50 protein-coding genes and 1 riboswitch (1 of these 51 cut by a window edge) are annotated in these 57671 nt (G+C 63.3%); of the genes, 32 read left to right on the forward strand and 18 right to left on the reverse strand.

All coding sequences use genetic code 11. The features are described 5' to 3' along the window. Positions 1-37: 37 nt before the first annotated feature. From ACT6VE_RS08005 to ACT6VE_RS08015, 3 genes are all read right to left on the reverse strand, one after another. Positions 38-514 carry an Hcp family type VI secretion system effector gene (locus ACT6VE_RS08005; RefSeq protein ID WP_444798077.1) on the reverse strand — a complete coding sequence of 159 codons (477 nt, stop codon included), beginning with the start codon at positions 512-514 and terminating at the stop codon, positions 38-40. Positions 515-586: 72 nt separating this feature from the next. Continuing rightward, positions 587-3325: a type VI secretion system ATPase TssH gene (gene tssH / locus ACT6VE_RS08010; protein WP_444798264.1), complete on the reverse strand. Its 2739-nt coding sequence runs from the start codon at positions 3323-3325 to the stop codon at positions 587-589. Between the two features lie 145 nt (positions 3326-3470). Next, positions 3471-3833, reverse strand: a complete 363-nt coding sequence (locus ACT6VE_RS08015) for an STAS domain-containing protein (protein WP_444798078.1) — start codon at positions 3831-3833, stop codon at positions 3471-3473. A gap of 114 nt (positions 3834-3947) precedes the next feature. Between ACT6VE_RS08015 and ACT6VE_RS08020 the strand changes: the two genes are divergently transcribed. The 13 genes from ACT6VE_RS08020 (at position 3948) to ACT6VE_RS08080 (ending at position 21448) form a co-directional block, all read left to right on the forward strand. Then, positions 3948-4961, forward strand: coding sequence for an ATP-binding protein (locus ACT6VE_RS08020; protein ID WP_444798079.1), 1014 nt, complete (start codon positions 3948-3950; stop codon positions 4959-4961). Further along, entirely contained in the window at positions 4958-5338 is a 381-nt protein-coding gene (locus ACT6VE_RS08025; protein WP_444798080.1) for a PAAR domain-containing protein, read from the forward strand. Before ACT6VE_RS08020 ends, ACT6VE_RS08025 begins: the two co-directional genes overlap by 4 nt. Before the next feature lies 1 nt (position 5339). After that, positions 5340-6419, forward strand: a complete 1080-nt coding sequence (locus ACT6VE_RS08030) for a methyltransferase domain-containing protein (RefSeq protein WP_444798081.1) — start codon at positions 5340-5342, stop codon at positions 6417-6419. A gap of 71 nt (positions 6420-6490) precedes the next feature. Continuing rightward, positions 6491-7237 (forward strand): type VI secretion system-associated FHA domain protein, encoded by a 747-nt coding sequence (locus ACT6VE_RS08035; RefSeq protein WP_444798082.1) that lies wholly within the window; start codon positions 6491-6493, stop codon positions 7235-7237. Then, positions 7237-7785, forward strand: a complete 549-nt coding sequence (gene tssJ / locus ACT6VE_RS08040) for a type VI secretion system lipoprotein TssJ (RefSeq protein ID WP_444798083.1) — start codon at positions 7237-7239, stop codon at positions 7783-7785. Before ACT6VE_RS08035 ends, tssJ begins: the two co-directional genes overlap by 1 nt. A 75-nt stretch (positions 7786-7860) precedes the next feature. Continuing rightward, positions 7861-9192 carry a type VI secretion system baseplate subunit TssK gene (gene tssK, locus ACT6VE_RS08045; RefSeq protein ID WP_444798084.1) on the forward strand — a complete coding sequence of 444 codons (1332 nt, stop codon included), beginning with the start codon at positions 7861-7863 and terminating at the stop codon, positions 9190-9192. 9 nt (positions 9193-9201) lie between these two features. Continuing rightward, positions 9202-10659 (forward strand): type IVB secretion system protein IcmH/DotU, encoded by a 1458-nt coding sequence (gene icmH / locus ACT6VE_RS08050; RefSeq protein ID WP_444798085.1) that lies wholly within the window; start codon positions 9202-9204, stop codon positions 10657-10659. Next, positions 10656-12446 (forward strand): type VI secretion protein IcmF/TssM N-terminal domain-containing protein, encoded by a 1791-nt coding sequence (locus ACT6VE_RS08055; protein WP_444798086.1) that lies wholly within the window; start codon positions 10656-10658, stop codon positions 12444-12446. The genes icmH and ACT6VE_RS08055 overlap by 4 nt, the downstream gene beginning before the upstream one ends. Positions 12447-12460: 14 nt before the next feature. Further along, positions 12461-15958 (forward strand): type VI secretion system membrane subunit TssM, encoded by a 3498-nt coding sequence (gene tssM, locus ACT6VE_RS08060; protein WP_444798087.1) that lies wholly within the window; start codon positions 12461-12463, stop codon positions 15956-15958. 147 nt (positions 15959-16105) lie between these two features. After that, positions 16106-17941 carry a type VI secretion system baseplate subunit TssF gene (tssF, locus tag ACT6VE_RS08065; RefSeq protein ID WP_444798088.1) on the forward strand — a complete coding sequence of 612 codons (1836 nt, stop codon included), beginning with the start codon at positions 16106-16108 and terminating at the stop codon, positions 17939-17941. A 52-nt stretch (positions 17942-17993) separates the two neighbouring features. Next, positions 17994-19082, forward strand: a complete 1089-nt coding sequence (tssG, locus tag ACT6VE_RS08070; protein WP_444798089.1) for a type VI secretion system baseplate subunit TssG — start codon at positions 17994-17996, stop codon at positions 19080-19082. Positions 19083-19134: 52 nt separating this feature from the next. Beyond that, positions 19135-20673: a class I SAM-dependent methyltransferase gene (locus ACT6VE_RS08075; protein WP_444798090.1), complete on the forward strand. Its 1539-nt coding sequence runs from the start codon at positions 19135-19137 to the stop codon at positions 20671-20673. Between the two features lie 4 nt (positions 20674-20677). Next, complete coding sequence (locus ACT6VE_RS08080) at positions 20678-21448, forward strand: protein kinase domain-containing protein (protein ID WP_444798091.1); 771 nt, start codon at positions 20678-20680, stop codon at positions 21446-21448. Here the strand turns inward: ACT6VE_RS08080 and ACT6VE_RS08085 are convergent. Genes ACT6VE_RS08085 through ACT6VE_RS08105 form a run of 5 tightly spaced genes read right to left on the reverse strand, consistent with a single transcriptional unit; the run spans position 21441 to position 26415 of the window. After that, positions 21441-21779 carry a slr1659 superfamily regulator gene (locus ACT6VE_RS08085; protein WP_444798092.1) on the reverse strand — a complete coding sequence of 113 codons (339 nt, stop codon included), beginning with the start codon at positions 21777-21779 and terminating at the stop codon, positions 21441-21443. The genes ACT6VE_RS08080 and ACT6VE_RS08085 overlap by 8 nt on opposite strands. Positions 21780-21811: 32 nt before the next feature. Then, entirely contained in the window at positions 21812-22360 is a 549-nt protein-coding gene (locus ACT6VE_RS08090; RefSeq protein WP_444798093.1) for a slr1658 superfamily regulator, read from the reverse strand. 4 nt (positions 22361-22364) lie between these two features. Next, positions 22365-24725 carry a SpoIIE family protein phosphatase gene (locus ACT6VE_RS08095; protein ID WP_444798094.1) on the reverse strand — a complete coding sequence of 787 codons (2361 nt, stop codon included), beginning with the start codon at positions 24723-24725 and terminating at the stop codon, positions 22365-22367. Beyond that, the gene (locus ACT6VE_RS08100; RefSeq protein ID WP_444798095.1) at positions 24722-25900 is read right to left on the reverse strand and encodes a methyltransferase domain-containing protein; all 1179 of its coding nucleotides are present in this window, start codon (positions 25898-25900) and stop codon (positions 24722-24724) included. Before ACT6VE_RS08100 ends, ACT6VE_RS08095 begins: the two co-directional genes overlap by 4 nt. Next, complete coding sequence (locus ACT6VE_RS08105; protein WP_444798096.1) at positions 25897-26415, reverse strand: ubiquinone biosynthesis methyltransferase UbiE; 519 nt, start codon at positions 26413-26415, stop codon at positions 25897-25899. The genes ACT6VE_RS08100 and ACT6VE_RS08105 overlap by 4 nt, the downstream gene beginning before the upstream one ends. Before the next feature lie 192 nt (positions 26416-26607). Here ACT6VE_RS08105 and ACT6VE_RS08110 point away from each other — a divergent pair, with 192 nt between their 5' ends. The 4 genes from ACT6VE_RS08110 (at position 26608) to ACT6VE_RS08125 (ending at position 31566) form a co-directional block, all read left to right on the forward strand. Next, positions 26608-27549 (forward strand): PP2C family protein-serine/threonine phosphatase, encoded by a 942-nt coding sequence (locus ACT6VE_RS08110; protein ID WP_444798097.1) that lies wholly within the window; start codon positions 26608-26610, stop codon positions 27547-27549. Positions 27550-27711: 162 nt separating this feature from the next. Beyond that, the gene (locus ACT6VE_RS08115; protein ID WP_444798098.1) at positions 27712-28470 is read left to right on the forward strand and encodes a Tll0287-like domain-containing protein; all 759 of its coding nucleotides are present in this window, start codon (positions 27712-27714) and stop codon (positions 28468-28470) included. Beyond that, the gene (locus ACT6VE_RS08120) at positions 28467-31193 is read left to right on the forward strand and encodes a response regulator (RefSeq protein ID WP_444798099.1); all 2727 of its coding nucleotides are present in this window, start codon (positions 28467-28469) and stop codon (positions 31191-31193) included. The genes ACT6VE_RS08115 and ACT6VE_RS08120 overlap by 4 nt, the downstream gene beginning before the upstream one ends. Before the next feature lies 1 nt (position 31194). After that, positions 31195-31566 (forward strand): response regulator, encoded by a 372-nt coding sequence (locus ACT6VE_RS08125; protein ID WP_444798100.1) that lies wholly within the window; start codon positions 31195-31197, stop codon positions 31564-31566. Between the two features lie 33 nt (positions 31567-31599). On the opposite strand, the gene ACT6VE_RS08130 is transcribed toward ACT6VE_RS08125, so the two are convergent. The 6 genes from ACT6VE_RS08130 to ACT6VE_RS08155 form a co-directional block, all read right to left on the reverse strand. Beyond that, positions 31600-32196 (reverse strand): hypothetical protein, encoded by a 597-nt coding sequence (locus tag ACT6VE_RS08130; RefSeq protein ID WP_444798101.1) that lies wholly within the window; start codon positions 32194-32196, stop codon positions 31600-31602. A 494-nt stretch (positions 32197-32690) separates the two neighbouring features. Next, complete coding sequence (locus tag ACT6VE_RS08135) at positions 32691-33476, reverse strand: SDR family oxidoreductase (protein ID WP_444798102.1); 786 nt, start codon at positions 33474-33476, stop codon at positions 32691-32693. 40 nt (positions 33477-33516) lie between these two features. Continuing rightward, positions 33517-34467 carry a sugar-binding transcriptional regulator gene (locus ACT6VE_RS08140; protein ID WP_444798103.1) on the reverse strand — a complete coding sequence of 317 codons (951 nt, stop codon included), beginning with the start codon at positions 34465-34467 and terminating at the stop codon, positions 33517-33519. A 22-nt stretch (positions 34468-34489) separates the two neighbouring features. Beyond that, positions 34490-35959 carry an FGGY family carbohydrate kinase gene (locus ACT6VE_RS08145; protein WP_444798104.1) on the reverse strand — a complete coding sequence of 490 codons (1470 nt, stop codon included), beginning with the start codon at positions 35957-35959 and terminating at the stop codon, positions 34490-34492. Between the two features lie 81 nt (positions 35960-36040). Further along, on the reverse strand, positions 36041-37009 hold the full coding sequence (locus ACT6VE_RS08150; RefSeq protein WP_444798105.1) for a transketolase family protein: 969 nt from the start codon (positions 37007-37009) through the stop codon (positions 36041-36043). After that, positions 37009-37818, reverse strand: coding sequence for a transketolase (locus ACT6VE_RS08155; RefSeq protein ID WP_444798106.1), 810 nt, complete (start codon positions 37816-37818; stop codon positions 37009-37011). Before ACT6VE_RS08155 ends, ACT6VE_RS08150 begins: the two co-directional genes overlap by 1 nt. A 210-nt stretch (positions 37819-38028) precedes the next feature. On the opposite strand from ACT6VE_RS08155, the gene ACT6VE_RS08160 reads away from it, so the two are divergent. From ACT6VE_RS08160 to ribB, 5 genes are all read left to right on the forward strand, one after another. Then, positions 38029-39003 (forward strand): ABC transporter permease, encoded by a 975-nt coding sequence (locus ACT6VE_RS08160; protein WP_444798107.1) that lies wholly within the window; start codon positions 38029-38031, stop codon positions 39001-39003. Between the two features lie 126 nt (positions 39004-39129). After that, complete coding sequence (locus ACT6VE_RS08165; RefSeq protein WP_444798108.1) at positions 39130-40068, forward strand: substrate-binding domain-containing protein; 939 nt, start codon at positions 39130-39132, stop codon at positions 40066-40068. 25 nt (positions 40069-40093) lie between these two features. Further along, positions 40094-41581: a sugar ABC transporter ATP-binding protein gene (locus tag ACT6VE_RS08170; RefSeq protein ID WP_444798109.1), complete on the forward strand. Its 1488-nt coding sequence runs from the start codon at positions 40094-40096 to the stop codon at positions 41579-41581. 17 nt (positions 41582-41598) lie between these two features. Further along, positions 41599-42387, forward strand: coding sequence for an SDR family oxidoreductase (locus ACT6VE_RS08175; RefSeq protein ID WP_444798110.1), 789 nt, complete (start codon positions 41599-41601; stop codon positions 42385-42387). A gap of 58 nt (positions 42388-42445) precedes the next feature. Further along, positions 42446-42592, forward strand: a riboswitch (FMN riboswitch). Between the two features lie 91 nt (positions 42593-42683). Continuing rightward, positions 42684-43319 carry a 3,4-dihydroxy-2-butanone-4-phosphate synthase gene (gene ribB / locus ACT6VE_RS08180; protein ID WP_444798111.1) on the forward strand — a complete coding sequence of 212 codons (636 nt, stop codon included), beginning with the start codon at positions 42684-42686 and terminating at the stop codon, positions 43317-43319. 88 nt (positions 43320-43407) lie between these two features. Here ribB and ACT6VE_RS08185 read toward each other — a convergent pair whose 3' ends face one another. The 4 genes from ACT6VE_RS08185 to ACT6VE_RS08200 all read right to left on the reverse strand — a co-directional run bounded on the left by ACT6VE_RS08185 (position 43408) and on the right by ACT6VE_RS08200 (position 48275). Then, positions 43408-44685: an ArgE/DapE family deacylase gene (locus tag ACT6VE_RS08185; RefSeq protein WP_444798112.1), complete on the reverse strand. Its 1278-nt coding sequence runs from the start codon at positions 44683-44685 to the stop codon at positions 43408-43410. A 73-nt stretch (positions 44686-44758) separates the two neighbouring features. After that, positions 44759-46132 (reverse strand): aspartate aminotransferase family protein, encoded by a 1374-nt coding sequence (locus ACT6VE_RS08190; RefSeq protein ID WP_444798113.1) that lies wholly within the window; start codon positions 46130-46132, stop codon positions 44759-44761. Between the two features lie 34 nt (positions 46133-46166). After that, complete coding sequence (locus ACT6VE_RS08195; protein ID WP_444798114.1) at positions 46167-47663, reverse strand: NAD-dependent succinate-semialdehyde dehydrogenase; 1497 nt, start codon at positions 47661-47663, stop codon at positions 46167-46169. Between the two features lie 129 nt (positions 47664-47792). After that, positions 47793-48275, reverse strand: coding sequence for an Lrp/AsnC family transcriptional regulator (locus ACT6VE_RS08200; RefSeq protein ID WP_444798115.1), 483 nt, complete (start codon positions 48273-48275; stop codon positions 47793-47795). A gap of 102 nt (positions 48276-48377) precedes the next feature. Between ACT6VE_RS08200 and ehuR the strand changes: the two genes are divergently transcribed. The 10 genes from ehuR to doeB all read left to right on the forward strand — a co-directional run. Then, on the forward strand, positions 48378-49763 hold the full coding sequence (gene ehuR, locus ACT6VE_RS08205) for a MocR-like ectoine utilization transcription factor EhuR (protein ID WP_444798116.1): 1386 nt from the start codon (positions 48378-48380) through the stop codon (positions 49761-49763). 122 nt (positions 49764-49885) lie between these two features. Then, the gene (ehuA, locus tag ACT6VE_RS08210; protein ID WP_444798117.1) at positions 49886-50671 is read left to right on the forward strand and encodes an ectoine/hydroxyectoine ABC transporter ATP-binding protein EhuA; all 786 of its coding nucleotides are present in this window, start codon (positions 49886-49888) and stop codon (positions 50669-50671) included. 56 nt (positions 50672-50727) lie between these two features. Then, complete coding sequence (ehuB, locus tag ACT6VE_RS08215; RefSeq protein ID WP_444798118.1) at positions 50728-51579, forward strand: ectoine/hydroxyectoine ABC transporter substrate-binding protein EhuB; 852 nt, start codon at positions 50728-50730, stop codon at positions 51577-51579. Positions 51580-51788: 209 nt separating this feature from the next. Next, positions 51789-52448 (forward strand): ectoine/hydroxyectoine ABC transporter permease subunit EhuC, encoded by a 660-nt coding sequence (gene ehuC, locus ACT6VE_RS08220; RefSeq protein ID WP_444798119.1) that lies wholly within the window; start codon positions 51789-51791, stop codon positions 52446-52448. A gap of 2 nt (positions 52449-52450) precedes the next feature. Further along, positions 52451-53113, forward strand: a complete 663-nt coding sequence (ehuD, locus tag ACT6VE_RS08225) for an ectoine/hydroxyectoine ABC transporter permease subunit EhuD (RefSeq protein WP_444798120.1) — start codon at positions 52451-52453, stop codon at positions 53111-53113. Further along, the gene (gene eutA / locus ACT6VE_RS08230; RefSeq protein ID WP_444798121.1) at positions 53113-53889 is read left to right on the forward strand and encodes an ectoine utilization protein EutA; all 777 of its coding nucleotides are present in this window, start codon (positions 53113-53115) and stop codon (positions 53887-53889) included. Before ehuD ends, eutA begins: the two co-directional genes overlap by 1 nt. Before the next feature lie 3 nt (positions 53890-53892). Then, on the forward strand, positions 53893-54900 hold the full coding sequence (eutB, locus tag ACT6VE_RS08235; protein WP_444798122.1) for a hydroxyectoine utilization dehydratase EutB: 1008 nt from the start codon (positions 53893-53895) through the stop codon (positions 54898-54900). Further along, positions 54897-55889 carry an ectoine utilization protein EutC gene (gene eutC / locus ACT6VE_RS08240; RefSeq protein WP_444798123.1) on the forward strand — a complete coding sequence of 331 codons (993 nt, stop codon included), beginning with the start codon at positions 54897-54899 and terminating at the stop codon, positions 55887-55889. Before eutB ends, eutC begins: the two co-directional genes overlap by 4 nt. 34 nt (positions 55890-55923) lie before the next feature. Then, on the forward strand, positions 55924-57105 hold the full coding sequence (gene doeA, locus ACT6VE_RS08245) for an ectoine hydrolase DoeA (RefSeq protein WP_444798124.1): 1182 nt from the start codon (positions 55924-55926) through the stop codon (positions 57103-57105). A gap of 3 nt (positions 57106-57108) precedes the next feature. Next, a protein-coding gene (doeB, locus tag ACT6VE_RS08250; RefSeq protein ID WP_444798125.1) for a N(2)-acetyl-L-2,4-diaminobutanoate deacetylase DoeB crosses the window boundary here: on the forward strand, positions 57109-57671 show its 5' portion. The gene runs 445 nt beyond the window's last position; only the first 563 of its 1008 coding nucleotides appear in the window; its start codon is at positions 57109-57111; its stop codon lies off the right edge, out of view.

A 57671-nucleotide genomic window follows, 5' to 3' on the forward strand; every position in this document is an offset into this window, starting at 1 on the left:
CCCCCCGCGCCCCGATGGCTTTCGGAGCCTTGGCCGATCAGCCGCTCTTTGCCAGCGACAGGTCGTAGTTGACGGTAACGGGCGTGCCGGCCTTGTTCCCGTTGTCGAAGGGGGTGAACTTGAACTCGATCTTGGTGAAGTTGATCGAGATTGATTCCGACGGACGGTCGCCGCCCGAGCTGACGCTGTAGCCCGAGACGAGCCCGTTCGTCAGCACGTATTCGACGTAGGTGTTGCCCGGGTTACCGGTGCTGACGAGGTGGATTTCCACCTTCTTGCCGGCGTTTCCGGTGACCGATTCGGTGAACAGCTTGGAGGAGGCAGCATCGAGCGACTTCGTGACGACGACTTCGCTGATGCTCGGCTGGCTCGCCTCGCGGTTGGTGCTTCCGCCGATTGCCGCGGAGATGCCGCGGCCGGTGCCGAACTGCAGCGACGACACTTCGATCCACTTCTTGTGGGCGTCGTGCGTAGCTTCGCCGTCAATGCCTTCATATTTCAGGTAAATTGCCATCTTTAGCTCCCTTGATCCTGATTGAGGTAGAATTGATTAGCCGGGGCAGTCATGGGCCGCCCGGTATCCCGTTCATTTCGCTGCCACGAGTTCCGCCGGTTGCTCCGGTCGCTCGACCGTATCATCCGAAGGTTGCGCGTGGAACTCGAACTGACCGTTTTCGTCGAGTACGGCCTTCAGCCCGCCAATCTGGCGGCCCTCAGCCATCACGGACAGAACATGGGACGAAAGCCTCGGCAGCAGTCCACGCGAAAGAATATATTCGATGTTGCGAGCGCCGCTTTCGACCTCGGTGCACCGGGCGGCGATCGCCTCGACGAGCGTCTCGTCCCAGCTCAGCGTTGCGTTGTAGTTCTCAGTGAAGCGCTTGCGGATACGATTGAGCTGAAGCGCCACGATCTTGCGGATCACGTCGTCGGCGAGCGGGAAATACGGTACCACGGAGCAGCGGCCGAGGAAGGCCGGCTTGAAGGTCTTCAGGAGTTCCGGCCTGATTGCCTCGGTAAGCTCCGTGACATCCGGTCGCTTGGACGGATCGGCATAGAGACGGTGGATGAGATCGGTACCGGCATTGGACGTCATGATGATGACGGTGTTCTTGAAGTCGATGTCTCGCCCTTCGCCGTCGCGCAGCATGCCCTTGTCGAACACCTGGTAGAACACGTCCTGCACACCCGGATGCGCCTTCTCCATTTCGTCGAAGAGGATGACCGAATAGGGACGTCGGCGCACGGCTTCCGTCAGCACGCCGCCTTCGCCATAGCCGACATAACCGGGCGGCGAACCGACGAGCATCGAGACCTTATGCTCTTCCTTGAATTCCGACATGTTGATGACGGTGAGGTTCTGCTCGCCGCCGTAGAGCAGGTCGGCGAGCGCCAACGCTGTCTCGGTCTTGCCTACGCCGGATGTGCCGACCATCAGGAAGACGCCGATCGGCTTGCGCGGGTCGAGAAGTTTCGCACGCGAGGTGCGGATCGTCTCCGCGATCGCCTCCAGCGCATGGGATTGGCCGATCACGCGTTCGCGCAGCTTGTCGTTGAGGGCGAGGATCGTCTTGATCTCGTTGGAGACCATGCGACCGACCGGAATGCCCGTCCAGTTGCCGACGACCTCGGCGATCGCCTGGCCATCGACCGTCACCCGCATCAGGGGCGTCTCGCCTTGCAGGGCTTCAAGCTCGCTGGTGAGAGTGGCGACCTCTTTCTTCATATCCTCGGGCGTTGCACCCTCGAGGCTTTGTTCGCCTGCCGCGGATTCCGTCGCCTCGACGGTCGCGGTGAGGGCATCGTGCAGTCCGCGGATGCGGCCGACGAGATCCTGCTCGCGCTTCCATTGGTCTTCGAGCTTGGCGAGTTCCTCGGAGACGCGCACACGCTCTTCGTTGAGGTCCGTCATCCGCCGAGCATGGTCGGCGCCGATCTTCGTTTCGCGTGTCAGGACGCCGAGATCGGTGTCGATCATGTCCACCCGGCGCCGGCGGTCCTCCACGGCGGCAGGAACGGCATGGCTGGCGATCGCCACGCGCCCGCAGGCCGTGTCGAGCAGGCTGACCGCCTTGTCGGGAAGCTGGCGGCTCGGAATGTAACGGCGCGACAGCCGGACAGCATCTTCCACGGCTTCGGCAAGGACGCGCACGCCGTGGTGGCGTTCGAGCGTCGGGATGAGGCCGCGCATCATGGCGATGGCTGCTTCGTCGCCGGGCTCCTCGACCTTGACGACCTGGAAGCGCCGCGTCAGGGCGGGGTCGCGTTCGAAATATTTCTTGTATTCCGCCCAGGTCGTGGCGGCGATCGTGCGCATTTCGCCGCGCGCGAGCGCGGGCTTCAGGAGGTTGGCGGCGTCGTTCTGGCCGGCAGCGCCACCCGCGCCGATCAGCGTATGCGCCTCGTCGATGAACATGATGATCGGTTTTGCGGAGGCCTTGACCTCTTCGATCACTTTCTTCAGCCGGTTTTCGAATTCGCCCTTCATGCCGGCACCCGCCTGGAGCAGGCCGAGGTCGAGGGACAGCAATTCGACGTCCTGCAGGGCAGGCGGCACTTCGCCCGCGGCGATCTTCAGGGCGAAGCCCTCGACGACCGCAGTCTTGCCGACACCGGCCTCGCCGGTCAGGATCGGGTTGTTCTGCCGGCGGCGGGTCAGGATGTCGACGATCTGGCGCGTTTCGGAGTCGCGGCCGAGCACCGGATCGATCTTGCCTTCGCGTGCCCGCGCCGTCAGGTTGATGGTGTATTGGTCAAGCGCCGAGCCGCTTTGCGGGCCGGAGGAAGAGGATGCGGCCGGCGCGCCGGAAGAGGATGCTGCCTTGCCGCCGCCGCTCGCCGATGAGCCGGCCTCGCTGCTGCCGGACACGATCTTCAAAAGGTTGGTCTTCAGCGTTTCGGCGTTGATCCGGGCAAATTGCGGGGATGCGTCACGCGCCAGCGCCGACAGGGCGTCGTCGCCGAGCAGGCTGACGAGCAGGTAGCCGCTGCGGATCGAGGTATCGCCGAATTGCAGCGAACCGTAGATCCAGGCTTCGCGGATCCACTTGACCACGTTGGGTGTAAGGGCGGGCGAACGGCTATTGCCGGTCTTCAGCCGATCGAGAACCTTCGTCAGGTCTGCGGCAAGCCGGCTCTGGTCGATCTCGAAATGCCGCAGGATCGCCGCGACGTCGTTGTCCGGCGCCTCGATCAGCTTGGTGAGCCAGTGCTCCACCTCGACATTGTAATGGGTTCTCGACAGCGTCAGCCCGACGGCACCCTCGAGCGACGAACGGCAGTGAGCGTTCAGGCGCCCTACCAGCGATTGCAAATCGACGTTCAGCAAAGCAGCCCCCCAGCTTTTGCCGCGCTGATTCCGGAAAACCCGTATGGCAGCGCAAAAAGATGTCTAGAATCAATTCAGATAAAGCAAAACAATGACAACTCTTACGCCGAGTTGCCGTCGAAAGTCCACTGTCCTGCCCGCGTCACCCGGCGACTGCCGCGTCGACATTCGCATAGATTGGAAACAACCTTAAGAAACCGCTCATTTCGAAGACAAGCCGTATGCGGCTGTTCAGCCCGGCCAACGCCATGCTGCCGCCGGCCGCGCGTATCTTCTTGGCGGCGGAGAGAAAGGCGGAAAGCCCCGTGCTGCTGATATATTCCAGTCCTGCCAGGTCGATGATCAGGCGGGTGTCCCCCCGCTCGATGATGGCGGAGAGGTGCCTGTCGAAGATTGGCGAGGTCTGGCTGTCTATCCTTCCGCTCGGCGCAACGACGAGGTTGTTGCCCTGCCGGGTCTCGGCGATGTTCATGATGATATTGACCTCGGGCTTTCTGTTGATCACTCTCGCGCGTGCCGGACGCGCATCCAATGCGGGTGATGATTTCAGAAAGTTATACGACTTGCCAGAACGTTTTTTAAAACTCCGCGGTATGCCGTCGTGACGACGGCGGGCGACGTGTCAGACGCCGGGCTGGTCGCGCATCTGCGCGCATCTCTCTCGCCGCAGGGCTTTCCCGTGCGGCGGGAGGCAGAGATCGAGGGCGGTGCTGGCGATGCGAGCGGCGCGATTTCCTTCTACGATCATTATTGGCCGGCGCGCTCGGTGCTTGCGATCAGCGCCGTGCGCGTGGCGGGCGATGACATCGATACGGCCGTGCGCGCGGCGGGCATCAAGCAATTGATTCGCGCCGTCGTGGCCAAGACGCGCACTGCAAACGAAGCGCTAGAGACACTTGCGGCGCGGATCGACACGGCTGGCCTCGACGTCGGCCTTCTCGTCCTCGACGTGGTATCCGGGACGGTATCGAGTGCGGCGAGCGGCAAAGCAGCCGTGACGATTTCGGGAAAACCCGACCGCTCCGGCCGCACGGAGCTGGCGGCCGGCGACCTTGCCTGGCTTTCCGCCGGCGATATCGGAACGCCCGCGAAAACCGCAGCGCCGCCCGACGGGATCGGGGCATTGGTGCGCGGCGAGATCGACCGGGGTTCTTCGGGTGCTGCCTGTGCCCTTCTTTTCAAGGCACGCGGGCGGCTCGCCCGGGAGACGACATTCTCGATCGGCAATAGCCATGGTGATATTCAGGTCGCGGCCGAGAAGGTGCGGCGCTTCCTGGAAATGCATGGCGCGGACGAAGCGGATGTCACCGCCATCGACGTCGCGCTCGACGAGATCCTCACCAACACCGTGAACTACGGTTTCGAGGATGGCAACGCACACGAGATCCTCCTGTCGCTGTCCATCGATTCTGGCGCACTGACGATCGAGGTTCAGGACGACGGGCGCCCCTTCGATCCGCTTGCCATTCCCATTCCCGATCTCGATGCGGACCTGGAAACCCGACAGATCGGCGGGCTCGGCATGCATTTCGTCCGCACGCTGCTTGACACGGTTTCCTACAGCCGTCGTAATGGCTGGAACGTTTTGACACTCGAAAAGCAACTCGCCGGCACGGCGGAGAAGGCATCATGAACGCGGCGCGCATGGGGGACATGGTCAAGCAGGATGCGCCGCATTGTCATGCGCCGATCCATCCTGCCGCCCTCGTCCCGACGGCCGTGCCGCATCCAGCCCTGCCACTGCTGATCGTCAAGGGCCAGCCGAATGTCCTGATCGGCAACATGCCCGCCGCCCGGGTGACGGACATGACCATCCTGTGCTCGCTGCCGGGCTGCGTTCCCGGTGGGCCGGGAATGATCGCCAAGGGCTCCTCGACGGTGTTGATCGGCAATCTGCCGGCGGCACGGATCAACGACATGACGATGCATCCGGCCTGCGTCGCACCCATCCCCAGCCCCGTCGGCAAGATTCTGCCGCCGGGCTGCCCGACGGTGATGATCGGCGGCTGAGGTGCGGATTTCCCATTTCGAGAAACTGCGGCCGGTCTGCCCCGTCTGCCGCCTGAGCGGCCAGCACGGAGACCTTGCTCTCACTGTCGTCGAAAACGAGGTGCGGGGCGACGTCCTCAGCGGTATCCTGTCCTGCCAGGCCTGCGGCTCCGAATTCCCGATCGTTGACGGCATGCCGATCATCGTGCCGGACGTGCGCCGCTTCGTGCAGGACAACATTTTCTACCTGCTGGCGCGCACGGACCTGACGCCGGCTGTCGAAAGCCTGCTCGGCGATGCCTCGGGGCCGGGCAGCGGCCTCGACTCGATACGCCAGCACGTTTCCTCCTATGTCTGGGATCACTGGGGAGACCAGGATCCGGTCGCCTATCCTGCGGTTCCCGGCGGCGGCGCGCCCGCGGCGGTGTCGCGCAACCTTGCGCAGGCGCTCGACCTGCTGGGTGACGACCTGCCGGACGGCCCGGTGCTCGACATTGGCTGCGCGGCGGGGCGTACCGTTACGGATGCGGCCGAAAGGCTCGGCCGCGACGTGCTCGGCATCGACCTCTCGGTACCGCTCGCGCGCTGCGGTCGACAGGCCGTGGTCGATGGGCACATCGATTACAATCTGCGGCGGATCGGCCTGGTGTACGACCGGCGCGCCTATCCCCTGCGCCATAAGGCCGAGGGACGTGGCGACGTCTGGATCTGCGATGCGCTGGCGTTGCCGTTCTCGCAGGGCACTTTTGCCCTCGCGATCGGCATGAACGTCGTCGACTGCATGCGCGATCCGCGGGCCGGACTGATCGAGATCTCCCGCGTCCTCGCTGATGGCGGCCGGGCCGTACTGTCCGTTCCCTTCGACTGGGCAGGGCAAGTGACCCCGGTGGAAGCCTGGCTCGGCGGTCATTCGCAGCGCTCCGGCCATGCCGGCAGCCCGGAGGCCATCCTCGATCTCCTGCTTTCCGAGGGGCCGCTTGCCGCAGGCGCCCTGCGGCGCACCGATTCCGTCGGCGACGTTCCGTGGCACGTCCGGTTGCACGATCGATCCTGCATGTATTATTCCGCTTATCTGGTAGTCGCTCGCAAGACGGTGGGGTAACATCTGCTCGTGCCAGCGATTCTGCGATTCCCTGACGTCAAGGAAATCCAAATCGTCTGCGGGGATGGACCATGCAATTGCGACTCGTACTCAAGGGCCCGGAGCGCCTGACGACCGGCATACGGGAAAGAACCGTTGAGACGGGGGCCGTCGTGATAGGGCGGTCCGCCGAGGCCGACTGGGTGCTGTCCGATCCTGAGCGTATCGTTTCCAAGCTCCACTGCCGGATCGAGCGGCAGGGCGGCGGTTTCCTGCTGACCGACATGTCCACCAATGGCGTGCTGGTCAATGGCGTGCCTATCGGGCGCGAAGCCTCAAGAATGCTCGTCGACAAGGATGTGCTGACGCTTGGCGACGCGATCATCGCTGTGGCCATCGAAACGGAGACGCCGGACGTCGTGCCGCTTCCCGCCACTGACGACCCCTTTGCCGGGGGGCCCTTCGGCTTCGATGAAGTGGTCGCGGAAGCCGTGAAGGTTGGAATCGTCCAGGATGTGGCGGCGGAGAATGCCCGGGACAAGGTTGCTGTCCTACAGGACTGGTGGATACCCACGGCAGAGAGCCGGAATGGCGAGCCGAAACCTGTGGATATCTCCGGGGGCATGGGGAATGCCTCGATTGCACGTACCAATGCGGCGGGCGAGGCAGTAGCCTCAGCAACCGCTACTGGGACGAATCTCGCTGCCGAGGCTCTCGGGCTGGACGAGGCGGTATTTGCGAAGGCTGTTGAAACGGCAATGTTGGTTTTGTCCGCAGAGGAAAAGCGTAGGTTCGAGGGGCGTTTGTTTGAGCTTCTTCGCAAGGAGAAGTCAGGTTGATGATTGAGCACTCTCCGGCGGGGCGGTGGTCGATCGGGTTGCGCGCGGTTGTCTCGCGCTCTTTCGCCCTGTTGTGTCTGTGTCTGCTCGTTTTCACGCTTTCCGGTTGTGGTCAGAAAAAGCCGCCGCCGACGGAAATCGAAATCAAGCCGGCGCCGGCCGCGGCCAGCCTCGACGTTATTGTGGTGGCGTCCCCGCTCGTCAATCCAGGGCCTGACGGCTTGCCGCAACCGGTCGTCATGCGGCTCTATCAGCTGAACGGCGAGACGGCATTTGCCAATGCCAGCTTCCGCCAGTTGTGGGAGGCGGATGCCGAAACACTTGGGCCCACCATGCTGGGCAAGACGGAATTCTATCTGGCGCCGGCGGAGGTGCAGCGAGTAAAGGCCAATCTTATCGAGGGGGCGACGATCGTTGCGGTGGTCGTCGGGTTCCGCAACTTCGAAGAGGCAAAGTGGCGGGCAATGGTCGGGCTTCAGGGGGACAAGAAGTTCAAGCTGAAGGTGGACCTGAAAACACTGTCCGTCGAAATGGGGCCGCAGGACTGACATGGTCCGGCGTGCGGGGGCAAGGCCGGTGCGAAGCGGGGATTACCCTGCGCCGCCGGCAAAGGAAGGGTATGGATGTCGTTCGATGACAAGGTGATCTGGTCGGAGGGGATGTTTATCCGTGCCCAGCATTTCCAGCAGGAGGCTCGCCATGTCGAGCGCCAGCTGAGGGCCCGCACGAAAGCACTCGTTCCGTATGGCTGGGGTCTGACCGAGCTGCGCCTCAATCGCGAACTTCTGTCGATCGGCCAGTTCGCCATCGAGCGGGCGTCCGGTATCTTCCCCGATGGAACGCCGTTTTCGCTGCCCGGCGAGAGCCTGCGGCTGCCGCCGTTAATGCTTGGCGAGAATGTCCGCAACGCCGTCATCTACCTGACCTTGCCGCTCACCGAACCGGGCGGACGCGAAGTGGCGGATGCCGAGACCGAGCTGACCACGCGCTATACGCTCGCCGAAATCGACGTGGCGGATGCCAACAGCTCCGACATGTCCGCAGCCCCCATCAATGTCGGCAAACTGCGCCTTCGCTATGCGCTGGAAACAAGCGACCGTAGCGGTCTCGCTGGCATCGGTCTGGCGCGGATCAGTGAAGTCCGCAGCGACAATTCCGTCGTGCTCGACGAAAGTTATGTGCCGCCGGCGATGGACTGCGCCGTTTCGCCGATCCTGTCCGGACTGCTCACCGAGATCGTCGGCTTGCTCAATCACCGGGGCGAGGCGATCGCGTCGCGCCTTGCCGGCGCCAATGTCGGCACGGCCGCCGAAATCACCGACATGATGATGCTCCAGACGATCAATCGCTGGCAGCCTGTCTTCAGCCACATGGCATCGGCGAGCTTCGTCCATCCCGAACGGCTTTTCATCGCGATGATCGGCCTTGCCGGCGAGCTTGCGACCTTCACCGCAGCCGGCCGCCGGCCGCGACCTTTCCCGGTCTACGATCACGAGCGCCTGCAGCCGACCTTCGCGCCGGTCGTGACAGCGGTCCGCCAGGCCTTGAGCGCCGTGCTCGAACGCAGCGCCATCACCATACCGCTCATCGAGCATCGCTACGGGATCCGCGTCGCCGAAGTCGCCGACCGGTCGCTCTATTCGAAATATTCCTTCATCCTGGCGGCAAAGGCCGACATGCCGGCGGAAGCGCTGGTACGTCGCCTCGTCGGTCAGATCAAGATCGGCGCGGCCGAGCAGATCACCGAACTGGTCAATGCGGCGCTTCCGGGCATCATGCTGCGCGCGCTGCCGGTGGCCCCGCGCCAGATTCCGTATCACACGGGCAAGGCCTATTTCGAACTGGACCGTTCCAGCCCAACCTGGAAACAGGTCGCGGCCGGCAACGGGCTCGCCATTCATGTCGCCGGGGATTTCCCGGCGCTTGAACTCGATCTTTGGGCCGTGAAGGACTGAGGTGGCGGGGTGAACGATCCATTTGCTGATTTTCCGGGCGCTGACGACACGATCCGCAAACCGCTGAGCGGGTTGCCGTCGCGGCAATCGTCCGGCTTCGGCCAGGAAAGCATGTCCGGCAACGCCTTTTCCAGCGGCAGCGGCGGTTTCTTTTCGGGCCGGCCCGATAGCGGACAGGGCGGCGGACAGCAGGAGGACCTTGATTTCGGGCTCGATGCGCTTCCCGTAGAGCGGGTTCGCCATCGGGGCGATCCTGCCATCGAAAAGGCTTTCGACCTTGCTGCGGTGAACCCGCTGGTGGGGGCTGCATCCCCGCTGCTGTGGCTCGCCGGCCGGTTGAACGAGAGTGCCGCGCCCGACGATATCGCGGAATTCCGCCGTCGGGTCCTCGAAGAAATCCGCAACTTCGAGACGGCGGCCATGGCCAAGGATACGCCGGACCGGCTGGTCCGCGTGTCGCGTTATGCGCTGTGCGCTGTGATCGACGATATCATCCTCAACACGCGCTGGGGGGCGACGACCGGCTGGGCAAGCCAGAGCCTCGTCAGCATCCTCTACAACGAGACCTGGGGCGGCGAACGCTTCTACGACCTGCTCCAGCAGCTTCTCCAGCAGCCGGAACAGAATATCGACGTGCTCGAACTGATGGCGATCTGCCTCGCCATCGGCTTCAGCGGCAAGTACCGCGTCATGGACGGCGGACAGGGGCAGTTCGCGCGGCTGCGCCAGGATCTTTATCGCGTTATCCGCCGGGTGCGCGGACCCTATGAGCGCAACCTCTCGCAGACATGGCAGAGTGCGGCGGCACCCCACCGCGCGCCGCGCAGCATGGCGGCACCGTGGGCCGCCGCCCTCGTGCTGCTCGCGCTGCTCGCCGTCGTCTGGGCGTTCTCCAGCATCAGCCTGCGCTCCAGCATCGAGCAGACCGCAGCCCAGATCAGCGCGCTGGTCCCGGGTATCCCGCTGCTCGTCGAGCGGGCCGGCATCCCCTCCATTCCGGACCCGGTTCCGCCGGTGCGCAAGACGCAGATCGAGCGGCTGTCGGAAGCGTTGGCACCGGAAATCGCCGCTGGCCGCATAGAGGTGGCAAGTGTCGGCGAGTTGGTCGTCATCCGCATGCTGAAGGCCTCCTTCCCCTCCGGCGGCACGGACCTGTCGCTTGCCGAGGAGCCGCTGATCACCAAGATCGGCGGCGCACTCAACGAGGAAAGCGGTGCGATTGCAGTCGTCGGTCATACCGACAACATTCCCGTCGGCGCGGGAAGTCCGCTCGGCGACAATATGGCGATCTCGATTGCCCGCGCACGTTCCGCCGCGCAGATGCTGCAACGCCATGTCGACGACCCGGCGCGCGTCAGTTTCGAAGGACGCGGATCCAACGATCCGATCCTCGCCAACACGACCCGGGAAAACAGGGCGCGCAACCGACGCGTCGAGTTCCAGATTCCAGCGGAAAAAGCACCATGAGGCCATGGCTGCTGCTCCTCTGGCTTCTTGGACTTACGGCCGCGGCGGCTGCAAGCTGGTTTCTGGCGAAGCAGCGCCTCGTCGGTAATCCCGATCTTGGGCTTCTGCTTGCCCTGCTGCCGGTGGTGGCCTGGGCGCTCGTGCCGGTGGTCTTCTCGCGGTTTTTCTTCCGTCGCAGCACGACGCCGGAAACGCCGGCGCTGCGCGAGTTGCGTCGGCAGGTCGCAGCCTTTCTCGCCGATCGCGGTCTGAAGGGCTTGCGCGGGCGTTACTCGGTGCCGTTCTTTCTGATCGTCGGCCCTGCAGGAAGCGGCAAGACCTGCCTGCTCGAAAGCGCTGAAATGCGCCTCGGCATGCCGAAGACCATCGGGCCGGCAACCTGGTGGGTCGGGCCGGACGCGGTTTTCGTTGAGACCCAGATATCGGACGATGCCGGCGAATTGTTCCGCCTTCTGCGCGCCGTCCGCCCAAAGCTTCCCGTCAACGGCATCATGCTGGTCATCAGCCCTGCCGATCTGGTGCTTGCCGACCAGCTCGAACAGCGCATGACTGCCGAGGCGATCGCCGCCTGGTTCCGCCAGGCCGACGAGATGCTCGACCAGACGCTGCCGTCATACGTGCTGTTGTCTCGCACCGATCTCGTGCCCGGCTTCCAGGAGATCTTCGAGCGCATTGAGCCGGCCGATCGGGCACAGCCCTGGGGGTTTGCCCTGCCTTACAACACGAAGGAACCGAAGACCGTCGATACGCTCCACACGGAGATCGATGCCGGCTTCGGCGACGTCGTCGAGACCATGCGCCGGCGCCATATCGAAATGCTGTCGAAGGAGTCCGACGCGATCCGCTGCGTGCACATCCACGGTTTCGCAGCCCAGATCGCTGCCATCCAGCGCATCGTCATGCCGCTCGTCGATGCCATGATGCCGATGGGCAACGGTACCTGGCGCGGCGTTCTGCTGCGCGGCATCTTCATGACGAGCGCCCGGCAGGAAATGCTGTCGATCGATGCCCTCCTGCCGGAACTGTCGCGCCGCTTCGCCATGCCGCGCAGCGGCATGCTGCCGCCCGATCTCGGCGTCGACGACGAGTTGAACCATGGCTATTTCATCAGCGGCGTGGTGAAGAAGGCTATCCTGCCGGAAGCTGGGCTCGTCCTGAAGGATCGGCAGGGCTCGTCGGGTTCAGTGCTCTACTGGCTGCCGCTTGCCCTTGCCCTCGTCGTTTGTGCGACGGGCGGCTACGTCCTCTTTTCGGCTTTCGACCGCGAAATCCGCCTCGGCCGGCAGGTTCAGGACGCAATCGGCGACGCGCGGCCGGTGACCGGGCCGGCCAAGCGGAGCGATGTCCCGTTGATGCTCGCCGCCCTGCAACGGCTGGATGCTGTCGGCACGATGCTCGCCGAGCAGGCGCCCGTTCCGACCTATGCCTTCTGGCTCGACAAGCGCGCCACGCTTCGCGACGGCATAGATGATGCGAAACGCGCCTTGCGGGTTAATGCACTGGCGCTTGAGATTGCGGCCTGGCTTGAGGCCGATCTCGTCGATGCCAACAACGACACGGCCACCCTCAACACTCTGATCACCATCGCGGACAAGGCTGCCGACCCTGCGTCACCCGAGCTCAAGGCTTGGCTCGAGAAGCGCGCCGAAGCGATTGCCGGCAACGGGCAGGGCCAGTTCGTGGCGCAGGCGCTTGAGGCGATCACGCAAGCCGGCGGACTTGTCGTCGGCCCGGCCTATGTCGAGGCAGCACGCCGGCGCATCGCCCACCGGGAAAGCCTGACGTGAGCGTGCGGGCGAGATTGCGGAAGTTTTCGCGGACCCTGCGCCGCCCAGGCGTCATCCTGACGCTTGCCGTGCTCTTTCTCGCCCTTCTCGTCTGGTTCGTCGGGCCGATGATCGCTTTCGGCGACGCCCGCCCGTTCGAACCTGCTGCGTCACGCCTTGCGCTGCTTCTGCTTCTCGCCCTTGCCTGGGGCGGCATCGGCTTCCTGATGCGCACGAAGCGCTCCAGTGAGGAGGCGGCATTGCTTGCAGCCTTGCGCAAGCAGGAGGAGGAGGCGACAGCACAGATCGACAGGCATCAGGCGGCTGCGGATGCTGAGGTTTCCGCCTTTCGACAGGCCGCGAGCGGGGCGATGAGCCTGCTCAGGCGCGGCCACGGCGATCTTTTCGTCAGCGCGCGTTATGCTCTGCCCTGGTACATGCTGCTTGGGGCCGATGGTGCCGGCAAGAGTTCGCTGGTGCGTGCCAGCGGTCTGACATTGCCCTTCGAGAGTGAAGGCGCCGTGGAGGCGCCGTCCGCGCGCTTTCATATCAGCGATCAGGCCGTGCTGGTGGAATTTGCGGGCCGGCTGATCGCCAGCGCCGAGCCGCAGGCCCGCCATCTCTGGCAACAGGCACTCCAGCATATCCGCAGCCTGCGCTCGCGCCAGCCGGTCAATGGTATCATTGTCGTGGTCAGCGTCGACGAGCTGCTGGCGATGCTGCCAGAAGAGGCCGCCGCCTACGCCACGGCGATCCGCCAGAGGCTGGATGAGGCCGTCCAGCGGCTGCGCGCCAATGCCCCGGTCTATATCGTCGTCACCAAGCTCGACCGGGTCGTCGGCTTCGAGGAGATTTTCGAGGACCTGACGACGGAAGAGCGAGCCGCCCCGTTCGGGATACCGATCGCGGCGGATCTCGGCGGTGATGCGCGTGGCCCCGCGGAAGCGCTCGACAAGGGATTTGCCGGTCTCGTCGAACGCATCATGCAACGCCAGTTCGTCTGCCTTCAGGAGGAGCCCGACGAACTCCGGCGCCGGCGCACCTTCGAATTCCCGGCGCAGTTCGCGCTACTGAGGGAACGTATCCAGCCCTTCGTGCAGCAGCTCGCCACCATGCACCGCTTCGGCACGGCGACGAACATGCGCGGCGTCTTCTTCACCTCCTGCCGCCAGACCGGGGACAATGTCGATGCGCTGGCCGGATCGCTCGCGCCGCTCTTCGGCCGCAGCCCGGCGACGATGACGCTGTTGCCGGATCCGGGCGCGCGGCGCATCCGGCCATTCTTCCTCTTCGGGCTCTTCCGCAAGGTCATCCTGCCCGAGGCCGATCTCGGCGGCCTGACGCGCCCTGCGCTAGTGGCGAGCCGGATGAAGGACCTCGCGATCAATGCGGTCCTGTGCCTTGCCGCCTTCGCTGCGCTTGCCTTCTGGTGGCTTGGCTTCAGCGACGGGCGCGCCTATGTGGCCGATGTTACGGATCAGACGACGGCGGCGCGCGGGCAGATTGTCGAGGCGGTTCCCGGCGGCACCCTTTCGACACGGTTCGAGCCGGTTCTTGCCGTGCTCGACCGGCTGGCCGCACTTGCCGCGGAAGAGCCGCGCGGTGCAACCTTCGGCCTCTACAGCCCGTCCTCCGTGCAGACCGAGGCGCGCAAGGCCTATGAAAAAGCCCTCGCCAACCTGTTCTTCCCCTTTGTCTGGCAATATCTGCGACAGGGACTGGCGGCCTCGCAGACCCCTGCCGCACTGCGCTTCACCCAGCTGAAATTCTACCTGATGCTGACGGGAGAGCGTCCCCCCGGGCGCGAGACGGCGGCCCTGCTCGGGCCTGATTTTGCGGCAAACTGGATGCTCTACGACCGGAGCGACGCGATCGACCAGCGCATCGCACAGCATTTCTCGGAGCTTGCGGCGGTTGCCATCCCGACGCCTTCGGCGGATGCCGTGCTGGTCGAGCGGGCGCGCGCACAAATCACCGACTACAGCATTGCACGGCTCGCCTACGACATCGCCGTCACCTATCCCGACGTGAAGGCTATGCCGATGTGGCGGCCGGTCGACCATATGGGACTTGCCGGACCCGAAGCACTGGCACGCGTCAGCGGCGCGAGCTTCTTCGACGGCATCGAGGGCATCTACACGAAAGACGGTTTCGGCGTGATGATGCGCGCCTCAGGCGAAGCGGCGCTGGCGCTTGCCGATGATCTCTGGGTGATGGGCAAGCCCGATACGGTGCTCGACCGCGAACGCGAGGCGGGCCGTATCCGCGATGGTCTCGCCGACCTCTACCGGGTCAACTACATGGGACGGTGGGACAGCCTGCTCGCCGATCTCGGCATTGCCGGCGGAACCGATCCGCGCCGGCTCGCCGATTCCGTGGCGATCGTCGCGGGCAACCCGTCGCCCGCCAGGGAACTGCTCGCGGCCATTGCCGCGGAGGTGGATCTGCAGGACCTCACCTCGAGCGCGGCCGGCGCAATCGAAAGCATGGTTGCCCAGCAGCTTTCGCAGGTCACGAAGACCGTCCGCGCACCGCGCCGCGTCGTCAACGTGCCGCAGTCCGTCACCGATTATTTCAAGGCTTTTCGTGCGGCTGTCGTGCCGGCTGCGGAGGGGCAGCAGGCACCCGTCGACGACATGCTGGCGGCTCTGGAACCGCTCTACCGGCACCTCAACCATGTCGCGGCCGGCGGTGACGTCCTGGAACTCGGTACGGAACCGCAAACGCTCTTGAGCCAGTTGACCGACCGGAACGGCAAGCTGCCGGCGAACCTCCAGCCGTTCTTCGCCCGCATCCTCAGCCAGGTCGGCGCGGTGACGGGTGGCAGTTCGCGTGAGCGGCTGGCGGAAATCTGGAACTCGACGGTCTTGCCGCTCTGCACCGCGACGACCGTCGGCCGCTATCCCTTTGATATCGAAAGCATCAACGATACGTCGCTCGATGATTTTGCCCGGCTCTTCGGCCCGAAGGGGGCTATTGCCGGTTTTCGCGAGAATTACCTGAAGCCCTATATCGATTCGACGACAAAACCCTGGCGCTGGAAGACCGGCCAGCAGTTCGGCCTCGGTTTTCCGGACGATGTGCTTGCAGCCTTCGAGAAGGCCGACGATGTCGCGACCGTGTTCTTCGCGGGCCAGGAAAAGCCGAATGTCGATTTCACCGTCGAGGTTGGCAAGCTCGATGCGACGGCGCGCGCCTTCCTGCTTGATATCGGCGGCAAGGTTGCAAGCTATACCCACGGCCCGCCGGCGGGCACGCAATATCTATGGCCGCCGGAAAACCTGGTGGCGGGAGCTTCCATGTCGATGACGCCGGAGGTTGCCGGCCAGCGCAACATCCTGACAGAGCAGGGCGCCTGGGCGCTCTTCCGGCTTTTCGATCAGGGCCGGAAAATCGAGAAGAACCCGACGGATGTCGTCAGCTACCAGTTCCGCGTCGGTAACAGGGCGGTTCTCATGCGGCTGACCGCGCCGGCGACGCGCAATCCATTCGCACGGGATATCCTGTCGCGCTTCACCTGCCCGACGCTATGACGGGACAATTTCTCGCCGGATTTGCAGCAGGAGGGAGCGAGGCGTCTTTCCTTGACAGGTCAAGAAGGAGTACGCCAATGTTCGCGCAACCGTCGGGATACGTTGATTTCGAATCGACAAGGCGTTGGAGAGGGGTTCAACCAGCCCATGTCGGATGATCTGCTTGTCCACTACAATCGCGAACTTCTGAGCATTCGCCGGGCGGCGGCGGCCTTTGCCGCCGAAAACCCGCGCATTGCAGGCCGGCTGCGGCTTTCCGAGGATGCGATCGAAGATCCGCATGTCGGACGCCTGATCGAGGCTTTCGCCTATCTCACCGCGCGCGTGCGGCAGAAGATGGATGACGATTTCCCCGAGCTTACCAATGCCATGCTCGGCATCCTCTATCCGCATTTCGACCGGCCGATTCCGTCCATGTCCATCCTCCAGATGGACCCGAAAACCGAACTCGCCGAGCCCTATCACGTGCCCGTCGGCACGCTTCTCGATACCGAGCCGGTCGATGGCGAGCGCTGCCGCTTCAGCACCTGCTCCGATGTCACGCTGCACCCGATCGTCGTTCGCTCGGCGACACTGACCGGTCGTCCCATCACGGCGCCGGAGACGCCGCAGGCGCACAATGCGGCAGGCTGCCTGCGCCTGACGCTCGAAATGACCGGCGATGACCTGACGTTTGCGAGCTACAATCCCGGTCGCCTTCGCTTCTTCCTGCGCGGCCAGCCGCAACTCGTCTATCCGCTCTATGAGCTTCTTCTCAACGATGCGGTGGCGGTAGCCTTTGCCGAAGGCGCCAACGATCGCAATCCCGCGATGCTCGATGCCTCCGCACTCTCGCCCGGCGGTTTCAGCCCTGAGGAGAGCATGCTTCCCTATCCGCAGGCCTCGCATCCGGCCTACCGGCTTCTGACGGAATATTTCGCTTTCCCGGAAAAATTCCTGTTCGTCGATCTTGCCTTCCCCGAGGCCGGCCGGCTTTCCGGGAAGGGGCGAACGCTCGACGTGTTCATCTATCTCAACCGCGCAGCCCCCGGTCTCGAGCGGTCCCTGACGGCGGCAGCCTTCGGGCTCGGCTGCACGCCGATCGTCAACCTGTTTCCGCAGACCGCCGAGCCGATCAAGCTTGACCAGACGGTCACCGAATATCGCGTCGTGCCCGACAGCCGGCGGCTGCACGCGCTGGAAGTCTACAGCATCGAAACGGTCGCCACCGTCAACGCCGACGGCGAAGCGCGGGAACTCCTGCCGTTCTACAGCATCCGTCACGGCATCGACGCGGGCGCGGTGGGCGATGAGGAGAAGTCCGCGGTGTGGTGGCTGTCCCATCGCCGACCTGCCGAGGAGGAGAATCCGGGAAGCGAAGTGTTCCTCTCGCTGTCCGATCCGGAGTTCAATCCGAAGAGCATTGCCGACGACGTGCTCTCGGTGGAGACGCTCTGCCTCAACCGCAACAGGCCGGAGCGGCTGCCCTTTGGCGGCGGACAGCCGCAGCTGAGAATGGTCGAGCCGGTCCCCATGATAAAGGGCATGCGGCTTCTCACCGTACCGACCTCGACCATCCGGCCGCATTACGGACAGGGCGGGCGCTGGCGGCTGATCTCGCATCTGACGCTCAACCACCTCTCCCTCGTATCGGATGGCGGCGTGGAAGCGTTGAAGGAGATCCTGCTTCTCTACGATTTCCGCAATTCGGCAGAAACGCGCGCGCTGATCGACGGCATCACGGCGCTCTCCTCGCAAAGTGGCACGGCACGTGTGCGAAGCTTCGGCCAGAGTGCCTTCTGCCGGGGTGTCGACGTGACGATGACCTTCGAGGAAAGCAACTTCTCCGGTAACGGCGTCTTCCTGATGGCGAGCATACTGGAGCGCTTCCTTGGCCTCTATGCGAGCGTCAATTCATTCTCCCGCCTCACCGCTCTGGTGAGGGGGCGAAGCGGAAAGCTGAAGACCTGGCAGGCCCGGGCAGGCGATCGAATTCTTCTCTAGGATATGCAGCGGTTCTGCGTCCGGGCATGCGTCAAACGAAAGGGTAGGGGATTTGCGCAATTCGAGGAAAGGCGGGCAGGCTCTCGTCGCGCGCGTGTTCGATGCGCCGCAGGCGTTTGATCTCTTCCAGATGGTGCGCATCCTGGAGGCGCTTGGTGCCGAGGAAGGACGCGACATTGCGCACAAGCCTGTGGACCCGGTCGGCCAGGGGGTGGACCCGGAGCGCGCCTCCTTGAGGATCCGCTCGTCGGTACCACTCGGTTTCGCGTCCGCCGAAGTGCTCTCCGTCCGCCGGCCACGCAGTGGCGGCCCGGTCGAGATGACGCAGACGCTGGTCGGGTTGACCGGCCCTTCCGGCGTGCTGCCGCATGCGTTGAGCGAACTCGTGCAGATGAGCGTGCGTGAGCGCAATTTTGCGCTGCGCGAGTTCTTTGATGTTTTCAACAACCGGCTGTCGGGGCTGCTTTACAATGCCTGGGCCAAGTATCGCCCCGTTATCGAGCGTGAGCGGGCAGCGCAGGTGGCGACACCTGCGACCATAGACCATGCGCTGAAATCCCTCGTCGGTTTCGGTCTTCCGGCAATGGCGAACCGGACGAAAGCGGGCGACCATACCTTCGTCTTCTTCGGCGGGCTGCTCGCCCGGCAGGGCCGGTCGGCGACGGCGATCGAGCGGGCACTGTCCGGTGCGCTCGGACACGCGTTGCGGGTCGAGCAGTTTTCCGGCGAGTGGTATCCGATCGCGCCGTCCGACCGCACACAGCTGCCTGATCGTCTGCGACCCCAAGGAAGCTTCGCCCGTCTCGGCGACGATGCAGTGATCGGCACCCGGACATTCGACATTCAGTCTGCCGTCACGATCTGCGTGGAAGCGCTCGCCTATTCCGCCTTCCGCTCGCTTCTGCCGGACGGAAGCCGCTCGCGCCTGCTGACGGATCTTGCGGCGACCGCGCTTGGGCCCGACAAGATGTTCAACATCCGCCTGGAGTTGAAGCCTGGCCACGTTCCGGCGCTCCAGCTCGGCGGCGACCGTGCGGCGCTTACGTCGAGCCGGCTCGGCTGGAACACCTGGCTTCAGCCCGCCCGGCCACGCCGGGAGCCGGCCGCCATACAGTTCCGCCCGCCGCCGCATCTGCGCTAGCCCCATTGTTTTTAAATCTTTTTATGAGTTTTCTCGAATATAGGATTGCCCCATGAACGACTGGACCAATGGTTATGTCTCCGACATCGAGTATCTTCCCGGATTCTATGTCGAGCAGACGCCGGCGCATCTGGACGTCGCCTGCCTGCTGCGCGGCGTGGAGCCACCCGTCGGGGAGGGAGAGGCATTTGCCTATTGCGAGCTCGGTTGCGGCGTGGGCGAGACGGCGCTGACGATCGCCGCAGCCAATCCGCAAAGCACGGTCTGGGGCTTCGATTTCAACCCGGCGCATATTGCACGCGGTCGCGCGCTCGCGGGTGCCGGCAGTGTCAGCAACATCCGCCTGGAGGAAGCCTCCTTCGAAGACCTCGCCTGCGGCCGGCAGCCCGGCCTGCCGATGTTTGACTACATCGCGTTGCATGGCGTCTGGAGCTGGGTCAGCCGCGAGAACCGCCGCTATATCGTCGATTTTGCCTCCCGTCATCTGAAGCCCGGCGGGCTGTTATACGTTACCTACAATGCCTTGCCGCGCTGGACGGCGACCACGCCGATGCAACGGCTGGTCAGCCTGTTCGCCTCGCTCGATAACGATCGCAGCGATCGGCGTGTGTTGCGGGCGCTCGACATGGCGCGCGCCTTTTCCAAAGCGGGTGCCGACATGATCCCGTCGGATATGCTTGACCGGCTCGACAAGGAGCGGGTGGAGGGAACCGCCTATCTCAGCCACGAATATCTGAACGCCCATTGGGCGCCCTGCTACCAGATCGACGTGGCTCAGGATCTGGCGGACGCAAAGCTCTCCTTCGTCGGAACGGCCAATCTTTTCGAGAATTATCCAGACCTCTCCATGACCGGCGAACAGCGCGGCCTCATCGATGGCCTGCCCGCGACCTATGCGGAAACCGCGCGTGATTTCTTCCTCGCCCGCAGCTTCCGGCGCGATATCTACATGCGCGGGCCCCGGCCGATCGCACCGCGGCGGCTGGAAGAGCGGCTTGCTGCCCGCAAGCTTTGCCTAGTGGTTCCGCCGTCGGCGGTAACGCTTGCGATAAAGGTGCCGGTCGGCGAGGCCACGCTCAACGAAGCCTTCTACGGTCCCGCCCTTGCAGCGCTTGCCGAAACGCCGATGACGATAGGCGCGCTGAAAAGCCTGCCCGAGGCGGACGGATCGACCGCCACGGAGCGAGAGATCCTGGGCATGCTGATCGGCTCCCGGCAGGCGATGGCGCTGTCGAACGCAGTGACCGAGGAGAATGTTGCCTGGGTGCGGGACTACAACCAGGCGCATCTGCGCATCTGCGCCGACGAAGGCCGCGCCGTCTGTGCGCTTGCGGCAGCCGGGCTTGGCTCCGGTATCACGGTGCGTCTGTTCGAAATGCTGGCCTACGAAGTGCTCTGCGCCGGCGTCGAGCCGGAGGCTGGCGCCATCACGGCAGCGATCCAGGGTCTGCTGGAGAAACGGGGCGACAAGCTGCGCAACGAGGGCGTCCCGATCGAGGACGAGGCGGAAGCACGCCGCGTCATACGGGAGAATGTCGAGATGATCCTTGCCACCGCCCTGCCGATGTGGCGGCGGATCGGCGCGATCTAGCGCCATGGGCGGGCTTGGCGTCCCAACGGTCGGCGAGGTGCTTCGCGGGAACGGCCCGGCCCTGGTCTATCGGTCGCAGATCGCGGCCGGGACACCGGTCGTCGTCAAGCGCTTGACCGACACTGCGGTGCAAGACGCCGTGGCGCTGCGGCGTTTCGAGCGGGAGCGGCGCTTCGCGCGCCTCCTGCTGCATCCCTCACTGCCGCGGCTTCTTGCCGAGGGAGACGACTGGATCGCCTTCGAAGCGCTGGACAACGGCCTTTCGGAGCCGATGGTGGCGGCACGACATGGCAGCGCCGTGGCCGTCAGGCTGCTGCTTTCACGCCTTGCCGACGCGCTCGCATTCGTTCATGCGCGCGGCGTGGTTCATCGCGACGTGAAGCCCGCGCACATCCTGTTTCGCGGTGACACGCCGGTTCTCATCGATTTCGGTATTGCCGGGACGCCGGGAGACGATCTGCAGCGCGAGGAGCTTTCCGGTACACCGGCCTGGATGGCGCCGGAGCAGCTTTTGGGCGGGCCAGTCGGGCCGGCCGCCGACATGTGGTCGCTCTCGGCCCTTGGCCTGTTCCTGCTGACGGGGCAAAAACCCTATTCCGGCGCTGCGGAGGCGGTATTGCGCCGCCGGACGGCCGGCGAGAGGCCGGCCTTCGAAATATCCATGTCGCTTGAAAGCGACGATCCCGTCCTGATCCGCTGTCTGCGGACCGGGATCGGGGACGCCGCGCTCCGTCCGGCGGCTGCCGACGTCGCGCGGCTGCTTACGATCAGCTGATCACCAGCTCGACGGCAGGATGCAGTTTCTTGAGGTTTGGCAAGGACTTGGACTGCCACGGAATCTGCGTACTGCCCTTGACCAGAAGCTTGCTGCCTTGCTGCTTGCGAACGTCGATGGTGAACTTCGCGAGCAGGTTGATGCCGGAGCTGTTCAGGAATTCGAGCCCGGACAGATCGAGCGTGATCGTTTCCGGCTTCTCGGCCAGCACCTGTTGCATCAGGTCGAGGATAGGCGCGTAGGCCTCCGTGCCGGAGAGGCGCATGGTGCCCTCGTAGTGGATCGCCGCACCTTCGCTCCAGACGCGATAGTCGTTTGTTTTGATTTCCATTTTCAGCAATACACTCCCAGTAAATTTCTGTCTCAAACGATGTCGAGTGCGGCAAAGGTGTCGAGGCGCATGGCATCGGTTCCTGTCGCCGGTTGGAAACGCCAGCCGAGACGGGCGCCATAGTCGTTCATCAGCGTGAGCAGGCCAAGTCCCGAGCCGCTCGAATGCATGTTCTCTGCATTTTCCTCGATGCGCTCGATGAGAAGCTCACCCGGATCGCGTGTTGTCAGCTCTGCAAGAAGCGTCTGGAATTTGCTCGCCGTCTCCTGAGTGATCAGGTTGCTGATGCGGATTTCAAAACAGTCCCCGTCGAGCGACGCGTCAAGGGTGATGCCATCTCTGTGGCGGAACTTCAACGCATTTTCGAGAAGCTCGTTCGTCAGATAGCCGATGCTGTGGCGCGCCTCATTGTAGTCGGCGCCGTCTCCCGCCCGTTTCAGGGCGAAGAAGTCACCGAGGAACTCCGATGTGACGCCGCAATGCTGCCAGGCCAGGTCGAGTGGCCCGTCGGCAAGACGGATGCGGTTTTTCAGCGCGCCGGCGCCGTTGGTGAATTCCACCTGTCCGAATGTGGCTTCCATGACGTTACCTGTGTTTCATGACGACGAGCGTGATGTCGTCGTGGATCTTCTGTGTGGAGATATGCGCCATGAGATCGGCGATGATGCCATCCTTGATCTCGTCGGCACTCTTGCGGCGGTATTTCTTGGCGCTCTCGCACAGCCGGTCGAAGCCGAACAGTTCGCCGCCGGGGCTTTCTGCTTCCGTGACACCGTCCGTGTGCAGGACGATGACGTCACCGGAATCGAAGGGGAATTCGTGCGTCGAGATGAACGGGCCGATGTCGCGTTCAAGCCCGATCGGAAAGCCGAGATCCATCGTGTCGATCCGTTCGACCTCGTCGTTGTCGCGCAGCACGAGCACTTCTTCGTGCTGGCCCGACAGCGTGATCTTGCGGTCTGCGTAGTCGAGAAAGGCGAGCGACAGATGCTTGTCCGTCTTGGTGCGCTGGATGTTCTTGAAAACGGCACGATTGAGGACTTCCAGGAAGTCACAGGGGTTTTCGTCGCCCTGTTCCTGCAGGCCGCGCGCCACGGACTGGACCATCAGCATGAGCACGCCGCTTTCAAGACCGTGTCCGGTGACGTCGCCGATGCCGACCTTCAGGCGCCGGTCGTCGTGCAGCACGTCGAAATAGTCGCCACCCACCTCGTCGGCCGGCTCCATGTAGCCGGAGACGTCGATGCCCTTGATTTCGTCGAGTTCCTCGCGCCGCGGCAGCACCATCATCTGGATGTGGCGCGCCACGTCGAGTTCGGCGCCGAGGCGCAGGTTTTCGCTCTTGAGCTTGGCGTTCAGCCCGTTGATCTCCTCGTTTGCGGTTTCGAGCGCACGCGTGCGCTCGGTGACGAGGTTCTCGAGGTTTTCCGTGTGATAGCTGATTTCTTCCGCCATGCGGTTGAAGGCGAGGCCAACCGCAGCCACCTCGTCGCGGGCCGGAATGGCGACGCGCACGGAGTAGTCCTTCTCCTGAAGACGCCGCGCCGCGTCGGCAAGCGCGCGAAGCCCGGCGGTGATACGGCCGGAAATCGCGAAGACGGCGGTGAGGACGATCAGCAGCGAAACGATGATGGTGCCGATCTGCCAGGTCACGACCTGACGCGTCTCCGCCGAGATGCCTTCCCGCGCAGCGATCAGCGACGCATAGATTTCGCGCTCGGGAACCATGAAGCCGAGCGACATGACTTCGCGGGTTACGGGGACCTTGCCGGTATAGAGGTTCGTCGCGTCGAGCTGCTTGAGGAGTACGACATAGGGCACGTCCTCGCCATTCTCCGTGAGCGTCAGGGTGGTGAGGACGGTATCCTTGTTCGATGGCATGGCGAGCGAGGCGATCGCCGCCTGACCGCTATGCGCCAGCCGCCGGTCAAAGCCGCCTTCGCTGTTGATCTTGACGCCGAGCGTCTTCTCGCCCTCTTCCGTGACGGCGAGCACATTGCCGTTCGACATGGAGAGGAAGGCGAAGCCCGTCTCGGCGATCTTCACGCTCTTGACGATGTCGGCCAGCTGGTCGAGCGTCAGGTCGACACCGACGATGCCGTTCAGGTCCTTGCGATCGGGCGTGTGGAGCGGCTGGAAGAAGCTGACGATGATCTTGCCCGTGATGCCGTCGAGATAGGGCGACAGCATGGTGATGGCGCTATCGACCGGCCGTTCCGAAGGCTTGGCAAGCCAGGACTGCCACGTCTCGTAAAGGCCGGGGAAATAGAAATCCCACCAGTTCGTTTCGTTGTGGCCGGGATAGACCTTGTCGAAAACGGAACCCTGGTCGTTATAGGGTGTCGAGCGCAGGATAGGGTTTTCGCGCGGGCCGATATAGTACATTTGCAGCTTCGGCGGGCCAGCCTCTAGCATGCTCGGTCCGAACAGGTCGAAGGCGGCGCTGTCGCGGACGGTCTTCAGCGCCGAGGGCGTCGGCTGCTTGTTCTCGTCGAGCAGATAGCCCCAGACCGTGACGGCCGAGGCTTTGCCCGGCTGGTTCTGCCACCAGTTTCCGGCCTGGTTGTAGGTCAGCGGCGTTGTCAGCTTGCCGTCGCCTGCGAGTTCCGTACCGAGCTTGTCGTAGAGGCCCGGATTGTCGATGAGGGTCTGCATCGACCCGGCAAGACCGTTGACTTCAGAATGATAGCGATCGAGCAGCAGGTCGGTGCGCTCGACCGTCGTCGTGATGTAGTTCTGCAGGTATTCGATGTTCGCCTTTTCGAGGCCGAGGCCGACTTCCTGCATGGCATTGGTGGAGAGACGGTTCACGTTCCACAATGCGATGCCGCCCGCCAGGAGCAGATCCACCAGCACCGCGCCGCCAACGACGAGCACGAATTTGGCCCGGAACGAGGTCAGTGAGAACCCCCAGCGTGAGGGCCGTGTTTCTGCAACGTCACTCATCGGGGCTTGCGTCCCGAAGCCACCCATACCGGCCAGCCGGCATAGCCGCCCGGGTGCAGGGCTGCTGCGATATGATCTTCGAAGCCGCGGCGGAATTTTTCCACGAAGGCTGCGTCATCGCCGCGCCTCTCGGACATGCCGCCCGCAAACATCTCTTCCCATGCCATGATCATGTCGGCAAAGGCCTGCGGATCGCCGTCACGGTTGGTCACCATGAAGCTCTCGATGCGAATGTCTTCCAGGCCCGCGCGCTGCAGTGCCTGATAGCTCTTCGGGCCGAACTCCAGATCCATGTCGAAATCCGCGAAAAGCTTCGACAGCTGCTCGTAGGTCCATTCGATGCTCGGGCCGCGCGGCTCGCCGAGGCATTGGGAAATCTTCTCGTTGGTAACGTAGACGCGGCCGCCGGGCTTGCAGATGCGCACGAGCTCGTTGACGATCATTTCCGGCTTGTTGAAGATCTGCAGCGCATGGCGGCAGGAGACGAAGTCGAACTGGCCGTCCTCGAGGAGCATCTCGGCGGCGTCGCCATAGATGTATTCTATGCCGGCTATCTGGAACTCGCTGGCGACCTGGCGCGCATAGGCGAGGCTCGATTTCGAGTGGTCGAGCGCCACGATGCGCGAAGGAGCGAACTCCTTTGCAACCAGCACCGCGAAGTCACCGATGCCGCAGCAGATGTCGGCCATGGTCATGCCGGGCTCGAGCCCATGGCGCGGCAGGATGGCGCGTTCGTGCTTCCAGGTTAGCTTCGTCTGCGTGCGCAGCACCGGCACGAAGCCGCCTTCTTCCAGGAAGGCCTGGCCGGGATAGAATTCGCTGTCATATTCCTCGACGACGATCCGCGCGTTCTTTGCGGTCAGCGCGCTGAATTTCTTCGTCGACCAGCCGATCACGCTCGACGTGACGATTGCGATCCGGATGTCGGGCCTATCCTCGGCCGCCTTCAAAAGCGCGCCGGCAAGCACGTGGAACGCCACATTGTTCAGGCGTACGAGACGCTTCACGTTGACGTAGAAGGTCCCGCGGATTGAAGCGACCGACTTTTCCAGGAGGCGGACGCAATCCGCCATCTCGGTGTCGCGCTGCGGGCGCATCGCGCCGGAAAGTGCGAACTCCTGATTGTTTTCGTCGAAGGTGACCTTGTAAGTCTGGACAAGCGGTTCGGCGATCATGCGGCAGGTGCCTCGAGCGTGAGTTCGGCGACGAGACGGATGGCATCTCCGTCGGCGGGTTCAATGGAAAAACGTGCTGCATAATCGACGGCGAGTTCGAGCAGTCCGATGTTCTGCTGCAAGGGGCCTTCGGCGAAAAGCGCCTTGTGATATCGGGAGGCGACGTCGCCTTGATTCAGGATCTCGACGGCGTCGCGGTAGAAGCCAGCAGCCTCCGCATCGACGGGGATGGTGAGTGCGATGCGGTCGCTGGCGCCTGAGCGCGTGACCGAACAGACGAAGCTGCCGGACGGCTTGTGCAGGCGGTAGACCGTTTCCAGCAATTCATTCAATGCCGAGGAGAACAGGTTAGAATAGAGCAGCGAATCGCTGCGGTTGTGACTGATCATTCGTGCGAAATAGGTCGACAGCCGGTCGCAATAGGCCCAGTTGGACGTAAAGCCGCTTATGTCCATGTCGAATTCAAGAAGCAGCGGGTGGTTATCCGCGTCCTTCTGCACTGCTCCCAGATTCATTCGCCCTTGCCTCGTGATTTCGTAAGCGGGAGGTGCCACCGCGCGCTTATCTATCTTTCGGGAAATTCCTAAACTATGTAATGTCCGAAGTGCTGGCGGTGCAGAAGCTGCCAGCCGAGAGCGGCGCGCTCGATATAATATCGGTGGTTGCGCCGTCCCCTCCGAACCCATGCGGAAGTTTTCCATACAATCATGAATGATTCGTCAAATTCACCGGTCGTTTCTTCCTCATCCCCAGCAATCGGAGACGCTGCGGAGCTTGCGCAGCTGCGCATCGATTTCGCACAACTGGAGGCAGAATACGAAGATCTGAAGCTTCTCTACGAAGCGATGATCGAGCACGGCGAGGCCGTGGAAGACCAGCTGGCCGACCAGAACATCCTTCTGGAGCGCACGCGGGCGCGGCTTGACGACGAGTTGAGTGATGCCGGCCGCTATGTCTTTTCCATCCTGCCGGACAAACGCGCCGCGTCTCCGGCGACCGACTGGCTGCTGGTGCCCTCCACCGAACTCGGCGGAGATTCCTTCGGCTACCATCAGATCGATGACGATCATTTCGCCATCTACCTGCTTGATGTCTGTGGCCACGGAGTCGGCGCTGCCCTGCTGTCCGTCACGGTCATCAACGTGTTGCGGGCGTCGGCGCTTGCAAACGCTGATTTCCGGGACCCTTCGACGGTCCTGAAGGCCTTGAACGACACGTTTCCGATGGAAAAGCAGAACAACATGTTCTTCACCATCTGGTATGGCGTCTACAAGGCGAGCACCGGCGAGCTGCGTTATGCGACCGGAGGCCATCCGCCGTCGATCCTGCTGCGCGGCGAAAACCACCCGGAAGGCACGCCATCCCGCGAGCTTCTCATCACCGTTGGCGGCATCGCGATCGGGGCTCTGCCGGAGATGGACTACGAAAGCAGCGTGACCCATGTTGCAGCCGGAGACCGGCTGCTCGTCATCAGCGACGGCACGTTCGAGGTAAACGGTCCCGATGATGAGATGCTGAGCGTCGAGGCGCTGGCCGACCACGCGGAAGCGGAGAAGTGCGGACCGCAGGACGTTCTGGCCTGGGTCCGGTCGTTCAACGGCGACGGCCCACTGCCGGACGACTTTTCCCTGCTCGAAATCCGCTTCTGAGCCGGCCTTTTTCCGCTCTCCCATTCACAAAATCGTGTTCGCGTGGCCATCTGGCCCGCGTTGGCGGGTGCCCCCTAGCCGATTTGCCGATTGCCGGTAGAGAGAATTCCGCTATCTTCCCATCATCGTAGTGGCGGCGTGCTGCATGCGGAGGAGGAATCGGTGATCAACCCGTTCGTGAAATGCGGCCTGGCCGCGCTCCTGGTCCTCCCGCTCATCGCAACAGGTGCCGTCGCCGCGGAGGCTGGGCCAGCCGATCTCGCAATCGCGCGAAACCTCGCGACCATGCTGCAATCCGCCCGCGCAGTGGTGTCCGTCAACCAGGACCTGATCAACGATCCGGCGCTCGGCGACAAGGGGCTGACAGGCGCGGCCGTGCTGGAAAAGGCTATCGCCAATTACAGCAAAGCCACCGGCCGGGATCCGAACACCATCGATCCGGCCTCCTATGAGGGGCGGCTCATCCAGGCACAGATGGACGCCGTGGTCGAGGTGATGGACGCCAACCAGTCGACGATCAACGCCAAGGGCGTGGGCTTCAAGGGCTTCATCCCCGCCACCTTCACGCGCCTGGTCGCCGAGGCTTTCGAGGCTCGTGTCGGCGAGGAGGCGAGCATGAAGTTCACCGCGCCGCCCGTGCTGATCCGCAACCGCAAGGCTCGGCCGGATACCTTCGAAGCGGCGGCGATCCGCGACTATCTCGAGGCCGCCGACTGGCCGAAGGGCCAGATCTACTCGGCCATGGTTTCCGAGGGTGGCCAGGAGAGGGCGCGTATCATGGTGCCCGAATACTACGTGCCGTCCTGTCTCACCTGTCACGGCGCTCCGGCCGGAGAACTCGACATTACCGGCTACCCGAAGGAGGGTGCGCATGAGGGCGACCTTGGCGGCGTGATCAGCATCGGGCTCATTCCGCAATGAGTGGTGCAACCGCGTCGGTCTTCTCGCTCAGGCGCCTGTCGATCCGGGTGCGGCTGATCATCCTTGCCACAGTGCTGCTCGTCGCGACGATCGGCAGCAGCCTCTATACCCGGGGCGAACTCTCCCATGCACTTGAATCGGGAAATGAAGCGACCCGTGTCGCGGAAATCATCGCGCTCTCGGACGATGTGCGCGCGGCATTCAACAGCCTGCGCTACTGGCAGGCCGACCTTGCTGTGAGCCTGCTTACGTTGGCGGAGACCCGTGCGGATGAGGCGCGTACGCGCCTCGGCGAGCGGCTCGACAGGCTCGCCGAGTATCGCCCCGCCGAGGCCGAGGCGATCAGGGCGGAGGTTGCCCGTTTCGACGCACTCGCCGTCCAGGCCGTGGACGCCTATACGGATGACCAGCGCGTCATCGGCAACACCCGTTTTGCCGAAGCGCGCCGATACGGCATCAGCGCAGAGGAAAAACTTGCAAGCCTCCAGGGTGAACTGGCCAGCCAGGCCCAGGCCGCACGAGCAAACATTCTCCGGCAGTTCGGGCGGGCCTCCAATGTCGCATCGCTGCTGTCGGTTGCCGCCGTGGTCATCGGCGCCGGGCTTACGGTCATCATTCTCGGATCGATCCTGAAACCGCTCGGCGAGATCGTCTCGGCTGTTCGGGGCCTCACGGCCGGCGATGCGAATGTCGTGGTGCCGGAAGTCGGTGGCGGCGAACTCGGCCAGGTGAGCGAGGCCCTGCAACTCCTCAAGGAGAGTCAGGCGGAGCGCGATCGCCTGACCCGCGAGGCGGATCATCAGCGCAGGACCCTCGTCGATGCCATCGAGAGCATCGCCGAAGGTTTCACGCTCTACGGCCCAGACGAACGATTGCTGATCACGAACCAGCGTTTTCGGGAGATCCATCCCGCTCATGAAGAAATGGTCGCCGGCACGTCGACCTTCCGCGACGTGATTGAGGCGGGCGGGCGCCATGTCGTCGAACTCGACCAGCCGTTCGACGAATGGGTCGCCGCCCGGCTTGCCGCCCACGATCATAGTGCAGTGCGTGTCACGCCGCTCAAGGACGGCCGCTGGATGCAGATCAGCGAGCGCCGCACGCACGAGGGTGGCTTCACCATCGTCTATGTCGACATCACTGAACTGCGCCAGCGTCAAAAGGAGCTGGAGCATGCGCGCGACGAGGCGCAGCGCGCCACACAGGTGAAATCCGAGTTTCTCGCCAACATGAGCCACGAGTTGCGCACGCCTCTCAACGCGATCATTGGCTATGCGCAGATCCTGCAGGAGGATGCGGAGGATACGGGCCAGACCGATTCTCTATCCGATCTCAAGAAGATCGAGAGCGCCGGCAACCATCTGCTCGGCCTCATAAACGGCATTCTCGACCTGTCGAAGATCGAAGCCGGGCGCATGGAGGTTTACAAGGAACGTTTCGACATCGGGGCGCTGGCAAGCGACGTGGCGGCGCTGATCCGCCCGCTTGCCGCCAAGAACGACAACAGTCTCGTATTGAACTGCCCGGCCGACATCGGCACGATCGAGACCGATGTCACCAAGGTCAAGCAGGCCCTGCTCAACCTGCTGAGCAATGCCTGCAAGTTCACCGAAAAGGGAACTGTGTCGCTGACCATCGAGCGGCAGGGCAAGGGCGCGGATCGCCTGGTGGTGATGGCCGTTGCCGATAGCGGCATCGGCATGAACGAGGAACAGCTCGGCCGACTGTTCCAGGCGTTTTCGCAAGGCGACAGCTCGACATCGCGCAAGTTCGGCGGCACGGGCCTTGGGCTTGCGATCAGCCGCAGCTTCGCGCAGATGCTCGGCGGCGACCTGACGGTGGAAAGCCGGCCTGGCGAGGGATCACGCTTCATCTTCATTCTGCCCGATCCGGACGAGACGGCGCAGGTCGAGGAGGTGGGCGAGGGCGACGACCCGCCGTCGTCGAGGCCGGCGGTGGCGGAAAGGCCCTGCGTGCTCGTCGTCGATGACGACGAGGCGTCGCTGAATATCATCGGCTCGCACCTCAAGCGGGAAGGCTATCGCGTCCTCTACGCGGGCACCGGCGAGCAGGCACTTGAGATGGCGCGCAAACATCGCCCCGCCGCGATCACGCTCGATATCCTGATGCCGCAGATGGATGGCTGGTCCGTGCTCGTCGCGCTCAAATCCGATCCTGAGCTATCGGCCATTCCCGTCGTTATCGTCAGCATCAGCAACGAGAAGGCGCTCGGCTTCACGCTCGGGGCGGCCGCCATGCTGACCAAGCCGGTCGATCGCGGGGAACTCAGCGACTTCATTTCGCGGCTCACAGGCGGCAGCCAGGGCGGTACGGTGCTCGTCGTCGAGGACGACCCGGCGACGCGGCTTCTGATGCAGCGCACCGTCGAGCGGCTCGGCAGCAGCGTCGCGCTGACGGAGAACGGCCGCCAGGGCATGGCTTGGCTTGCCGCCAACGCGCCGCCGATCGCCATCCTGCTGGATCTGCAGATGCCGGAAATGAACGGTTTCGAGTTTCTCGCCGCGTTGCGCGAGCGGGCGGAATGGAATGCGGTTCCCGTTCTCGTGGTCACCGCCAAACATCTCTCCAATGCGGAGCGCGAACTGCTCAACGCCCGCGCGACGCAGATCATTGGAAAGGGCAACGGTGCCCATGTCGAACTCACCCAGGCTCTTCGCGACGTGATCGTCTCGCGAGGGCCGGGCGGGACCGGGAATTCATGAGATGGCAAAAATTCTGCTGGTGGAAGACAATGAAATGAATCGCGACATGCTCTCGAGGCGACTGGAGCGGAAGGGCTACGAGGTCATTCTGGCGATCGACGGCGAGGAGGCGGTCGTTCGGGCCGAAGCGGACGGACCCGACCTCGTCCTGATGGATATCGGCCTGCCCGGCATCGACGGTTGCGAAGCGACGCGTCGCATCCGCACAGGCCCGGCGGGGACGAGCCTGCCGATCATCGCGCTCACGGCGCATGCCATGGGCGTCGATGAGGCGCGGGCGCGGGAGGCGGGTTGCGACGACTTCGATACCAAGCCGATCGACCTGCCGCGGTTACTTGGCAAGATGGAAAAGCTGCTCTCCGGCGCTCGGTGAGATTGCTTGATGACGGGCCAGGAGCCCGGCGCTTCAGAAGATCCCGAGCTTGTCCGGGTCGAAACCGCCAATCTTCAGGTCCTTGCGGAAGCGGATGACCTGCTGGGAAAACGCGCCAACCGGTTGGTAGACGCCATTAGGCTTGTAAGTCGCGCCGGCGCCACCCACGCCACCGAAGCCATGTCGTCCGTTGTCGTCCAGCATGGTCACGACCTGCGCTTGAGCGGCGTCGAAGAGGCTGTCGCTGACCGTGGTGTCGCCCAGTTTCTGCTTGAGCGCGCCGAAGAAGCCGCCCATCCCGCCGCCATGATTGTTCATCTTGTCCGCAAAGTTGCGCCCGACTGCGGACACCGCGGATGTGGTGTTCGTGCTGATAGTGCCCTGCAATCCGGAGGAGATGTTGACGATGCCGAGATATCCGTTCTGGGTGTACTCATCAGGAATATTGCCCTTGATGAACCAGTCGTTGAGGAACGCAGCCTGCCGCTTGCGCTTCTCCGCCTTGAAGGCATCGACAAGCAGGAAGAAGATTGCCTGGTCCTGGACGTATCGGGTCGTGCAATAATTATAGAAAGTGTTCCGCCGCGCCGCCGTGTTGGTGTAGGCGCGAAACTCCGTAATGCTGGCCATGAATATCTACTTTATTTTTCAGAGGCCGCACGATGCGGCGCCATTCATAGATGTCGTGAATATAACGACCTCATACTCCCCGCGCGTTAAATTCCGGTGAAGCGCCAGCTTTAAAAAACCGGATAGGTAACGCAGGAGGTGGTCTGGCGAAAGTGGAGAGCCGCTGTTTGTCGGAGCACATTGTTTCGCTCTGAGCCAGATCGCGACAAGGCTGTCGATTTCCTGGCCGGCCCGGCATCCCGGAATATCCGAGATGCCATTCTATCGCTGGATGACGCAATATGCCGCGCTTGCGGGCGCCAAGGTCGCTGAGTTCAAGCAGGTGCCGGAAGAGAAAGCGCGGCTTGAGAAGCCGGCCGGCGACCTCCGTGTGAACAAGGCCGTTTGCAGGATATCCCGTCAAAAAACGCCTTGGACCGAGCTTCGCCAGAGGCATGAGATTTCCGCCACATGCCGCTGTGGTGGTGCGGCACACAGATCGTGCCGACCACGCCTCACGACATGATTAGCCCACCATCCACGTTGATCGTCTGGCCGGTGATGTAGGCGGCGTCCTGCGATGCCAGGAACGTGACGAGTGCGGCGACTTCGGCCGGGGTGCCGGCGCGGCCCATCGGGATGCCTTCAACCCATTCGGCCATCAGTTCACCCGGGCCGTACTCACCGAGCATCTGGCCCCAGACGCGGTCGTTGTAGTCCCACATTTCGGTGTGGATGATGCCGGGGCAGATGGCGTTGGCGGTGATGCCTTCGCGGGCAAGTTCCTTGGCGAGGCTCTGCGTCAGGCCGATCACGCCGAACTTCGAGGCGGCATAGTGTGGGGTGTAGATAAACCCCTGGCGGGCCTGGCCGGAGGCGGTGTTGATCAATCGGCCCTTGGTGCCGCTGGCACGGAAGCGACGGATCGCCTCCTGGCAGCAAAGGAAGACGCCCTTGGTATTGACGTCGAGGTTGAGGTCCCATTCGCGCTCGGTGAGGTTTTCCACCTTGGCGATGGTGATGACGCCGGCATTCTGGACAGAGATCGAAACGGCGCCGAGTTTTGCTTCCGTTTCGCCGTAGGCTTCCTGCACTGCCCTGGTGTCAGTCACGTCCAGCGTAAGGCCGATGACCTCCGCTCCCGTTTCCTCACCCAGTGCCTTGGCAACCGCTGCCGTATCGCTTTCGATGGCGGCCATGGCGACCTTCGCGCCTTCTTCGGCAAAGCGCTTGGCAATCCCGCGCCCGATGCCCTTGTTGCCCCCGGTGACGAAAACTGTCTGGCCCGCAAAACGTCTCATGGTCTCTTCTCCATAATGTGCAGCAGGCCGGTGGCTTCGATCAGGCCGTAAGGCGTGCTGCAGTGAACCTGTCGGTGACAAGCACATCGATAACGCCCAGTTTCAGGGCTCCGGCGATGGCCTGGGTTTTTGATTCTCCGCCCGCGAGTGCCATGACGCGGCTGGTGCGGCGCAGATCTTCCAGCGAGATGCCGATGACGCGCTCGTTGAGCGGCGTTTCGACAGGCTTGCCGTCCTTGTCGTAGAACCGATAGGAAATCTCGCCGACCGCGCCGGCCTCCTGCAGCACCGCCATTTCCTGGCGGGAAAAGGTATTGCCGGAGCGAGCGAGAAGTTCAGACGGCTCCACCGCGCCGATGCCGACGATCGCGAGGCTGAGGCGGCCGAACAGGTCCATCGTTTCGCGCACGACCGGGTCGGCCAGCATGACGAGCTTGGCCTCACGTGACGAGGTGATGCCTTGGACGAGCAGCAGCCGCGGTTCTCCGCCGGTCAGTCTCGCAAGCCGCGCCGTCAACTGCGTTGCGTGGGTCTGCACCGAGGCATCGCCCATGCCCCCGAGAATCTGCACGATGTATTTGGCCTTGGCGTTTTTCAGTGGGTGGATATTGTCCACCATGCGCAGGATGGTCTGGCTCCAGCTGGAGACGCCGACGATTTCGTCCTGTTGCAGCGTGACCTCAAGGAAATGAGCCGCCGCCTCGCCGATGCGTGCCATGATCGCGCCGTCGCGGTCTTCCGAGCAGTCGACGACGATGGCTTCGGTCAGGCGGTAGCGCTCGCGAAGCGCGGTTTCGAGGTCCGCGAACGTGCCGGCCGGAGGAATGACCGTCGTGCGCACGATGTCTTCCTGCTCGGCTCGCTTCAGCATGCGCGAAACGGTGGCCTGCGACATGTGCATGATCTCGGCGATCTCCGCCTGTCGCTTGCCTTCGATGTGGTACATCTGGGCAACGCGGGCGATCAGCCGCAACTCGTTCAGCCGTCCCATGGGATCCTCCGGTAGTGAATTTTTATTCACTCATAATTGAAGGACCCGATACGGTCGAGCGGTAGATTGCATCCTGCCAGACGAGCAGGCGATCGGTGGTGTCGGAAGCCTGCGGCGTGATGGGATTGCCGACGCGTGGCAGGGCGGCGATGGCGGCAAGATCTGTCCAGACACCCAGCGAAAGCCCGGCGAGATAGGCGGCACCGAGGGCAGACGCTTCCGGTGCATCGCACTGGATGACGGCGTGGCCGAGCGTGTCGGCGACGCATTGCATCAGGAAGGTGTTCCGGCTCGGCCCGCCGTCCGTAAAGAGGCGCCCGAGCGGCGTCGGTGACTGCGCGGACATCGCCTTGAAGACATCGTGGACCTGGAAAGCCATCGAATCCGTCACTGCTCGCGCCATCTGGGCGCGCGTCGTGGTGAAGGTAATGGCGGAGAACAGTGCCCGCGCGTCGGACTGCCAATAGGGCGCACCGAGGCCGACGAAGGCCGGCACGAAACCGGGGCCGCCGGGCTGAGCGGTCGCGGCGAGATCGGTGAGGGCCTGCACGTCGGAGAGGCCAAGCATGTCGGCCATCCAGGGCAGGGCTGCGGCGGATACGAGGATATTGCCCTCGAAGGCATAGGTCGGCTGACCATTCATCGACCAGGCGATGGTGGTGGTGATGCCCTGCTGGGGCGCGATAAAGCGGGGCAGGGTCGTCATGATCGACGAGCCGGTGCCGAAGGTGACCTTGCCGTCACCGGGATTGAAGGCGCCGTGACCGAAGAGCGCGGCATGGCTGTCGCCGATGGCCGAGGCAATCGGGATGCCGTCCCGGAGGCCTGGCACATTCCTGGTCACGCCGAAGTTCGAGGCGCTGTCGCGCACTTCGGGCAGAGTGAATTTCGGCACGCCGAACAGATCGCAGAGTTCGTCGCTCCAAACCTGGTGCTTGAGATCGTACAGCTGGCTGCGGGCGGCATTCGCCGCATCGCAGGCATGGACCGCGCCATCGGTGAAGCAATGGATCAGCCAAGCATCGATTGTGCCGAGCCGGACGTCGTATCCCGCCGGCACGCGGTCGAGCAGCCATTTCATCTTTGGGCCGGGAAACATGGGATCGATGGGAAGGCCGGTGAGAGTCTGCACGCGTGGCGCATGGCCCGCGGCGATCAGCTCGGCGCAGGCCGGCGCACTTCGACGGCATTGCCAGCTCACCACCGGGCCGAGCGGCTTGCCGGTGGCAGCGTCCCAGATGGTGACGGATTCGCGCTGATTGGAAATCGCGATACCCAGAATGTCCACTGCAGAGGCAGTCTGCAGGCAGTCGGCAATCGCCTCCTTGACCGATTCCCAAAGGCGCGCCGGGCTCTGCTCGACCCAGCCGGGCTGAGGGTGTTGGATGCCAACCGGGGACGCGCCGCGCGCCAGGATTTCCCCGGTCGTCGAAACGAGCACGGCCTTGGAATTCGTGGTGCCCTGGTCGATAGCGAGAATGGCGGTCGTCATGGCGGCTCCGGCAGACAGGAATTAGGGGCGCGGCGACAGGGAGGACATGCCGCGCCCGACACGGGGTCTAAACGCGCACTATCATTTGCGTGAAGACTTCCGTGCAATCAATGCGACAGCCGCTTCCGCGATGGCAGCGGGGGACATACCGAATTCGTCAAGCAGGAACTCGGCCGAGCCGGTCGGGGCGAAGATGCCGGGAACGCCGAGGATTTTCATAGGCACGGGGGCTTCCGCCACCACGACCTCGGCGATGGCTGAGCCGAGGCCGCCGATGATGGAGTGCTCCTCCGCCGTCAGGATGGCGCCCGTCTCGCGCGCTGCGGCCACCACGGCGTCGACGTCGATCGGGCGGACCGTCGCCATGTTCAGCACGCGCGCCTCGATACCCTGCTTGGAGAGAAGCTCGGCCGCTTTCACAATGCGGTGCGTTATCGTGCCGTTGGCGATAAGGGTGATGGCATCGCCGTCACGCAGAAGGTTCGCCTTGCCCAGCTCGAATGTGTGGCCGGCCGGCAGCAGGTCCGGAACGCCGACGCGTGACAGACGCAGGAAGACCGGCCCCTCATAGTTGGCTGCCCATTCCACGGCGGCGGCGGTTTCGATCGAATCGCAAGGTGCTACGACGGGCAGGTTTGGCAGCACGCGGGTCCAGGCGAAGTCCTCGGTGGAATGGTGCGTTGGTCCGAGTTCGCCGTAAGCCATGCCGGAGGAAATGCCGATCAGCTTCACATTGGCATTGGAATAGGCGATATCGGCCTTGATCTGCTCAAGCGACCGGCCAGTCAGGAAGCAGGCGGCGGCGCAGACGAAGGGTAAGAGCCCGCCATTGGCAAGGCCGGCGCCGACGCCAACCATGTTCTGTTCGGCAATGCCGACATTGACCAGCCGTTCAGGCCACTTCGATTTGAACCCGCCCAGCTTGGACGAACCGACCGAGTCGTTGCAGACGGCCACAATCTTGGGGTTTTCAGCGCCGAGGCGTTCCAGCACGGCAACGAAGGCGTCGCGGCAGTCGTGCAGCTTGGGGGAAGGTGTAACGGCGTTCATCACATAGTCTCCGAAAGCTCAGCCACGGCAATCTTGTATTGTTCCGCATTCGGCACCTTGTGGTGCCAGTCGACCGTGTCCTGCATGAAGGAAATGCCGTGGCCCTTGTTGGTATGGGCGACGATGCAGTGTGGGCGATCGCCGCGCTTCTCCAGCGCCGGAACGATCTCCTCCATGGCGTTACCGTTGATCTCGGTGACATCCCAGCCAAAGGCGGCAAGTTTGGCGGGGAAGGGGGCGAGATTGTTGGTGTCCTTCAACGACGCGCCCTGCTGGAAACGGTTGTGGTCGATGATGAGTGTTAGATTGTCGAGGCCGAATTGCGCGGCTGAGGCGATGGCTTCCCAGTTCGACCCTTCCTGCATTTCCCCGTCACCCGTCAGCACATAGGTGCGGTAATGCGCACCCGTCAGCTTGGCAGCCTTCGCCATGCCGACGGCGACCGGCAAGCCGTGGCCGAGCGGGCCGGTATTGGTCTCGACGCCGGGAACCTTGGTGCAGTTCGGGTGGCCGTTCAGGCGCGAATAGGGCCTGAGGAAGGTCTTGATCTCGTCTTCCGGAATGAAACCACGCTTGGCGAGCGTCACATAGAGCGCCAGCGCCACATGACCCTTCGACAGAACGAAGCGGTCGCGGTCCGGATGCTTCGGCTGGTCGGGCCAGATGCGCAGCACGCGGAAATAGAGCGCCGTCAGAATGTCGATAGCGGACATTTCCCCGCCGATATGGCCGGCGCCGGCTTCGAAAACCGCTTGCAGATCGCGAAGGCGAATCTGTCGAGCGATGCGGTCGAGATCGTTCGGCTGCATGAAACCCTCATTGTGAATAAATATACAGTTGCCTATATATTTGCACGGGACTTCACCATGTCAAGGAAAAATAGCGCACAACGTGGCAAAAATTCCTCTATCTGGTCACCTTGACATGCCCGGGTTCGGTCGTATACGAATTTACACACAGTAATGAATATTTATGCGTTCGCCCAATTAACGGTGAAGCGCGGACCGGGAGGAGTGCTCATGCTGGTTGCAGCGAAGGAAAAACAGGGAGTGTTCGGCGGGATGCTCCCATCCTTGCGTGGAGCGACCGGGCCGCTGATCGGCCTGATCGTGCTGTGCCTTTTCCTCACCTTCGCTACGGACAAGTTCCTGTCGATCCGGAACTTCCTCAACGTGCTCGACCAGATCACGGTGCTCGGTGTCATGGCCGTAGGCATGACGCTGGTTATCCTGATCGGCGGCATCGACCTCGCTGTCGGTTCGGTCATGGCGCTGGCGATGATGGTGCTCGGCTATCTAAACGTCGTTCTCGGCGTGCCGATGGGGCTTGCCATCCCGCTGGCGCTCGTCGCGGCAGCGCTCAACGGCCTCGTCGCCGGCCTTCTCATAACGCGCTTCAATGTCCCGGCTTTCATTGCGACGCTGGCCATGATGTCGATCACCCGCGGCCTCGCGAACATGATCACCGATGGCCAGCAGATCATCGGTTTTCCGGCCTGGTTCAACATGATGGCCATCGTGCGCTTCGGCGGCTTCCTGACGTTGACCGTTGCCGTGATGTTCGTGGTCTTCGCGGTCGGCCTCATCTACCAGCGCTACCGGCACGGCGGGCGCGTGCTCTACGCCATCGGCGGCAATGCGGAAGTGGCGCGGCTTGCCGGCATCAACGTCCAGCGCGCGACCGTGCTCGTCTATGTGGTGTGCAGCTTCCTCGCCGGCCTTTCCGGCATGGTGCTCGCAGCCCGCCTCGACTCGGTCCAGCCATCGTCCGGCGTTTCCTATGAACTCGATGCTATCGCGGCAGTCGTTATCGGCGGCACGTCGCTGTCCGGCGGCACGGGCGGCATCGGCGGCACCATCATCGGCGTGCTGATCATCGGCGTGCTGCGCAACGGTCTCAACCTGCTCAGCGTCTCGCCGTTCATGCAGCAGGTCATCATCGGCGCCGTCATCGTGCTCGCGGTCACGGCCGAAACCTACCGCAAGCGCAAGTAACGACTTTCGTTCCGCCGCCAAGAGCGGCGGGATGCTGAAAACGGTCGGCAATGGTGCGGACCGGCAAAAGGGAAGGTGGCCTTCTGCGAGCCGCAGGATGCTACTGGGAAACTCGGAGGAGAAACCATGAAACTGTCCAAACTGCTGATGGCGGCAACTGCGGCTGCGATCCTCGCCACCCCGTTCGGCGCATCCGCCGCAGAGGTCAAGAAGATCGGCCTTGCCGTCCCGAACCTTCAGGCCGACTTCTTCAACCAGATCAAGCTCGGCGTCGAAAAATACGCCAAGGAAAAGAACCTCGAGGTCATCGTCGTTGACGCAAAGAACGACACGGCCACGCAGGTGAGCCAGGTGCAGGACCTGATGACGCAGGGCATCGACGCGTTCATCTATATCCCCGCTGGCGCCGCGGCGGCTGCCGTGCCGACCCGCCTCGCCCGCGAGGCCGGCATTCCCGTGATCAACGTCGACCGCGTTCCGGATGGCGCACCGGGTGATACTTTCATCGCCGGCGAAAGCGTCGAATCCGCCTATGCCGTCTGCAAGCACATCATCGAGAAGGCTGGCGGCTCGGGCAAGATGGCGATCATCCACGGCCAGAAGGGTACCACGCCGGAAATCGACCGCTTCACGGGCTGCAAGCGCGCCATCGACGAAAACAAGGGCGTCGAGCTGGTCGACCAGCAGTGGAGCAACATGTGGTCGGCCGACGAAGGCTTCACGATTGCGCAGAACATGCTGCAGGCCAATCCGGACATCACGATCATCTTCGGCCAGGCCGACGGTCTCGCCATGGGTGCGGCAAAGGCGGTCGACGTTGCCAACCTCTCGGACAAGGTGATCATCGGCGGTTATGACGGCGACGTCTCGGCGCTGGAATACCTTGCCAAGTGCAAGGGCCCGTTCATCGCAACCGCAACGCAGAGCACGCAGAAGATGGGCGTTCTCGCCGTCGAATCCGCGCTTGCCGTTGCCGCCGGCCAGAAGGTGGAAGAGCGCCAGACGCCGAATGCGGTGCTGACGACCTGCGACAACGCGCCGGAATTCGTGAAGAACCATCCCTGATCCGGACCCGAAAGGCAGCAGCGCCATGACGACCCGCTCTCCCATCCTGTCGCTCCGTGGAATCCATAAGTCCTACGGTCCGATCAAGGTTCTCCACGGTGTCGATCTCGACATCTACCCGGGAGAGGTCGTGGCGCTGCTCGGTGAAAACGGTGCCGGAAAATCGACCCTGTCGAACATCATTTCCGGCACCGTGCAACCCTCTGCCGGCGCCATGACCTGGCTCGGCAAGACCTACGCCCCCGTCAGTCCCCGCGCCGCGATGGACGAGGGAGTGGGCATGATCCATCAGGAATTGAAACTGCTCCCCAAGCTTTCGATTGCAGAAAATGTCTTCGTCGGCCGCTACCCGATGCGCTCCGGCCGCATCGACCGCAAGGTGATGGAAGATCGGGCAAGGAGCGGCCTCAAGCGGCTCGGCCTCGACATCTCGCCGGATCGTCTTGTCGAAGGCTTGTCGACCGGCAAGCAACAGCTTATCGAAATCGCCAAGGCACTGACGCTGAATGCGCGTCTGCTCATCCTCGACGAGCCAACTGCGGCGCTTGGCGGCGAGGAAACCCAGCTCCTCTTCCAGCAGATCGAACGGCTCAAATCGGAAGGTGTGGGCATCATCTACATTTCGCACCGGCTGGAGGAAATCCGCCAGATCGCCGACCGCATCGTCGTTATGCGCGACGGCGCCAAGGTGCAGCAGTTCGACACCGGCGACGTGCCGATCCGCACCATCGTCGAGGCCATGGTCGGGCGCTCCCTCGAACGCATGTTCCCGACACTTCCCGACCCGACGGAGGAGGTGGCACTGGAAGTGCGCAACCTCTCTTCGCCATCCAGAGCGTTCCGCGATATCAATTTTTCCGTCCGCAAGGGCGAAGTCTTCGGTATTGCCGGACTCATGGGCGCCGGCCGCACGGAGCTGGTTCGCGCCATCACGGGCGCCGACCCCATTTCCGGCGGCGAAGTGTTCCTGCATGGCAAGGCCGTGACGCCCCGTTCCCCTGTTGACGCCATCCGCCACGGCATCGTTCTCGTGCCGGAGGATCGCAAGCTTCAGGGCGTGGTGCTCGAGCATTCGATTGCGGAAAACATCGGTTACGCCAATCTCGATGAGATTTCCCGCAACGGCTGGATTTCGTCACGCCGCATCCGTGAGTTCGCCGAGGGCTATATAAAGCGTTTCGGGGTCAAGGGTCGTGGTGGGCAGAATGCGGGCGAGCTTTCGGGCGGTAATCAGCAGAAGGTGGTGCTTGCCAAATGGCTTGCGCGCAAGCCCGAGGTCGTGGTGCTGGATGAGCCGACGCGTGGCATCGACGTCGGCGCCCGCTCGTCGATCTACGATCTCATCATGGATCTCGCCCGCGCGGGTGTCGCGGTCATCGTGGTGAGCTCGGACCTCGAAGAGGTACTCGGCGTCTCCAGCCGCATCATGGTCATGGCGCAGGGCAAGCAGGCTGGCATCCTGAACCGCGAGGACGCAAACGACGTCTCGGTCATGGAACTGGCAACGATCTGAACAGGGAATAATGCAAGATGTCTGAAATCACGCTCAACGCGCCGAAATTGTTCGACCTTTCCGGAAACGTCGCTTTCGTGACGGGCGCCGGCAGCGGCATCGGCCAGCGTATCGCCATGGGGCTGGCGCAGTGCGGTGCGGATGTTGCGCTGCTTGATCGCCGCACCGACGATGGCCTCGCGACCACCGCCGAGTTCATCGCACGGGCCGGTCGCCGCAGCATCCAGATCGCAGCCGACGTGACCAGCGGTGCAGCACTCGATGACGCGGTCGCGCGTACCGAAGCGGAACTTGGTGCCCTGACGCTTGCCGTCAACGCCGCCGGCATCGCCAACGCCAACCCGGCGGAGGAGATGGCGGAAGATCAGTTCCAGACAATGATGGACATCAACCTCAAGGGTGTTTTCCTCTCCTGCCAGGCGGAAGCGCGGGCCATGCTGAAGGGCGGCCGCGGCGCGATCGTCAATATCGCCTCCATGTCCGGGGTCATCGTCAACCGCGGCCTCAGCCAGTGCCACTACAACGCCTCCAAGGCCGGCGTGATCCACATGACCAAGTCGATGGCGATGGAATGGGTGGGGCGCGGCATCCGCGTGAACACGATCAGCCCCGGCTATACGGCAACGCCGATGAACACCCGGCCGGAAATGGTGCACCAGACGAAACTGTTCGAGGAACAGACCCCGATGCAGCGCATGGCTGATGTCGACGAGATGGTCGGCCCTGCGGTTTTCCTGCTGTCAGGTGCGGCAAGCTACGTGACCGGCGTCGACCTTCTCGTTGATGGCGGTTTCTGTTGCTGGTGATATTGCCGGGTCGGCGGTGCCGACCTCTTGCATTCGTCCGGTGGAATTCCTTATTTACACGTGTTCTCAGGGCGGGGTGAAAATCCCCACCGGCGGTATTCGGAGCGATCCGGGAGCCCGCGAGCGCTTCCATGCAAGTGGAAGGTCAGCAGACCCGGTGCGAGGCCGGGGCCGACGGTTACAGTCCGGATGGAAGAGGACATGTCTGCAAAATCGCCCTTTTCGGGGCGGTCCGCAGGCCTGTTCGCCCAAGGGATTGATAACGCCGATAGCGGCACCCCTTGAAAGGCAATGAAATGGCAATCTCGAAAATTGAAGACGCAATCGCGACGCTTTCGCGCGGCGGCATGATCGTGGTCGTGGACGATGAAGACCGTGAGAACGAGGGCGACATCATCGTCGCATCGGACGCGGTAACACCTGAAACGATCGCCTTCATGATGAAACACGCGCGCGGACTGATCTGCGTCGCGATGGACGGCGACCGTCTCGATGCGCTCGATATCCCGCTGATGGTGCCGCAGAACACCGAACTGCACAAAACGGCCTTCACCGTTTCCGTCGATTATTTGCCCGGCACCACGACCGGTATTTCGGCAGCCGATCGTGCAGCGACTGTGCAGGCGCTCATGGCCCCTGCATCCACGCCGTCGGATTTTGCCCGGCCGGGTCACATTTTCCCGTTGCGGGCGCATCCTCGCGGTGTGCGCGGGCGGCCGGGCCATACGGAAGCGGCGGTCGATCTCGCGCGCCTAGCGGGCAAAATTCCGTCGGGTGTGATCTGCGAAGTCGCCAATGATGACGGCACCATGGCGAGGCTCCCCGAGCTGGTCGCGTTCGCCGAACGTCACCAGTTGCCGCTTGTCACCATCGAAGACCTGATTGTTTACCTCGAAGCACAGCAGCCGGCTGTTTCCACGCAAGCCGCGTAGATATCGCCGGAAAGGCAGGTTTCGTTCTGGTAAACGCGTCGCGCCGAGTAGGTGCGGCGCGCTTTAGCCACTCCGATATTGTGCAATGTCAGGCATCTCTAACCCCGCACCAATCCGCGGCGAAGAGCGCGAGTGTTTTTGTGACGCGTCGCAAGGAGGCAAGGCTGATGCGCTCGTCAATGCCGTGGATGTTTTCGGCAATGGGACCATAGACCAGCGAGGGGATGTTGCCGTGCACAGAGAACACGGCGGCATCGAGATAGCAGGCCATGACGTAGGCTTTCAGATCCTCGCCTGTATGGGTGGCGGCATGGGCTATGCGCAGGCTCGCTTCGGCGGCGGTGTCTTCAGGCAGCTCGTAGCCGGCATGCATCACACCGACCCAGGTGAGCGTCACGAGTTGCCCGCCGGCGAAGACGGGGTCCTCGGCCTGCATGCGCTCCACGAAAGCCTCGAATTCGGCCGCACGGGCCTTCGGGCTCTCGCCCGGGTAGAAGCCGATCCGGCCTTCGGCGGTGCAGTCGCTGGGGATCGAGGCGATCCAGTCGCCGCCGGCGATGGTGCCGATCGTCAGCGCGACGGGATTTGCAAGACCCTTGAACCAGCGCTTGCCTTGCCGTTCGGCGATCCATTGCTGCTCCAGGGTCCTGAGATGGCCGATCAGGCGGATCATCAGGTCGATGGCGCTCTGGCCGGATTCCGGCTCGCGCGGATGGGCCGGGCGGCCCTTCGTTTCCAGCCTGAATTTCAGCACGCCGGCATTGGCGCGCACGAGCTGTTCATCGGTCGGTTCGGGGCTGACGATCGCGTCGGCGGTAAAACCAAGGGCAAACGCCGTTGCAGCACCGTTACCGGTGATTTCCTCTTCCACGACCGACTGCACCTGAACGTCACCGCGCAGCGACAGGCCGGCTGCGGCGATCGCGTCGAGCGCGAAGATAGAGGCGACGAGGCCGGCTTTCATGTCGCCAGCTCCACGGCCGTAAAGCCAGTCGCAATTGCGGACGGGTTCGAAGGGTGGGGAGGTCCAGCGCTGGCTGCTTCCAGCCGGAACGATGTCGACATGGGAATTGAAGGCGAGGGACCGGCCGCCGCCCTCAGCGGGTTTGCTGCCGACGACGTTCCAACTCGCGTCGTAATCCACCGTGGTCGGCGAAAAGGCCGGATGCCGGCCGATTTTTGACGCATCGGTGCGGAAACGGCTGGTGGTGAAACCGCGCTGTTTCAGCGCCGTCTCGATGAAATCCTGCGCCGCCGATTCCTCGTTGCGCAGGGACTTGAACCGCACCAGGGTTTCGAGAAAACGGACCTGATCGTCGAAATGCAGATCGACGGCGTCGAGGATACGGTCGTTCGCGGATGTCATGGCAATCTTAAGCTTGGAGTTCAATGGAGGGGACGGGACAGCCTAGCTGCTGCCTCGCCCATTTCAAGCTGGCTTAGCCGAGAACGGTCTTCACGGCATCGGCCGCAGCCTTCACGACGATATCCGCTTCTTCCCGCGTCAGGCACAGCGGCGGCGCGAAGCCGAGAATGTCGCCCTGCGGCATGGCCCGGCCGATGACGCCGCGTTCGAGAAGGGCGGCGGAGACCTGTGGACCGATCTTTTTCGACGGATCGAAGAAGGCACGGTCGTCTCTGTCCTCGACGAATTCGATGGCCGCCATCAGGCCATCGCCACGCACTTCGCCGACATGCTTGTGATCGCCGACGGCTTTCGCCAGTTCCGCGCGGAAGTAAGCGCCGGTGGAGCCGGCGTTTTCGACGAGGCCGAGTTCGTCGACGAGTTCGAGATTGGCAATGCCGGCAGCGGCGCAGATCGGATGCGAGGAATAGGTCCAGCCATGGCCGATGGCGCCGAGTTCATCCGAGCCCTTGACCAGAACCTCCCACATCTTTTCCGAGACGATGGTGCCGGAGAGCGGTGCATAGGCCGAGGTGAGGCCCTTGGCGATGGTGATGAGGGCCGGCTTCATGCCGTAATGGTCCGAGCCGAACATCGTGCCGAGGCGGCCAAAGCCGGTGACGACCTCGTCGGCAACGAGCAGGATGTCGTATTTGTCGAGCACGGCCTGGATCTTCTGCCAATAACCCTTCGGCGGCGGCACGATGCCACCTGTGCCAAGGATCGGCTCGCCGATGAAGGCGGCAACCGTGTCAGGCCCTTCGGCGATGATCATCTCCTCCAGCTTGTCGGCGCAATATTGCGAAAACTGTTCTTCATCCATCGAACGATCCGGACGGCGGAAGAAGTAGGGGGCTTCCGTGTGCAGGATCGGCGCACGCGGCAGGTCGAAGGCATTGTGGAAGAGGGCAAGGCCCGTCAGCGAACCGGTCATGACGCCCGAGCCGTGATAACCGCGCCAGCGCGAAATGATCTTCTTCTTCTCCGGCCGGCCGAGAATGTTGTTGTAGTACCAGATCAGCTTGATGTTGGTCTCGTTGGCATCCGAGCCGGAAAGACCGAAATAGACGCGGCTCATGCCCTCGGGTGCGCGGTCGATGATCATCTTGGACAGTGTGATCGAGGCTTCCGTGCCGTGGCCGACATAGGCGTGGTAATAGGCGAGGTTCTTTGCCTGCTCGGCGATCGCATCGGCGATCTTCTGGCGGCCATAGCCGACATTGACGCAGTAAAGGCCGGCAAAGGCATCGAGGCTCGTCTTGCCGTTGGTGTCGGTAATGTAGACGCCTTCGCCGCCTGCGATGACACGCGTCGGCGTCTCGCCGCGGGCGTGCATGCCCATATGGGTCGAAGGGTGGAAGAAGTGATCGCGGTCCCAGGCGGTCAGTTCGTTATTTCCGTCGAGCATGGTCTTTCCTTTCAGTATAGTTCGGCGCCCGGGATCAGGCAGCCGTGTCGATGCAGAGATATTTGAGTTCGGTGAAGGCCTCCATGCCGTGGCGCGACCCCTCGCGGCCAAGACCGGATTGTTTCCAGCCGCCGAAGGGAATCGGCCCGCCGGTGATCTTCACCCGGTTGATGGCCACCATGCCGTATTCCAGCGCGCGGGCAAGCCGCATCTGGCGGGCGCCGTTTTCGGTGACGACATAGGCGACGAGGCCGTATTCAGTATCGTTGGCGCGCTTGACGACCTCCGCTTCACTGTCGAAAGCGGTGACGGCGGCGACCGGGCCGAAGGTTTCTTCACGCATGATCAGCGTATCGTCGGAGACATCCGTCAACAGCGTCGGCTCATAGAACAGTGGGCCTGCTTTATGACGTTTGCCGCCAGTCAACAGCGTTGCGCCGTGCTTCAGAGCGTCGGCGACCTGTTCCTCGACCTTGGCAATCGCCCGCTCGTGCATCAACGGGCCGATCTCCACATCGGCTTCAAGCCCGCCGCCGACCTTCAGTGCCTCGATGCGAGCCTTGAAGGCCCTGGTGAACGCTGCAAGCACGGACCGCTCGACATAGATACGGTTGGCGGCGAGGCAGTCCTGGCCGGAGGTGGCGAACTTGGCGTTGATCGCAATGTCGGCGGCCTTGTCGATGTCGGCATCGGCGAAAACGATCAGCGGCGCGTGGCCGCCGAGTTCCATCACCAGCCGCTTCATGGTCGGCGCGCACTGGCCGGCGATCAGCTTGCCGATCTCTGTTGAGCCGGTGAAGCTCATCGCACGGACGCGGGCATCGGCATTCATGCGGCCGACGATGGTTGCAGCATCGCCCGTCACCACGTTGAAGACGCCGGACGGAAGGCCGGCCCTTTCGCCGAGTTCGGCCAGCGCCAGCGCCGAGAGTGGCGTCTCGCTGGAAGGATGGGCAACGACGGTGCAGCCGGCTGCAAGGGCCGCCGCAGCCTTGCGGGTGATCATTGCGCAAGGGAAATTCCACGGCGTCACGATGCCGACGACGCCGAGCGCCTCGCGACGCACGATCATCTCGGCGCCGGGCAGGTGGCTGGTCACGCTTTCGGCGTTGAGGCGTTTTCCCTCCTCGGCATACCACTCGATGAAGGAGGCGGCATAATCGATCTCGCCGCGGGATTCGGCGAGCGGTTTGCCCTGTTCGAGCGTCATAAGCAGTGCGAGGTCTTCGCGCGCTTCGAGGATCAGCCCGTGCCATTTGCGAAGGATGGTTGCGCGCTGCTGCGGCAGCAGGTCCCGCCAGACCGGAAAGGCGGTGGCGGCGGCAGAAACGGCGTCCGTCGTCTGCTCCGCATCGAGGGATGCGACCCAGGCGAGCGGTGCGCCGGAGGCAGGGTCGGTCACGCTAAAACTGCTGCCGTCGCGGCCGGCCACCCAGCGGCCGCCGACATAGGAAAGTTCGCGCAACAGGTGCGGGTCGGCGAGGCGGGCAAGCGCGTCGTGGAATGTCGTCCGGGCAAATACGGCAGTCATGGCGGCCTCCTCTGGCTGGTGCGAAGGAGTCTGCCAGAGGCCGGGCGGCAGATTGTCTATTGCCGAGGCGAGACGCAGAGACTTTGGCCAAATCTGCGACCGTCCGTAGACAATCTCTCTACGAAAGCCTCATTCGGAGTCAGGAAGCAGCGTCATTAGTGGCAGGACGGTTTCCTCCTTCACCGTCTTGGTGACGATGTAGGTGAAGTAACGATCGATGCCGAGTTCGCGGTCGAGCAGGCTGTCGACGAGTCGCTGGTAGGCGTCGATATCGGCCGCCATGATCTTCAGGATGTAATCGACGCCGCCGCCGACCGACCAGCAGGCGACGATCTCCGGCGTCGTCGACACCGCGCGTTCGAAACGGTCGAAATCTGCTTGGCGATGGTTGGCGAGCGTTACTTCCATCATGACGCTGGCGACGGGAGCGACGCGCCGCACGGCGACGCGCGCATGATAGCCCGAAATGATGCCTGCCTTCTCCAGCTTGCGCAGACGCAGCCAGCAGGGTGTGGGGGAAAGGCCTGCCTTCTCCGCCAGCGCCAGCTTGGTGATGCGCCCGTTCTCCTGGATTGCCTCCAGGATGCGCAGGTCAATGGCGTCGAGTTTCATGCGGTCGCCCTCCGGGCGGGTATCATGTCAAAGCTGAGAAAAAGACAATGGAAAGGCATTTTAGCGTTGTCAATTGAACTGAATTTGAGCACTGTTGAAATCATGACAAGTTGGCGTCCCGATATATCCCAATTGCGCCGGCCGGCCTATCTCTCCCTTGCCGAGCAGATCGCCCGCGCCATCCAGGAAGGGCTGCTGCCGAACGGTACACGCCTTCTGCCACACCGCAAGCTCGCCGACGACCTGAAACTCTCCGTGCAGACCGTCAGCCGCGCCTATGACGAGTTGATCCGCCGTGGCCTCATCTCCGGCGAGGTCGGCCGCGGCTCCTTCGTGCAGACCCGGCCGAAGGAACCGGAGCCGCCCTACCTGCCGGAGCGGCTTGGCGAACTGGTCGATCTGTCGATCCTGAAACCCGTCTGCGAGCAGCTTCATCTGGAGCGCATGCGCGAAGCCTTCGGCTGGCTTGCGGAAAACCTGCCGTCGAGTTCGGCGCTTTCCTTCCGGCCGAACATGGTGTTCCCGCGTCACCGCGCCGTAGCCGCCGAATGGCTGGCACGCTGCGGCCTCGATATTTCACCGCTCAACATCAACCTCACCAATGGCGCGACCTCGGGCATGACGGTGGCCTTGATGAGTGTGGCGCCGCCCGGCGCGACCGTCGCGACGGAAGCAATCAGCCACCACACGCTGGTGCCGCTGTCCACCTATCTGGGCCTGCATCTCGAAGGTCTGCCGATCGATCACGACGGCATGATCCCGGAGGCGCTGGACGACGCCTGCCGCAAAGGCGTGATCCGCGCAGTCTTCTTGCAGCCCTCCGTCATCAACCCCACGGCCACGCTGATGAGTGCCGAACGCCGCCAGGCGCTTGTGGATGTTGCGCGGCGCCACGACATCGCTATCATCGAAAACGATATTCTGGGGCCGCTGGTCGAGGGCCGGCCCCCGCCGCTTGCGGCCTATGCGCCGGAGCGCACGCTCTACATCACCAGTTTCACCAAGATCACCGTCCCGGGCCTGCGCATCGGCTACCTTGCTGCACCCGACCGCTATATCGCCGCCGTCGCCAATCGCCACCTCGTCTCCAACTGGATGGCGACACCGTCGATTGCCGAGATCGCCACCCGCTGGGTCAGCGACGGTACGGCGATGGAACTGGTCAACTGGCAGCGGCGGGCGCTTGGCGTTCGCCATGCCATTGCCGAAGAGGCCTTTGCCGGTCTGCCCTATCATTCCCATCCGCAGAGCCTACATGTCTGGCTGCCGCTGCCGGAGGGGCACACCGAGGAAGGGTTCGTTTCGCAGGCCCGCCTGCGCGGCGTCGCGATTGCCCCCGGATCCTCCTTCCGCACCTGCGATCAGCACCGGCACCCGGCCGTTCGCATCTCGCTGGGCTCGACGACCGAGCAGGAACTTCGCACCGGCCTCGGCATTCTGGCTTCACTGGCCAGCGGAAATCCGGAAGCCTTGCTGCTCGCGATTTGAGGCAATTGCCCGTCGAATAGGCGCCGAAACAATAATTGTCATGAGATTATTATTCGGATTGACATGATTTGTATCGCCGCGCATCGTTAGGCCATCACTTGTCCCGACAGGGAGAGACATGCATGGCCGCACCCATCATCCGCATCGATAACATCACCAAGCGCTACGGTCCCTTGACCGTGCTCGATGGGTTGTCGATGGAGGTGCTGCCGGGCGAGAAGCTCGCGCTGATTGGCCCTTCCGGCTCCGGTAAGACGACGATCCTGCGCATTCTGATGACTCTGGAAACGATCAGCGGCGGGCATATCGAGGTCGAGGGCGACCAACTCTACCATATGCCGAAGAACGGCGGCCTCGTGCCGGCGGATGACCGCCACCTGCACCGGATGCGCGAGAAGATCGGCATGGTCTTCCAGCACTTCAATCTCTTTCCGCACAAATGTGTGCTCGACAATGTCACGCTCGCGCCGATGCTGACCAAGGGCGTCGCGCGGGCCGCGGCGGAGAAGCGGGCGATGGAGCTTCTCGACATGGTGGGCCTCGCGGACAAGGCGAAGAGCATGCCCGCGCAATTGTCCGGCGGACAGAAGCAGCGTGTTGCCATCGCCCGCGCCCTCGCGCTCTCGCCGAAAATAATGCTGTTCGACGAAGTCACCTCGGCGCTCGACCCGGAACTGGTCGAGGAGGTGTTGAACGTCATGCGCAAGCTCGCCGCCGAGACCGACATGACGATGCTGCTCGTCACTCACGAGATGGGTTTTGCCCATGATTTTGCCGACCGCATTCTCTTCTTCGATCGCGGCAAGATCGTCGAGGAAGGCAAGCCGGACGAGATTTTCTGCAATCCCAAACAGGAGCGCACGCAGACATTCCTGCGCAAGATCATCGCGGCAGGGCACCGCGTCTGAGGGCCAAGGCACCTCAAGAGAATTGCTCCAAGCAACAACCAGAGGAGTTCGGAACAATGAAGACCAGACATTTTTGGACCATGGCCGCGGGTGCCGGCGCGCTGATGGCAATCGTCGCCGCCGCGCCGGCTTCGGCGGACGACGGCAAGCTCGCAGAGTTGAAGGAGCAGGGTTTCGCCCGCGTGGCCATCGCCAACGAGCCGCCCTTCACGGCAGTTGCCGCCGACGGCAAGGTTTCCGGCGCCGCACCTGATGTCGCCCGCGAAGTCTTCAAGCGCCTCGGCGTTGCCGACATCGTGGCGTCGATTTCGGAATATGGTGCGATGATCCCTGGCCTGCAGGCCGGCCGCCACGACGTCATCACCGCCGGCCTCTTCATGAAGCCGGAGCGCTGCGCCGCTGTCGCCTATTCTCAACCGATCCTTTGCGACGCCGAAGCCTTCGCATTGAAGAAGGGCAACCCGCTCAAGCTGAAAAGCTACAAGGACATCGCTGATAATCCGGACGCCAAGATCGGCGCGCCGGGCGGCGGCACGGAAGAGAAGCTGGCGCTCGAAGCCGGCGTGCCGCGCGACCGCGTCATCGTGGTGCCGGATGGCCAGAGTGGTCTGAAGATGCTGCAGGACGGTCGCATCGACGTCTATTCGCTGCCGGTGCTCTCGATCAATGCTCTCGTTTCCAAGGCGAACGACCCGAATGTCGAGGTCGTGGCGCCGGTCGAGGGCGCGCCGGTCTATTGCGACGGTGCGGCCTTCAGGAAGGGCGAAGAGGCACTGCGCGACGCCTTCGACGTCGAGTTGGCCAAGCTGAAGGAATCCGGCGAGTTCGCCAAGCTCATCGAGCCCTACGGCTTCTCAGCCGCAGCCGCGATGTCGACAAACCGCGATAAACTCTGCGCGGCGCAGTAAACATCGGGCTAGCAAACAGCCCTCTCATCCGGCCTGCCGGCCACCTTCTCCCCGAGGCGAGAAGGGACTTGTGGCAACCGGTTTCCTCCAGCCCGACTGTTAGCAGTCCGGTGCGGCAACCCCTTCTCCCAAGCGGGGAGAAGGTGCCGGCAGGCGGATGAGGGGGATACTTCGGTGAGAGATATCTCAATGAACGGAACGCAACGACGATGACTGACTGGTCCGGCTATATAGGGCTGATCCTGCAAGGCGCGCTGGTGACGCTTCAGCTCACCGTCATGGGCTCGGTGCTTGCCGTCGTCATGGCGTTCCTTGCGGGGCTCGGCCGCGTCAGCCGCTTCATGGCGGTGCGCGTGCTCGCCACCACCTATATCGAGTTCTTTCGCGGCACCTCGATCTTCGTCCAGCTGTTCTGGGTCTATTTCGTGCTGCCCTTTGCCGGTGTCACGCTCTCGCCGCTCCAGGCCGGCGTGCTGGCGCTGGGCTTGAACGTCGGCGCCTATGGCGCGGAGGTCGTGCGCGGGGCCGTCAAGGCGATTGGCCGGGAGCAGCGCGAGGCCTGCATAGCCCTCAACCTGACCCACGGCCAGGCGATGCGCCATATCATCCTGCCACAGGCCCTGCCGTTGATGCTGCCGACCTTCTGCAACAATGCAATCGAGCTTCTAAAGGGCACGGCCGTCGTCTCGCTGATCTCGCTTACAGACATGACGTTCCAGGCGCAGGTTGTGCGCGCCCAGACCGGCAGCACGCTGATCCCCTTCGCGACGATCCTCGTGCTCTACTTCCTGATGGCGCTGGCGATTTCCACCGGCATGCGCTGGCTAGAACGGCGCGTGACCCGCGGCCTCGATGGCGTGAGGACCTGACGATGGAATGGGACTGGAAATTCGTCTGGGAAATCATGCCGACCCTCCTCGAAGGGTTGAAGATCACCATTCTCGCGACCGTGCTTGGCGCGACGGTCGCCGCAGTCATTGGCCTTGTCTTCGCGATCCTCCGCATGACCGCGCCGAAGCCGATCGCCAAGGTCACCGGCTTCATCGTCGAGTTCATCCGCGGCACGCCGCTGCTCGTGCAGCTCTATTTCATCTTCTTCGTTCTGCCGGATGTCGGCATTCGCCTGCCGGCGCTGCTGGCGGGTGTCATCGGCCTTGGCCTGCACTACGGTACCTATGCGGCGGAAGTCTACCGCGCCGGAATCGAGAACGTGCCGCGCGGCCAGTGGGAGGCGGCGAAGGCGACGAACCTCTCCAGCCGACAGACCTGGATCCACGTCATCCTGCCACAGGCGATCCCGCCGATGAGCCCGGCGCTCGCCAACTATCTGATCGCCATGTTCAAGGAAACGCCGCTGCTCTCCGCTATCACAGTACTCGAACTGATGAACCAGGCGAAAAGCGTCGCCAACAGCAGCTACCGCTATATCGAGCCGATGACGATGGTGGGTGTCTTCTTCCTGATCATGAGCCTGATCTCCGTTGTTTTCCTGCGCTGGCTGGAAGAGCGCTACGCCCGGGTGGAGGAACGCTGATGCACACAATTGACCTCGCGCTCGCCTCTCGAGCGCCAAAACTCGACGATCGCCCGCTGGCCAAACGCGTCGGCCTGATCATCCTTGCGACCGATCACACGACGGAAGTGGATTTCCAGCGCATGGTCGGAAGCGACCGCATCGGCGTCTATTCGACCCGCATCCCCTATGCCAATCCGGTGACGCCGGAGAACCTGCGCGCCATGCAGCCGTCGCTGACGGCGGGTGCGGCCCTCATCCTGCCGGATGAACCGCTCGACGTGGTGATGTATTCCTGCACCTCTGCCTCGGTCGTCATCGGCGATGCGCAGGTGAAGGCAGCGGTGAGGGCTGCCAAGCCGACGGCCACCGTCGTCACGCCCACCGCGGCCGCTGCTTCCGGCCTGAAGGCGTTCAGCGCCAGGCGTATTTCCGTGCTCACGCCCTATACGCTCGAAACCAGCCGGCCGATGGCCGACTATTTCCTGGCGCTCGGCTTCGACATTGCCCGCTTCACCTGCCTTGGCCTTACCGATGACCGCGAGATGGCCCGTGTTTCCCCCGCTGAGATTGTCGCCTTTGCAAAGGAGGCAACGGCACCCGATAGCGACGCGCTCTTCATTTCGTGCACGGCCGTGCGTGCGGCCGGCGTCGCGGCCGAGATCGAGGCTGCTATCGGCAAGCCGGTCGTCACCAGCAACCTGGCCACGGCCTGGGCTTGCCTGCGCCTTTGTGGTGATGAAGCCGCAAGGCCGGAGCTTGGCCGGCTCATGACACTCTCCTATTCGGGCCGGTAAGTCATGGCACAGGAAAACCATCCCCTGACATTGACGGATATCGAGCAGGCTTACTGGCGTATCGAGGGTCGCATCCTGCGCACGCCTTTCGTCCTGTCGGCTTCGCTCACCGAGCGCTGCGGTGTGCCGATTGGCCTAAAGCTCGAACATCATCAGACGACCGGCAGCTTCAAACTGCGCGGCGCAACGAACGCCGTGCTTTCGCGTTCGCCGGAAGCGCGGGCGAGAGGTGTCGTCGCCGCCTCGACGGGCAATCATGGTCGTGCACTTTCCCATGCGGCCAAGGCGGAAGGTTCGAGCGCGACGATCTGCATGTCCCGGCTCGTGCCGGAGAACAAGGTGGCGGAAATCCGCAGGCTCGGCGCGACGGTGCGCATCATCGGCAGATCGCAGGACGAAGCGCAGGTCGAGGTGGAACGTCTGGTTGCTGAAGATGGTCTTGTGATGGTGCCGCCGTTCGACAACCCAGCTGTTGTGGCGGGGCAGGGTACATTGGGGCTGGAGATCATCGAGGCGATGCCTGACGCGGCAGTCGTACTCGTGCCGCTGTCCGGCGGCGGGCTGGCTGCGGGTGTCGCCACGGCGGTGAAGGGCCGGTCGGCGAAAACGCGCGTGATCGGCCTTACCATGGAACGCGGCGCGGCGATGAAGGCGAGCCTCGATGCGGGGCGGCCGGTGCAGGTCGAAGAGGTGATGAGCCTTGCGGATTCGCTTGGCGGCGGCATCGGCCTCGACAATGCCGTGACCTTCGGGATGTGCCGCGCGCTGCTCGATGACGTGATCCTGCTCTCCGAAGCTGAGATCGCCGCGGGCATGCGGCATGCCTATGCCGAAGAGCGCGAGGTCGTTGAAGGAGCAGGGGCGGTCGGGATTGCGGCGCTGCTCTCCGGGCGGCTCGGCAGGCTGGACGGCCCGGTGGCCGTCATCCTGTCAGGCCGCAATGTGGACATGGGCCTGCACCAGCGGGTCATCAATGGCAAGGCCGATCCGTTTGCGGAGGACGCGGCGTGACGAAGATGAAGATACTCACCGAAGCGGAATTGCGCCGCATCGTTTCACTCGACATCGAGGCGATTGCCTGCGTGGAAGACGCCTTCCACGCACTCGCCACCAAAGCCGTCGTCATGCCGCCGATCCTGCGGCTCGACATGCCCGAGCAGCGCGCCGAGGTGGACGTGAAGACGGCCTATGTGCCGGGTCTCGACGGGTTTGCCATCAAGATCAGCCCCGGCTTCTTCGACAATCCGAAGATCGGCCTGCCAAGCACCAACGGACTGATGGTGCTGTTCTCCACCAGGACCGGCCTCGTACAGGCTGTGCTGCTCGACAACGGGTATCTGACCGATGTGCGCACCGCCGCCGCCGGCGCTGTCGCCGCCCGATACCTTTCGCGCCCGGATGCTGGGGTCGCCGCCATTTTCGGCGCCGGCATGCAGGCGAAGCTGCAACTCGAAGCCCTGAGCCTTGTGCGGCCGATCCGAGAGGCGCGCATCTGGGCGCGGGATGGGGCAAAAGCAGAGGCGGCTGCGGCGGACCTGACGCTGAAACTTGGCTTCCCTGTGCAAGCGGAAACCGATGGCCGGGCGGCTGTCGATGGCGCCGACATCGTTGTTACAACCACGCCCTCCGAAACGCCGATCCTCCAGGCCGAATGGCTGCAACCCGGCCAGCACGTCACAGCGATGGGCTCGGATGCCGAACACAAGAACGAGATCGCGCCGGCCATCATCACCGGCGCCGGCCTCTACGTCGCCGACAGTCTCAGACAGACGCGTCGGCTCGGTGAGCTGCACCACGCCATCGAGGCTGGCCTGGTGACGGAGGGCACCCTTTTCCCCGAACTCGGCGAGATCATCGCCGGGCGTAAACCGGGCCGCACCGGCCCCGAGCAGATCACCGTGGCGGATCTCACCGGCACGGGCATTCAGGACACGGCCATCGCAACCCTTGCTGCCGCTCGCGCCGCCGCAACGGATGCCGGCACGACCTTCGAGAGTTGAGACCGGCTTTTCGCCGGATACAGAGGAAACACCGATGAAACAAGCGAACCTGAAGTTCTCACTTCCGGAGTATCAAGCGCGTCTTGAAAAGACGCGAAAGGCCATGGAAGCCAAGGGCATCGACGTGCTGATCGCAAGCGACCCGTCGAACATGAACTGGCTGACCGGTTATGACGGCTGGTCCTTCTATGTGCACCAATGTGTCGTTGTGCCGCCGACGGGTGAGCCGATCTGGTACGGCCGCGGGCAGGATGCCAGTGGCGCGAAATTCACCGCCTATCTGAAACACGAAAACATCATCGGCTATCCGGATCACTATGTGCAGTCCACAGAGCGGCACCCGATGGATTATCTCTCGGCCAAACTTGCCGAACGCGGCCTCGACAGGCTGACGATCGGCGTCGAGATGGACAATTACTGGTTTTCCGCCGCCGCCTTCGCCTCCTTGCAGAAACACCTGCCGAACGCCCGCTTCGTCGACGCCACGGCCCTCGTCAACTGGCAGCGTGCGGTCAAGAGCGAGACGGAAATCAAATACATGCGCAATGCCGCGCGCATCGTCGAAAAGATGCACCAGCGCATCTTCGACACGATCGAAGTCGGCATGCGCAAGTGCGATCTCGTCGCGGAAATCTATGACGCCGGCACGCGCGGCGTGGATGGCATCGGTGGCGATTACCCGGCGATCGTGCCGCTGCTTCCCTCGGGTGTGGAGGCGTCCGCGCCGCATCTCACCTGGGATGACCGGCCGATGAAATCCGGCGAAGGCACCTTCTTCGAGATCGCCGGTTGCTACAACCGGTACCACGTGCCGCTTTCGCGCACGGTCTTCCTCGGCAAGCCGACGCAGGCGTTTCTCGATGCGGAAAAGGCGACGCTCGAAGGCATGGAAGCGGGGCTGGAAAAGGCGCGGCCCGGCAACACCTGTGAGGACATCGCCAATGCCTTCTTCGCCGTGCTCAAGAAGTACGGCATCGTGAAGGACAACCGTACGGGTTACGGCATCGGCGTCTCCTATCCGCCGGACTGGGGCGAGCGTACGATGAGCCTGCGCCCCGGTGACAGGAGTGAATTGAAGCCCGGCATGACCTTCCACTTCATGACAGGCCTCTGGCTCGAAGACATGGGTTTCGAGACGACGGAAAGCATCCTGATCACCGAAACCGGGGTCGAATGCCTGGCCAACGTGCCGCGCAAGCTTCTCGTGAAGGACTGAGCCATGCCGGAATGCACGCTCCGCCCATCACCAATCAGCCCGACGGTCGATTTTTCGGCCGACGGCGTGCAGCACGGCTTTCTGCGCCTGCCCTACAGTCGTGACGATTCCGCCTGGGGCTCGGTGATGATCCCAGTGACCGTGGTGAAAAACGGGGAGGGGCCGACGGCCCTTCTCACCGGCGGCAACCACGGCGACGAGTACGAGGGGCCGATCGCGCTCTTCGATCTCGCCCGCACGCTGAAGGCAGAGAATGTAACGGGCCGCGTGATCATCGTGCCGGCGATGAACTACTCGGCATTTCTCTCGGGCACGCGCACCTCGCCGATCGACAAGGGCAACATGAATCGCAGCTTTCCGGGTGCACCGGACGGAACCGTCACCCAGAAGATCGCCGACTACTTCCAGCGCACGCTGCTGCCGCTTGCTGATATCGTGCTCGACTTCCATTCAGGCGGCAAGACACTCGATTTCCTGCCATTCTGCGCGGCCCATATTCTACCCGACAAGGTGCAGGAGGCAAAGGCCTTCGACCTCGTCCGCGCCTTCGGTGCGCCCTGGTCGAT

Source organism: Shinella sp., from assembly GCF_052438155.1.
GTDB lineage: Bacteria > Pseudomonadota > Alphaproteobacteria > Rhizobiales > Rhizobiaceae > Shinella.

Bases quoted from the DNA above. Each gene is read 5' to 3' on its own strand.
- ACT6VE_RS08005 (WP_444798077.1), bottom strand. From the start codon at position 514: ATGGCAATTTACCTGAAATATGAAGGCATTGACGGCGAAGCTACGCAC.
- ACT6VE_RS08025 (WP_444798080.1), top strand. From the start codon at position 4,958: ATGAACGCGGCGCGCATGGGGGACATGGTCAAGCAGGATGCGCCGCAT.
- ACT6VE_RS08035 (WP_444798082.1), top strand. From the start codon at position 6,491: ATGCAATTGCGACTCGTACTCAAGGGCCCGGAGCGCCTGACGACCGGC.
- tssJ (WP_444798083.1), top strand. From the start codon at position 7,237: ATGATTGAGCACTCTCCGGCGGGGCGGTGGTCGATCGGGTTGCGCGCG.
- tssK (WP_444798084.1), top strand. From the start codon at position 7,861: ATGTCGTTCGATGACAAGGTGATCTGGTCGGAGGGGATGTTTATCCGT.
- ACT6VE_RS08055 (WP_444798086.1), top strand. From the start codon at position 10,656: ATGAGGCCATGGCTGCTGCTCCTCTGGCTTCTTGGACTTACGGCCGCG.
- tssF (WP_444798088.1), top strand. From the start codon at position 16,106: ATGTCGGATGATCTGCTTGTCCACTACAATCGCGAACTTCTGAGCATT.
- ACT6VE_RS08075 (WP_444798090.1), top strand. From the start codon at position 19,135: ATGAACGACTGGACCAATGGTTATGTCTCCGACATCGAGTATCTTCCC.
- ACT6VE_RS08080 (WP_444798091.1), top strand. From the start codon at position 20,678: ATGGGCGGGCTTGGCGTCCCAACGGTCGGCGAGGTGCTTCGCGGGAAC.
- ACT6VE_RS08085 (WP_444798092.1), bottom strand. From the start codon at position 21,779: ATGGAAATCAAAACAAACGACTATCGCGTCTGGAGCGAAGGTGCGGCG.
- ACT6VE_RS08090 (WP_444798093.1), bottom strand. From the start codon at position 22,360: ATGGAAGCCACATTCGGACAGGTGGAATTCACCAACGGCGCCGGCGCG.
- ACT6VE_RS08095 (WP_444798094.1), bottom strand. From the start codon at position 24,725: ATGAGTGACGTTGCAGAAACACGGCCCTCACGCTGGGGGTTCTCACTG.
- ACT6VE_RS08100 (WP_444798095.1), bottom strand. From the start codon at position 25,900: ATGATCGCCGAACCGCTTGTCCAGACTTACAAGGTCACCTTCGACGAA.
- ACT6VE_RS08105 (WP_444798096.1), bottom strand. From the start codon at position 26,415: ATGAATCTGGGAGCAGTGCAGAAGGACGCGGATAACCACCCGCTGCTT.
- ACT6VE_RS08110 (WP_444798097.1), top strand. From the start codon at position 26,608: ATGAATGATTCGTCAAATTCACCGGTCGTTTCTTCCTCATCCCCAGCA.
- ACT6VE_RS08120 (WP_444798099.1), top strand. From the start codon at position 28,467: ATGAGTGGTGCAACCGCGTCGGTCTTCTCGCTCAGGCGCCTGTCGATC.
- ACT6VE_RS08125 (WP_444798100.1), top strand. From the start codon at position 31,195: ATGGCAAAAATTCTGCTGGTGGAAGACAATGAAATGAATCGCGACATG.
- ACT6VE_RS08130 (WP_444798101.1), bottom strand. From the start codon at position 32,196: ATGGCCAGCATTACGGAGTTTCGCGCCTACACCAACACGGCGGCGCGG.
- ACT6VE_RS08135 (WP_444798102.1), bottom strand. From the start codon at position 33,476: ATGAGACGTTTTGCGGGCCAGACAGTTTTCGTCACCGGGGGCAACAAG.
- ACT6VE_RS08140 (WP_444798103.1), bottom strand. From the start codon at position 34,467: ATGGGACGGCTGAACGAGTTGCGGCTGATCGCCCGCGTTGCCCAGATG.
- ACT6VE_RS08145 (WP_444798104.1), bottom strand. From the start codon at position 35,959: ATGACGACCGCCATTCTCGCTATCGACCAGGGCACCACGAATTCCAAG.
- ACT6VE_RS08150 (WP_444798105.1), bottom strand. From the start codon at position 37,009: ATGAACGCCGTTACACCTTCCCCCAAGCTGCACGACTGCCGCGACGCC.
- ACT6VE_RS08155 (WP_444798106.1), bottom strand. From the start codon at position 37,818: ATGCAGCCGAACGATCTCGACCGCATCGCTCGACAGATTCGCCTTCGC.
- ACT6VE_RS08160 (WP_444798107.1), top strand. From the start codon at position 38,029: ATGCTGGTTGCAGCGAAGGAAAAACAGGGAGTGTTCGGCGGGATGCTC.
- ACT6VE_RS08165 (WP_444798108.1), top strand. From the start codon at position 39,130: ATGAAACTGTCCAAACTGCTGATGGCGGCAACTGCGGCTGCGATCCTC.
- ACT6VE_RS08170 (WP_444798109.1), top strand. From the start codon at position 40,094: ATGACGACCCGCTCTCCCATCCTGTCGCTCCGTGGAATCCATAAGTCC.
- ACT6VE_RS08175 (WP_444798110.1), top strand. From the start codon at position 41,599: ATGTCTGAAATCACGCTCAACGCGCCGAAATTGTTCGACCTTTCCGGA.
- ribB (WP_444798111.1), top strand. From the start codon at position 42,684: ATGGCAATCTCGAAAATTGAAGACGCAATCGCGACGCTTTCGCGCGGC.
- ACT6VE_RS08185 (WP_444798112.1), bottom strand. From the start codon at position 44,685: ATGACATCCGCGAACGACCGTATCCTCGACGCCGTCGATCTGCATTTC.
- ACT6VE_RS08190 (WP_444798113.1), bottom strand. From the start codon at position 46,132: ATGCTCGACGGAAATAACGAACTGACCGCCTGGGACCGCGATCACTTC.
- ACT6VE_RS08195 (WP_444798114.1), bottom strand. From the start codon at position 47,663: ATGACTGCCGTATTTGCCCGGACGACATTCCACGACGCGCTTGCCCGC.
- ACT6VE_RS08200 (WP_444798115.1), bottom strand. From the start codon at position 48,275: ATGAAACTCGACGCCATTGACCTGCGCATCCTGGAGGCAATCCAGGAG.
- ehuR (WP_444798116.1), top strand. From the start codon at position 48,378: ATGACAAGTTGGCGTCCCGATATATCCCAATTGCGCCGGCCGGCCTAT.
- ehuA (WP_444798117.1), top strand. From the start codon at position 49,886: ATGGCCGCACCCATCATCCGCATCGATAACATCACCAAGCGCTACGGT.
- ehuB (WP_444798118.1), top strand. From the start codon at position 50,728: ATGAAGACCAGACATTTTTGGACCATGGCCGCGGGTGCCGGCGCGCTG.
- ehuC (WP_444798119.1), top strand. From the start codon at position 51,789: ATGACTGACTGGTCCGGCTATATAGGGCTGATCCTGCAAGGCGCGCTG.
- ehuD (WP_444798120.1), top strand. From the start codon at position 52,451: ATGGAATGGGACTGGAAATTCGTCTGGGAAATCATGCCGACCCTCCTC.
- eutA (WP_444798121.1), top strand. From the start codon at position 53,113: ATGCACACAATTGACCTCGCGCTCGCCTCTCGAGCGCCAAAACTCGAC.
- eutB (WP_444798122.1), top strand. From the start codon at position 53,893: ATGGCACAGGAAAACCATCCCCTGACATTGACGGATATCGAGCAGGCT.
- doeA (WP_444798124.1), top strand. From the start codon at position 55,924: ATGAAACAAGCGAACCTGAAGTTCTCACTTCCGGAGTATCAAGCGCGT.